Origin of the sequence: Citricoccus sp. SGAir0253 (assembly GCF_005877055.1) — a bacterium.
Taxonomy (GTDB): Bacteria; Actinomycetota; Actinomycetes; order Actinomycetales; family Micrococcaceae; genus Citricoccus.
The window spans coordinates 904,280-961,409 of record NZ_CP039424.1; the positions used below are offsets into that span (position 1 = coordinate 904,280).

General features: G+C 70.2%; 51 protein-coding genes (1 of these 51 only partly in view). 24 read left to right on the forward strand and 27 right to left on the reverse strand.

The window, feature by feature from the left end; all coding sequences use genetic code 11:
- The 4 genes from E7744_RS04185 to E7744_RS04200 all read right to left on the reverse strand — a co-directional run.
- Positions 1-443: the 5' portion of a TadE/TadG family type IV pilus assembly protein gene (locus E7744_RS04185; RefSeq protein WP_210417155.1), read on the reverse strand. Its footprint begins 628 nt before the window's first position; only the first 443 of its 1,071 coding nucleotides appear in the window; its start codon is at positions 441-443; its stop codon lies beyond the left edge, outside the window.
- Entirely contained in the window at positions 440-883 is a 444-nt protein-coding gene (locus tag E7744_RS04190; RefSeq protein ID WP_137773045.1) for a TadE/TadG family type IV pilus assembly protein, read from the reverse strand. The genes E7744_RS04185 and E7744_RS04190 overlap by 4 nt, the downstream gene beginning before the upstream one ends.
- A gap of 150 nt (positions 884-1,033) precedes the next feature.
- Entirely contained in the window at positions 1,034-1,219 is a 186-nt protein-coding gene (locus tag E7744_RS04195; protein WP_137773046.1) for a Flp family type IVb pilin, read from the reverse strand.
- Positions 1,220-1,569: 350 nt separating this feature from the next.
- On the reverse strand, positions 1,570-3,261 hold the full coding sequence (locus tag E7744_RS04200) for an HNH endonuclease signature motif containing protein (RefSeq protein ID WP_168199748.1): 1,692 nt from the start codon (positions 3,259-3,261) through the stop codon (positions 1,570-1,572).
- A 637-nt stretch (positions 3,262-3,898) separates the two neighbouring features.
- Between E7744_RS04200 and rplM the strand changes: the two genes are divergently transcribed.
- Positions 3,899-4,342 (forward strand): 50S ribosomal protein L13, encoded by a 444-nt coding sequence (gene rplM, locus E7744_RS04205; protein WP_137773048.1) that lies wholly within the window; start codon positions 3,899-3,901, stop codon positions 4,340-4,342.
- 34 nt (positions 4,343-4,376) lie between these two features.
- Positions 4,377-4,874, forward strand: coding sequence for a 30S ribosomal protein S9 (gene rpsI, locus E7744_RS04210; protein ID WP_137773049.1), 498 nt, complete (start codon positions 4,377-4,379; stop codon positions 4,872-4,874).
- A gap of 280 nt (positions 4,875-5,154) precedes the next feature.
- Here the strand turns inward: rpsI and E7744_RS04215 are convergent, their stop codons facing one another.
- The 5 genes from E7744_RS04215 to E7744_RS04235 form a co-directional block, all read right to left on the reverse strand.
- Positions 5,155-5,622, reverse strand: coding sequence for a GtrA family protein (locus tag E7744_RS04215; RefSeq protein WP_137774829.1), 468 nt, complete (start codon positions 5,620-5,622; stop codon positions 5,155-5,157).
- Complete coding sequence (locus E7744_RS04220) at positions 5,619-7,277, reverse strand: glycosyltransferase family 39 protein (RefSeq protein ID WP_137773050.1); 1,659 nt, start codon at positions 7,275-7,277, stop codon at positions 5,619-5,621. The genes E7744_RS04215 and E7744_RS04220 overlap by 4 nt, the downstream gene beginning before the upstream one ends.
- Positions 7,274-8,554 carry a glycosyltransferase family 2 protein gene (locus E7744_RS04225; protein WP_137773051.1) on the reverse strand — a complete coding sequence of 427 codons (1,281 nt, stop codon included), beginning with the start codon at positions 8,552-8,554 and terminating at the stop codon, positions 7,274-7,276. The genes E7744_RS04220 and E7744_RS04225 overlap by 4 nt, the downstream gene beginning before the upstream one ends.
- 770 nt (positions 8,555-9,324) lie before the next feature.
- The gene (locus E7744_RS04230; protein WP_246858539.1) at positions 9,325-11,772 is read right to left on the reverse strand and encodes a galactose oxidase early set domain-containing protein; all 2,448 of its coding nucleotides are present in this window, start codon (positions 11,770-11,772) and stop codon (positions 9,325-9,327) included.
- A 781-nt stretch (positions 11,773-12,553) separates the two neighbouring features.
- Positions 12,554-13,822, reverse strand: a complete 1,269-nt coding sequence (locus E7744_RS04235; RefSeq protein ID WP_137773053.1) for an N-acetylmuramoyl-L-alanine amidase — start codon at positions 13,820-13,822, stop codon at positions 12,554-12,556.
- A gap of 316 nt (positions 13,823-14,138) precedes the next feature.
- Between E7744_RS04235 and E7744_RS04240 the strand changes: the two genes are divergently transcribed.
- The gene (locus E7744_RS04240; protein WP_246858540.1) at positions 14,139-15,086 is read left to right on the forward strand and encodes a class E sortase; all 948 of its coding nucleotides are present in this window, start codon (positions 14,139-14,141) and stop codon (positions 15,084-15,086) included.
- 3 nt (positions 15,087-15,089) lie between these two features.
- Positions 15,090-15,311 carry a hypothetical protein gene (locus E7744_RS04245; RefSeq protein WP_137773054.1) on the forward strand — a complete coding sequence of 74 codons (222 nt, stop codon included), beginning with the start codon at positions 15,090-15,092 and terminating at the stop codon, positions 15,309-15,311.
- A 23-nt stretch (positions 15,312-15,334) separates the two neighbouring features.
- On the opposite strand, the gene E7744_RS04250 is transcribed toward E7744_RS04245, so the two are convergent.
- The 5 genes from E7744_RS04250 to E7744_RS04270 form a co-directional block, all read right to left on the reverse strand.
- Complete coding sequence (locus tag E7744_RS04250) at positions 15,335-15,838, reverse strand: DUF4190 domain-containing protein (RefSeq protein ID WP_137773055.1); 504 nt, start codon at positions 15,836-15,838, stop codon at positions 15,335-15,337.
- Positions 15,839-15,891: 53 nt separating this feature from the next.
- The gene (locus E7744_RS04255; RefSeq protein ID WP_137773056.1) at positions 15,892-16,863 is read right to left on the reverse strand and encodes a siderophore-interacting protein; all 972 of its coding nucleotides are present in this window, start codon (positions 16,861-16,863) and stop codon (positions 15,892-15,894) included.
- Positions 16,864-16,987: 124 nt separating this feature from the next.
- Positions 16,988-17,614, reverse strand: a complete 627-nt coding sequence (locus E7744_RS04260) for a flavodoxin family protein (RefSeq protein ID WP_137773057.1) — start codon at positions 17,612-17,614, stop codon at positions 16,988-16,990.
- A gap of 90 nt (positions 17,615-17,704) precedes the next feature.
- Complete coding sequence (locus tag E7744_RS04265) at positions 17,705-18,487, reverse strand: amino acid ABC transporter ATP-binding protein (RefSeq protein ID WP_137773058.1); 783 nt, start codon at positions 18,485-18,487, stop codon at positions 17,705-17,707.
- On the reverse strand, positions 18,484-19,986 hold the full coding sequence (locus E7744_RS04270) for an amino acid ABC transporter substrate-binding protein/permease (RefSeq protein ID WP_246858541.1): 1,503 nt from the start codon (positions 19,984-19,986) through the stop codon (positions 18,484-18,486). The genes E7744_RS04265 and E7744_RS04270 overlap by 4 nt, the downstream gene beginning before the upstream one ends.
- 282 nt (positions 19,987-20,268) lie before the next feature.
- Between E7744_RS04270 and E7744_RS04275 the strand changes: the two genes are divergently transcribed.
- The 8 genes from E7744_RS04275 (at position 20,269) to E7744_RS04310 (ending at position 28,753) form a co-directional block, all read left to right on the forward strand.
- Complete coding sequence (locus E7744_RS04275; protein WP_137773060.1) at positions 20,269-22,674, forward strand: helix-turn-helix domain-containing protein; 2,406 nt, start codon at positions 20,269-20,271, stop codon at positions 22,672-22,674.
- A gap of 54 nt (positions 22,675-22,728) precedes the next feature.
- Entirely contained in the window at positions 22,729-23,880 is a 1,152-nt protein-coding gene (locus tag E7744_RS04280) for a type III polyketide synthase (RefSeq protein ID WP_137773061.1), read from the forward strand.
- Positions 23,881-23,917: 37 nt separating this feature from the next.
- Positions 23,918-24,649, forward strand: a complete 732-nt coding sequence (locus tag E7744_RS04285) for a class I SAM-dependent methyltransferase (RefSeq protein ID WP_137773062.1) — start codon at positions 23,918-23,920, stop codon at positions 24,647-24,649.
- Positions 24,646-25,908, forward strand: a complete 1,263-nt coding sequence (locus tag E7744_RS04290; RefSeq protein ID WP_137773063.1) for an NAD(P)/FAD-dependent oxidoreductase — start codon at positions 24,646-24,648, stop codon at positions 25,906-25,908. The genes E7744_RS04285 and E7744_RS04290 overlap by 4 nt, the downstream gene beginning before the upstream one ends.
- A gap of 61 nt (positions 25,909-25,969) precedes the next feature.
- Positions 25,970-26,308, forward strand: a complete 339-nt coding sequence (locus E7744_RS04295; RefSeq protein ID WP_137773064.1) for a helix-turn-helix transcriptional regulator — start codon at positions 25,970-25,972, stop codon at positions 26,306-26,308.
- Positions 26,305-27,012, forward strand: a complete 708-nt coding sequence (locus tag E7744_RS04300) for a cation transporter (RefSeq protein ID WP_137773065.1) — start codon at positions 26,305-26,307, stop codon at positions 27,010-27,012. Before E7744_RS04295 ends, E7744_RS04300 begins: the two co-directional genes overlap by 4 nt.
- Before the next feature lie 128 nt (positions 27,013-27,140).
- Positions 27,141-28,487, forward strand: coding sequence for a phosphoglucosamine mutase (gene glmM / locus E7744_RS04305; RefSeq protein WP_137773066.1), 1,347 nt, complete (start codon positions 27,141-27,143; stop codon positions 28,485-28,487).
- Positions 28,488-28,504: 17 nt separating this feature from the next.
- Positions 28,505-28,753 (forward strand): hypothetical protein, encoded by a 249-nt coding sequence (locus tag E7744_RS04310; RefSeq protein WP_137773067.1) that lies wholly within the window; start codon positions 28,505-28,507, stop codon positions 28,751-28,753.
- A gap of 32 nt (positions 28,754-28,785) precedes the next feature.
- On the opposite strand, the gene E7744_RS04315 is transcribed toward E7744_RS04310, so the two are convergent.
- The 5 genes from E7744_RS04315 to coaA form a co-directional block, all read right to left on the reverse strand.
- Complete coding sequence (locus E7744_RS04315) at positions 28,786-29,469, reverse strand: haloacid dehalogenase type II (RefSeq protein ID WP_137773068.1); 684 nt, start codon at positions 29,467-29,469, stop codon at positions 28,786-28,788.
- A 149-nt stretch (positions 29,470-29,618) separates the two neighbouring features.
- Positions 29,619-30,071, reverse strand: coding sequence for a large conductance mechanosensitive channel protein MscL (gene mscL / locus E7744_RS04320; RefSeq protein ID WP_137773069.1), 453 nt, complete (start codon positions 30,069-30,071; stop codon positions 29,619-29,621).
- A gap of 125 nt (positions 30,072-30,196) precedes the next feature.
- Positions 30,197-30,754, reverse strand: coding sequence for a hypothetical protein (locus tag E7744_RS04325; RefSeq protein WP_137773070.1), 558 nt, complete (start codon positions 30,752-30,754; stop codon positions 30,197-30,199).
- Positions 30,755-31,012: 258 nt separating this feature from the next.
- Positions 31,013-31,936 carry a D-alanyl-D-alanine carboxypeptidase family protein gene (locus tag E7744_RS04330; RefSeq protein WP_137773071.1) on the reverse strand — a complete coding sequence of 308 codons (924 nt, stop codon included), beginning with the start codon at positions 31,934-31,936 and terminating at the stop codon, positions 31,013-31,015.
- A gap of 5 nt (positions 31,937-31,941) precedes the next feature.
- Positions 31,942-32,859 carry a type I pantothenate kinase gene (gene coaA, locus E7744_RS04335; RefSeq protein ID WP_256376031.1) on the reverse strand — a complete coding sequence of 306 codons (918 nt, stop codon included), beginning with the start codon at positions 32,857-32,859 and terminating at the stop codon, positions 31,942-31,944.
- Between the two features lie 283 nt (positions 32,860-33,142).
- Here coaA and E7744_RS04340 point away from each other — a divergent pair, with 283 nt between their 5' ends.
- Positions 33,143-34,147 carry a 2-hydroxyacid dehydrogenase gene (locus E7744_RS04340; protein ID WP_137773073.1) on the forward strand — a complete coding sequence of 335 codons (1,005 nt, stop codon included), beginning with the start codon at positions 33,143-33,145 and terminating at the stop codon, positions 34,145-34,147.
- A gap of 46 nt (positions 34,148-34,193) precedes the next feature.
- On the opposite strand, the gene E7744_RS04345 is transcribed toward E7744_RS04340, so the two are convergent.
- Together E7744_RS04345 and E7744_RS04350 are read right to left on the reverse strand one after the other, a co-directional pair.
- Positions 34,194-35,234, reverse strand: a complete 1,041-nt coding sequence (locus tag E7744_RS04345) for a cation transporter (RefSeq protein ID WP_137773074.1) — start codon at positions 35,232-35,234, stop codon at positions 34,194-34,196.
- Entirely contained in the window at positions 35,231-35,752 is a 522-nt protein-coding gene (locus E7744_RS04350) for a transporter substrate-binding domain-containing protein (protein WP_137773075.1), read from the reverse strand. Before E7744_RS04350 ends, E7744_RS04345 begins: the two co-directional genes overlap by 4 nt.
- A 109-nt stretch (positions 35,753-35,861) precedes the next feature.
- Here E7744_RS04350 and E7744_RS04355 point away from each other — a divergent pair, with 109 nt between their 5' ends.
- Together E7744_RS04355 and E7744_RS04360 are read left to right on the forward strand one after the other, a co-directional pair.
- Complete coding sequence (locus E7744_RS04355; RefSeq protein WP_137773076.1) at positions 35,862-36,779, forward strand: SGNH/GDSL hydrolase family protein; 918 nt, start codon at positions 35,862-35,864, stop codon at positions 36,777-36,779.
- 43 nt (positions 36,780-36,822) lie between these two features.
- Complete coding sequence (locus E7744_RS04360) at positions 36,823-37,362, forward strand: hypothetical protein (protein WP_137773077.1); 540 nt, start codon at positions 36,823-36,825, stop codon at positions 37,360-37,362.
- A 91-nt stretch (positions 37,363-37,453) separates the two neighbouring features.
- Here the strand turns inward: E7744_RS04360 and E7744_RS04365 are convergent, their stop codons facing one another.
- The 3 genes from E7744_RS04365 to E7744_RS04375 form a co-directional block, all read right to left on the reverse strand.
- Positions 37,454-38,506 (reverse strand): NAD-dependent epimerase/dehydratase family protein, encoded by a 1,053-nt coding sequence (locus E7744_RS04365; RefSeq protein WP_137773078.1) that lies wholly within the window; start codon positions 38,504-38,506, stop codon positions 37,454-37,456.
- Positions 38,506-39,825: a zinc-dependent alcohol dehydrogenase gene (locus E7744_RS04370; protein ID WP_137773079.1), complete on the reverse strand. Its 1,320-nt coding sequence runs from the start codon at positions 39,823-39,825 to the stop codon at positions 38,506-38,508. Before E7744_RS04370 ends, E7744_RS04365 begins: the two co-directional genes overlap by 1 nt.
- 133 nt (positions 39,826-39,958) lie before the next feature.
- Positions 39,959-42,085, reverse strand: coding sequence for an acyltransferase family protein (locus E7744_RS04375; protein WP_137773080.1), 2,127 nt, complete (start codon positions 42,083-42,085; stop codon positions 39,959-39,961).
- 146 nt (positions 42,086-42,231) lie between these two features.
- Between E7744_RS04375 and glmS the strand changes: the two genes are divergently transcribed.
- The 9 genes from glmS (at position 42,232) to wecB (ending at position 53,030) form a co-directional block, all read left to right on the forward strand.
- Positions 42,232-44,103, forward strand: a complete 1,872-nt coding sequence (gene glmS, locus E7744_RS04380) for a glutamine--fructose-6-phosphate transaminase (isomerizing) (RefSeq protein ID WP_137773081.1) — start codon at positions 42,232-42,234, stop codon at positions 44,101-44,103.
- Between the two features lie 224 nt (positions 44,104-44,327).
- Complete coding sequence (locus E7744_RS04385) at positions 44,328-46,118, forward strand: nucleoside-diphosphate sugar epimerase/dehydratase (RefSeq protein ID WP_246858542.1); 1,791 nt, start codon at positions 44,328-44,330, stop codon at positions 46,116-46,118.
- Entirely contained in the window at positions 46,108-47,244 is a 1,137-nt protein-coding gene (locus E7744_RS04390; RefSeq protein ID WP_168199749.1) for an aminotransferase class I/II-fold pyridoxal phosphate-dependent enzyme, read from the forward strand. The genes E7744_RS04385 and E7744_RS04390 overlap by 11 nt, the downstream gene beginning before the upstream one ends.
- Complete coding sequence (locus E7744_RS04395) at positions 47,241-47,897, forward strand: sugar transferase (RefSeq protein ID WP_137773082.1); 657 nt, start codon at positions 47,241-47,243, stop codon at positions 47,895-47,897. Before E7744_RS04390 ends, E7744_RS04395 begins: the two co-directional genes overlap by 4 nt.
- Positions 47,894-48,538 (forward strand): acetyltransferase, encoded by a 645-nt coding sequence (locus E7744_RS04400; protein ID WP_246858543.1) that lies wholly within the window; start codon positions 47,894-47,896, stop codon positions 48,536-48,538. Before E7744_RS04395 ends, E7744_RS04400 begins: the two co-directional genes overlap by 4 nt.
- On the forward strand, positions 48,535-49,776 hold the full coding sequence (locus tag E7744_RS04405; RefSeq protein ID WP_137773083.1) for a glycosyltransferase family 4 protein: 1,242 nt from the start codon (positions 48,535-48,537) through the stop codon (positions 49,774-49,776). The genes E7744_RS04400 and E7744_RS04405 overlap by 4 nt, the downstream gene beginning before the upstream one ends.
- Before the next feature lie 7 nt (positions 49,777-49,783).
- Positions 49,784-50,791 (forward strand): polysaccharide biosynthesis protein, encoded by a 1,008-nt coding sequence (locus E7744_RS04410; RefSeq protein WP_305764211.1) that lies wholly within the window; start codon positions 49,784-49,786, stop codon positions 50,789-50,791.
- A 13-nt stretch (positions 50,792-50,804) separates the two neighbouring features.
- A complete protein-coding gene (locus E7744_RS04415; protein WP_137773085.1) occupies positions 50,805-51,899 on the forward strand; it encodes an SDR family oxidoreductase in 1,095 nt (364 codons plus the stop codon).
- A 21-nt stretch (positions 51,900-51,920) separates the two neighbouring features.
- A complete protein-coding gene (gene wecB / locus E7744_RS04420; protein WP_137774834.1) occupies positions 51,921-53,030 on the forward strand; it encodes a non-hydrolyzing UDP-N-acetylglucosamine 2-epimerase in 1,110 nt (369 codons plus the stop codon).
- A gap of 178 nt (positions 53,031-53,208) precedes the next feature.
- On the opposite strand, the gene E7744_RS04425 is transcribed toward wecB, so the two are convergent.
- The 3 genes from E7744_RS04425 to E7744_RS04435 all read right to left on the reverse strand — a co-directional run bounded on the left by E7744_RS04425 (position 53,209) and on the right by E7744_RS04435 (position 57,085).
- Entirely contained in the window at positions 53,209-54,636 is a 1,428-nt protein-coding gene (locus tag E7744_RS04425) for a hypothetical protein (RefSeq protein WP_137773086.1), read from the reverse strand.
- Between the two features lie 13 nt (positions 54,637-54,649).
- On the reverse strand, positions 54,650-55,708 hold the full coding sequence (locus E7744_RS04430; RefSeq protein ID WP_137773087.1) for a glycosyltransferase family 4 protein: 1,059 nt from the start codon (positions 55,706-55,708) through the stop codon (positions 54,650-54,652).
- A 156-nt stretch (positions 55,709-55,864) separates the two neighbouring features.
- Positions 55,865-57,085, reverse strand: coding sequence for a lipopolysaccharide biosynthesis protein (locus E7744_RS04435; protein ID WP_168199750.1), 1,221 nt, complete (start codon positions 57,083-57,085; stop codon positions 55,865-55,867).
- Positions 57,086-57,130: the final 45 nt, after the last annotated feature.

Here is a 57,130-nt window from a genome sequence, read left to right on the forward strand (position 1 = left end):
GCCTCCGCGTCAGCCGTCAGGATGGCCTCGCCAAAGTCGGGATCCGCGGCCCGGGCCGGGTCGAGGAGCATCTGCACCACGGGGGCGAACGCCAGCGCCAGCGGATTGTCCGCCGGGGTGGCCGCCGTCACGCGGACGCGGCCGGCGCCGAGGTCGATCTGCGGGGGGTCGGCGGTGGCGTCGTCGTCGTTGGCATTGTCGCTGGCCATCTCGATGGCGAGGCCCTGCGGGTCGCCCGGGCAGGTACCCAAGGCGCAGTCCTGGGCGATGGCCAGCGCGCCGGCGTCGGCGCCGTTCTGGAGCTGGGCCCGTTCGAAGTAGAGCAGGCCCACGTCCACGACGATGGCCGTGAACCCGAGCAGGGCGACCATGAGGAACGCCGTGAGGACGGAGACGGTTCCCCGCTCCTCGTCGCGGAGGCGCCGGCCGAGGCGGGAGGTCACACGCCGCATCTCATCACCCCCGTGCCGGTGAGGGGCGTGGCCGCACCGAAGAGGCCGGTCAGCGAGTCCACGGAGTGGTTGATGGTGACGGTGACCTCGGAGCCGGCCGGGCAGGGGTTGGCCGCCGTCCCGGCCGGCACCACGGCGATGTTGACGCTCGCGGGGGCGATGGGCACCGTCGGAGCGGAGGCCAGGGCGACGTTGACCGCGTCGCCCATGGCGGTCGCCGGTTCGTCGGTGATGGAGACGACGCGGGCCGCGTCGCGGGCCGCGGCGGTCACCTGGATCTGGGCGTTGAAGATCATGCCGAACTCGATGATGCCGAGCACGATGGCCAGGAGCACCGGGACGACGAGCGCGAATTCGACGGCGGCGGCACCGCGCTCGCGCTCCTCGGCGGCGGTGCAACCCGGTGAGACGGGACGGGGCTGCGGGGTCATGCTCGCTCCAAGTCTGGGGATGGACTCATGAACGGCGGAGGCTGGGTGCCGGGGGATCGTCGGCGGGACCAACGCAGAAGGGGCGGCCTGGCGATGTGCTGCCGGCCGCCCCCTCACGCGGTGGGCTGTGTCAGCTCCGCGGATCCGTGATCACGCGATCGGCGTCAGGGAGTCGAGGACCCGATCGAACATGTCGTTCAGCTCGGGGCCGAGCAGGAGCAGGGTGGCGACGATGGCGACTGCGATGAGGCCGACCAGCAGGCCGTACTCGACCGCGGTGGCGCCCTCCTCGTCACGCTTGATCATGGCGAACAGGGAGGTCAGGAAGTGCTGCATGGGATTCTCCTTGAGACAGGTACTGCGGTGATGGACGGGGAAGAGCGCCGGTCGATCGTCTGTTCAGGTGAGTCGGTGGGCTCTTACCGTGCTGTCCTTGGGGACATTTCGAGCGTAAGGCGAATCACATTCTCGTGTCTCGGGAAATGGGCATTCTTGCTTGAAGCCTGAAGATCCCCTGCGAAACGTCGAGTGTCTTGCGGGACCGCTGACCGTCACCGGTGCGCATCCTTGGGGAAACGCTGAACTACGGGCGCCGATCCTCAAGGGCCCGGGCCCACCTCAAGACTCAAGGGCACAACCTCAAGGACCGGGACTTCCAGCAGCTCGGCGGCCGGCGGCCGGCGCCGTCATCGTCGCCAGTAGCGATTGCGCCGAAGCCGTTGCTGTGGGTCGAGGTAGGGCGCGGGGATGAACCATGGCCGCCCCGAGTCCATCTCGATCTCCCAGGCCCCCGCGTGCACCGCGTGATGGTGGTGGTTGCACAGGAGTACCCCGTTGTCCACGGAGGTGGGGCCGCCGCGTTCCCAGTACTGCACATGGTGCACGTCGCACCACGGCGCGGGGATGGAGCATCCCGGGGCGGCGCAGCCGCCGTCCCGGGCGGCGATCGCCTGCCGCAGCCGTGCGGGGAAGAGCCGCTGGGCCCGGCCGACGTCGAGGACCTGCCCCTCCGCCCCCAGCACGACCGGCAGGATGTCGGCATCGCAGGCCAGCGTGCGGATCAGCTGGGGGTGCACGGAACCGGTGAACGTGGCCGAGGACTCGAAGCCGGCCAGGTCCTCGGCCGAGGCGGCGCCGGCGGTCACGAGGTCGCCGAGGAGGGTCCGGTAGTCGATCGTGACGGCCACCTGCGGACGCGTCCCACCGGTCCACGGCAGGGCCTTGCTGTCGGCCACCGACAGGCCGGCGGACAGGCAGGCGATGAGTCCGTCCAGCGACCTCTGATGCCGCGAGCGCGGGTCCAGCGCGGTGTCTGCAGGCCCGTTCGCTGATGGTCCGTTCCCCGCGGACTCGTCCACGGGCCCCGCGGCGCCTCCCGCCGGGGGAACCTCCTCCGCCTCGGGGGCCTCCTCATGGCCCTGCCGCGCGCGGGGGTTGTTCGCGGCCTCGGCGACGGTCCGAAGCGTCTCGTGCTGGGCGTCGTTGGCGGCCAGGAGCCAGTGGTGGAAGCCGTTGCGGCGGCCCTTGTAGACCAGCCCCTGCTCGCGGGGCGCGTCCAGGTCCGTGGGCTCCGTGCCGTCCGGGTCCACGGCGGCCTCGAACCACCGGAGCCAGTGGTGGCACACCCGGCGCAGCATCGCGGGCTCCATGGCCTGGCCCTGGTCCACCATCGTGGCCTCGCCCTCGGTGATCAGCCGCTCGACGACCTCCGGGTCGGCCTCCGCCCGCGTCGCGATCCGCCGGGCCTCGGCGACGGTTCCCCGGACGTGGTCGATGGCGGCGCGGTCCAGGGTGCCGGCGTGCACCGCCGCCGACAACTCCGGCAACTGCGGGGGGAGCGCCTCCCCGGTGAGCACCCGAGAGGCGCACAGCACGTCGGCGTGCCGGAGCCGCCGCTTCGCCTCGGAGGTGTCGATGCGGAGCATGCCCCGGAGGTAGTCCGCGGTGTCCCGGAAGGCGGTCTTGCCCTCCGGCAGCCCGAGGAGCCGCGACCGTGTGGCGGGGACCTCGAAGACCTCGGACGTGTGCCGCGCCAGGGACATCTGCGCCGCCGCGATCGACCGGGCCACGGACTCGAGGGCATGGTGCAGGACGGGCAGCGTGAACGATGCCGCTCCCTCCGTCGCAGCGAGGGGGGTGGGGTGGGTCTCGCCGGCTGTGGTTTTCCCGCCGTCCGTGGGAAGCATGGCGCCCCAGTCGGCTGCGGCCTCCTCCGGCCGTGGCGCCGGCGACAGCTCGTGGAGCGACGCTGTCGAGGCAAGCCTCCGGGTGAGCGATCGCGTGGCCTCGTGGGCCAGGCGCATGAGGTCCTCCAGCGGGAGCCGGTCCAGATGGGGAACCTCGGGGACGTCGAACGGCGGCGTGTGCTGGATCGTCATCGTGCTGCCCCCTCCGCGCTGTTGTCCGGACCATTGATCGAAGATGTGTTCGAATATGACCATCTCAGCACTGCCCGTGCGGCGCCGACAGGGGTTCGCGAAGTCTGTGGATGACACGCCCAGAAGAGGTTCCTGTGCAGGAGCGGCCTGCGGGACCCGGGGAGGGTGCTGGCGGGGTGTTGTCGGGAATCCGCACGGACCGGCGCCCGCCCGTTGCCGGGCGATGGCCGCCGGGGCCCGGCCGGGATCGGCCCGGGTCGCCTCTCCACAGCCGCTCCGAAGCCCTCCGCGGCCTCTCGGTATCCCCTCCGCGCCCTCGCTACCCCCGCCGCCCGCACGGGCCGGGACGGCCGCCGTCGGGCCCGGCGCCTTGCCGGTTGCTTTGCCGGTTCCGGGCCGAACCGGTAGTATGGACCTTCGTTGTGCGTGTCCTTTCCCGGATCCGCTGCGCCCACGGGTGGCCTGGTTGCATGGCCGCTCACGCCCGGGGCGCCGCCGGGAAGCTTTCGGACCCGGCCTCACATCAGCCCTCACCTGGTGTGCCGGTTGCGCACCGAAGAACGTCAGTGCCCGCGCCGAGGACTCACGCCCCACGGCCAGGTCGCTGTAACCGACACCGAAAACGAAGGCAAACACCGTGCGTACGTACACTCCCAAGCCCGGCGACGCCGACCGCCAGTGGCACGTCATTGACGCCACCGACGTCGTGCTGGGTCGTCTTGCCAGCCAGACCGCAACGCTGCTGCGCGGAAAGCACAAGCCGACCTTCGCCCCCCACATGGACATGGGCGATTTCGTCATCATCATCAACGCCGAGAAGGTGGCCCTGACCGGCGCCAAGCTCGAGAAGAAGCGCGCCTACCGCCACTCCGGCTACCCGGGCGGTCTCTCCTCGGTCTCCTACGCGGAGCTCCTGGAGAAGAACCCGGTCCGCGCCGTGGAGAAGGCCGTGCGCGGCATGCTCCCGAAGAACTCCCTGGCCGCCGAGCAGCTGCACAAGCTGAAGGTGTACCGCGGTGCCGAGCACCCGCACGCCGCCCAGCAGCCCAAGACGTTCGACATCACCCAGGTCGCCCAGTAACGGGTCAGCCACCCCAAGTCTTTCAAGGAGAACCATGACTCTCAACGAGAATGAGTCGACCGAGGAAGTGGAGCTGACCAGCTACACCTCCGAGTCCGCCCCGGCCGCCGAGGCCGTCGCCGTCACCGAGCGCCCGGCCCTCACCGTCGCCGGTGCCGCCGTGGGCCGCCGCAAGCAGGCCATCGCCCGCGTCCGCGTGGTCCCGGGCTCCGGCCAGTGGACCATCAACGGCCGCGCGCTGGAGACCTACTTCCCGAACAAGCTGCACCAGCAGGAAGTCAACGACCCGTTCAAGCTCCTCGAGCTCGAGGGTGCCTACGACGTCATCGCCCGCATCTCCGGCGGTGGCCCCTCCGGCCAGGCCGGCGCCCTGCGCCTGGGCGTGGCCCGTGCCCTGAACGAGATCGACCGGGACAACAACCGTCCGGCGCTCAAGAAGGCCGGCTTCCTGACCCGCGACCCGCGCGTCATCGAGCGCAAGAAGGCCGGCCTCAAGAAGGCCCGCAAGGCCTCGCAGTTCTCGAAGCGCTGATCCTCCACCCTTCCGGTGCGGGTGCCTGGCATCCCGCGCCGGAAGGTCCCGACGGCGGCGGCCCGCCTGCCGCCCTCGGCCCACGGAACCCCGTGGTCCGGTCCTCGACGGACCGGGCCGCGGGGTTCCGCCGTGTCCGGGCCCCGACGGGGTCCATGGAGCCATGCCGGGCCTTGAGGACCTGCCCGTCGCGGGCCATGGTGAAGTGCTGGCTCACACCAGCCGGCGGCGTGAGGACACGAGGCTGGTGCCGCGTGCGACGGGAGCCGACCGGGCTCGATCAAGCATCGGGGTAAGGCGAGGAGGGCAGTGGAACCGGTCGCCGCGCCGACGGGGAGGAAGCCTCCTGGGCGGCATAGACCACCTTCAGGTGATAGCCATAGCGGAGGAAGAACGCAGCGAGGAGTGTCACGGACTGTGCCAGCGGACTGAGGACATGGGCCACCTCGACCAGGAACCACAGGAATGGTATGCGGGCGCCTGTCTCCAGGGTGTTGAAGGTGAACGACCTCACGAACCGCTGTGGCAATGACCGGTGGGTACCGGAGAGGTGAGTGAAGACAAGCTTCTCCTGCATGATGAAGTTCGTGATGATGGTGAGTTCCCCGGCGACGATGGCCGCTAGTACGTACTCGGTCTGCAGGGAGATCAGGGCCACCATGATGAGGACGTTGAGCACCGCTCCGAAGGCCCCGATGAGGGCGAACCGCGAGATCTTGGCGTTGGCCAGGCGGACCAGCCTGTTCACCGCTTCTCTCCCGTCAAGGTTGGTGACGCGCCATCCGGCAGCACTTCTCGAATCCTCCATTCACCGAAGGAAACGACAACGCGAGAGTTCTGCAACGCCACATCGGCATCCTTGAGCGCGAGGTTCTCGATGTTGCGAACCGTCGGCGGCCCCTCGACGATCCAGTCGATGCTCCGCCAACCGCCGGGGTGATGGGCATCGTACTCCGTGTCCAAATCCATCTTCTCCAGCGCGATGACCTTCCAGGGATCGTGGCGACCATCTGCGTTGATGTCCTGCCACATGGAGTACGGCACGAGGGCGACGTCTTCCCGTGGCAGGTTCTGCTGTGACCACTGCAATGCCTTGTGCCAGTCGTCGTTGGCCGTGTTGGTGAGGAGCCCCCGATTCATCGAGTACCACGCGGGGATGAGCATGCCGAGGACGAGTGCCGTAAGCGTTCCAGCCACACCCACGGAAACCAGCCTGAGACCTGCAGATGACTTCGTCTTGGCGGCGTGCCGACCGCGGTAAGGGACTCGAGGGAACAGTCGGGACACCGTCGCCCATGCGATGTCGGTGGCGATGGCGATGGCAAGCGCCAGGAGGGGAATGGCCGCAACGATGTACATGGCCGGGAGGTAGCCGTGCCCGATCACCACTGGCGCGGAGAACAGGAGCAATGCGGCGGGTATCCAACGGGCCTCGCGGCGCAGCAGGCACAACAGTGCTGCCCCCATGCCGATGAGTATCAAGTAGCTGTCGTAGTACAACCAGCCGCCGACCAACTCCGTACGTCCGGAGGAGGGATCGAAGAGGCTTCCGGACCCGGGACGAGAGAGGAACTGGAACCTGAGCGCGTCCTGTAGTGAGACGTGGCCGGCCCCGGCGATCAGTTCCCCGCGCAGGACAGCCAGCAAGGGGAAGAACGCCAGGACCAGCCCTCCGACGGACAGGAACCCGATCACGGAGAAGAAGCGGGTCTGCCAGTACGGGCGATGCAGCAAGGCCAGCAGCAAGGCGGGGCCGAAGATGGCCAGCGTCTCCTTGGACAGGACCGCCACGGCGAAGCACGCCCCGGCGCCAATGTGGTGCCACAACTTGAGCTCGAGCGACAACGCCAGGTAGAAGGCCAAGAGGAGCCAGGGTATGCCCACGTTGTCGATGAAGACCTGACGGCCAAGGACGAGGGACAGGGGAGAGAGGCAGAAGAGCAGCGCGCCCATGATGGCGAACGGGAGCGACGCTCTCAACCGGCGCGCCAGAAGGAACACGAGCAACGTGGTGGCGACGAAGAACAGTCCCACGACGTAGCGCATCTGCCCCACGGCCGTCTCGTCTCCGTGGCCCAGCAGGGTGGGGATCCACGACAGCACTGCTAGCTGCAGCCACCCCAGCGGTGGGTGGTCGTACCAGTAGGTATAGGGAGCAAGGCTGCCGTTGAGCGACGAAAGGGCTTGTGCAGTATAGGTGCCTTCATCATCCTGATACGCCGACGCGTGAAGGACGTTCCAACTGGCAACTACAGCCGCCAGCAAGGCCACAATCATCGCTGCTTTCTGGTTCGGCGTACGCGCCTTGGAGAACTGCAGGACAGACGCCACCATGCCGCGGAGACGCGACGACCACAAGACGGCTGCCGGCAGGAATCGCCAGGCCACCACCGCGGGCTTCATGACTGGACCGCCATGTATCCGAGGTGCGAACCGGCATGCTTGGTCTTCTCCCATCTGAAGTCGCTCTGCCTGAACTTAACGAAGGCCCGGAGCGCTGAGAAGGCGAGGAGCATCTGGTAGAAGGGCGTTCCCAGGACGAGCCGGGCATAGTCGAAGAGCCGGATCCGGTATCCGTGGTCGCGCCCGAATTCCCGGAGCATGCAGATGTCGAATGCGAGAGCTGCTACGGCCGGGACCAGGGGGACGAACGTCAGCAGTGCTACGGGCACCGGCACCTTGCCGAAGAGCGCAGTGGCGATGCAGATTGGTATGCAGAGTCCGGTAAAGGCCATGAAGTGCTGCTGAAGGAGCGTCCACCATGCGATGACTCTCTGCCTGAAGGTCGGCAGGGATGCCCAATCACGCTTGGCATAGACCTGCATGAATCCCAAGGACCACCGCGTCCGCTGTTTGACCAGTGCGCGGATCGAATCCGGGGTTTCCTCCTTGGTCACCAAGTGGGGAGAGTACGCGATGACGATCTTCCGGTGGAGGACGGACAGCCGGACACCGAGATCACAGTCCTCAGCCAGGCAGTCACCGTCCCATCCGTCGATGGACCGCAGGACGTCGCGGCGGACGAAGACCGTGTTCCCGCCCAACGGGATGAACCCCCGTTTCGCGTAGGCGTGCAGCCGGGAACGGAACCACATGAAGTACTCCAGGCAGTTCCGCAATGCGTACCACGAGTCGCGGTAGTTGATCAGCTGGACGGCTCCTTGGACGACATCAGCGTTCTTCACCTGGAAACAGCTGTCAACGTGGCGAAGCAGGTCGGGCGCCGCGATCGACTCAGCGTCGAAGACACCGATCACGTCATTGCGGCACAGGGCCAGGGCAGTGTTGAGTTGGCGCGGCTTGCTCTTCACTGGACCGGTGTCCACACTGACCCGGACCATCCCCCCCCGTTCCGCGGCCAACTTCCGGGCGATGGCCACGGTTTCCGGGTCGTCGTCACCGACAGAGATGATCACCTCGACACGCGGATGGTCCTGGCTGCATAGGTGGGCCAGAGTCGTCCGCATGACCCGTTCGCTCTCGTGGCGGCAGGGCATGATCAGTGAGAAGGAGGAACCGAGGGTGGGCAGCAACTCCGTGTACGAGGTCGACGCCTGGGTCCTCGGGTCCCACCACGCATGGGTCGTGACATGCAAGGTCGACAGGGCGATGAGGAACAACACCCCGGAGATCGCGACAAGCAGTGTTCCCAACAGAACGGCGAGTGTCGTGGTCAGCATCGTCAGCCGATTCAGTCGCAGGTGCTATGGGCGAAGGTCCACAGGGGCTGAGTGATAGTCGGCCCATCCAGCGAGGGCCTGGCGGACTGCTGCCCGCCGCCCTGCCCGTCAGTCATCACCTGCATCACAGGCCCTCCCGTCGCGATCGGTGTCCAGGCGTTGCGGGTCGACGCCCTTCCGGCGCACGGCTGCACCATCCGGGAAGTACTTCCGGAGCTCCGAACAGGACCAGCGGTGCTCCATGGTCGACGGGGAAATGCCGGCATCCGCCATGTCCCTGAGATGCCCCGCCATGCTGGGAGGAACCACCGGGACGCACTGACCGTTCTCGCCGTATTCGCGGAGGCACCCGCCGACGCCGTTTCCGCCCGGTGCGTGGACCTGGGACGGAAGGACCTTTCCTCGGAGCGTGGGCGGGGGACCCTGTCGAGCGGGGGAACGGTCCTTGAGGGGATGTTCTGTACCCGCGGCCTGAACCAGCGACGTCTGCTTCCTGTTGGCCGGATGGGTCTCGTCCGACGGTCCCGGATTGGCCGGTCCCAGGCGGGGGGCTGCGGGCAGGCCGCTCAATGGCGACTGGGCCAGCGCCGAGTGTTCGGCATGGTTGGAATCGGCGAACGCCGCCGCGCCTCCACGGGCGGCATATCCCGGCTCCGGACTCCGCGAGTTGTTACCCGACGGGTCGTGCGCCAGGGCTAGGAGAACGGTCAGGCCCAGGGCCACGACGATGTTCCGCACCCATCCGGCTGCCTTGCTGCCTCGGAATCCAGTCATGAGATCCACACCCATTTCGCGATACTCGGGATGTCATTGGCGTCGAGGACCGTCAGCATGTACGGACCGGGCGGCAACAGGTTCGGGTTGTTGGGGATGGTGGCGCTGACAGTCCCGCCCTTGGTGGTCATGGGCAGGTCCACCAGTCGAGCGTTGGTGTCCGTCTGGTGGGTGGCGGACATCGGGGACATCAGCTGTGCTGCCTTGAGGGTGCCCTTGGTTCGCAGCGTGATCTTTTCGCCGTAGGTGGCCTTCGCAGGGGCTGAGGTGATCGCGGGCCGTGTTCCGTTGAACATGTACTTGGGTGAGTAAACGGAGATGCGCAGCTCGAACGAGTTGTTCAGCGGATTGGATCCCAGGACCGCCACCCTTCCGTCTGGCAGGAGGATGGCCGACGAATGGTAATTCCGGCCCACCGGGTCTGGGGTGATGCTGAGCCAGTCATTGGTGCTCGGCCGATACACCGCCGCTGTCATCACGTTGTCCGAGCGGTTGTGGCGCGCCCCGTTGGCCGCCAGGACGGTGCGGTCCGGGAGGTTCAGCAGGTTGACGTAGCCCTTACCGGGACCTGGGAGATCGGGTCCGGGCACATAGGCGGGATTGGGCTGGGACAAGTCGATGATGTCCACCAAGTTGATGGCCGGGGAATTCATGTCGGTGTTCCCGCCACCGACGATCATGACCTTCTGGTCCTGTGCCGGGCCGAGGAGAACCGACCCAGCCTGGTCGCGCAGGTCCTTCTCTCGTAGTCCGGGCACGTCCCACATGCGGGCGCTCTTCCAGTCATAGAGGGAGGCCCCCGTGCCCGGCAGGCCGTTGCCGAAGGTGTGGCTGCCGGAGTAGAACAACCGCCCATCGTTGAGCAGGTACATGTGGGGGTAGGTTCCCCAGTAGCTCCACGTCTGCGGCACGCTGGCCGAGGGCAGCCATTTCCGGGTCGAGGTCTGGAACATCTCGGTGAGGACGGTCCCCTCCGCCTTCTCGTCCAGGCCGCCGGCGGCCCAGACATCTCCGTTCCCCAGCTTGGTGAGGGTGGGGTACCAGTGCCCCCCCGCCATGTCACTGACCGGATGGAACCTGTCATTCGTGGGGTCGAAGTAGTAGCTCTTCTTCGAGCCCTTGAACGTGGTGGGGCCTTCGCCTGCGGTGGGGTAGGCCAGCGTCCCACCGCCCAGCAGGACCTTGCCGTCGGGCAGCGTCACGTGGCCGGCACAGAACATGTCATAGGGAACGGGGATGTCGGTGAAGACGCCCGTGGCTGGGTTCCACACCGAGGCCTTGAACGTTCCCGCTGCGAAGGCCGCGCCCTCATTGCCAGACCCCGCGATCAGCAGCAATCTGCCATCACTCAGGAGCGTGGAGTGGACCGACCGCAGTGGCATGGGTGCCTTGAACACTTCCCACGACCCTAGCTGGGCCGGCGTGCCTGGAGGTGGTGGAGGCGGAACGACTTCCTTCAGGGAGTAGTTGGTCGTCTTCAGCGTTCCGTTGGCGTGGAGGGAGATCCCGAAGGACAGGGCGTCGACGCCCTCGGGGATGACGGGGGTGGTGGCTGAGGCGGTAGTCCAGGCTTCCGAGGCTGCCGGTTGGGCCAGATCAGTCCAGTACGCCCATCCTGCCGCCGTATGCGTGAACACCGTGATCGAGTTACCCGGGGACGTGGACTTGTACTCGACTCTGAGGGTGTATGTGCTTCCGGCCTTGACGGCAGGGGCACACGCAGGGGTTTCGGACTGCACCAGCTTGGCATCGCCGCTGGAGTAATCGCTCATGGTGATGGACCAGGACCGAGAGCCGGCTGGAGCAGTCGTCGGGATGTCCGTGGACAGCCCTTGCGATACCGTGCGGGCGCCCCACCCTGTTGCCGTGAAGCATTCCGGGACCGGACTTCCCGTGGCAAGGGTGCCGTTGGTGACGAGTTCCCCATCATCAGGCGGGGGTGGGGGAACGGTGCTGGTGGCGAACAACGAGTAGTCGTCGGTCGTCAGTTCTCCATCGGCTGCGATGGACAAGCCGAAGACGATGCGGTCCGTTCCGGCCGGAATCGGTGGTGTTTGAACCGCGGCTTCCGCCCAGTCCGCCGACGCGGGGACGCGTCCGAGATCCCCCCAGTAGGTCCAGCCGCCGGCAGTGTGCCTGAAGGTCGTGATGGACACCTCAGTCGTGGCCTTGTACCAGACGCCGAGATTGTAGGTCTGGCCCTCGGTCACTGAAGGTGCGCAGTCCATGGTCTCCTTCTGGAGAGCCTTCCGGTCACCGGACGTGTAGCCGGTGATGGACACGGTCAGGGCGCGCTCACCGGTCCGGCCGGGCGCGAAACTCCAGGCTCCTGCAGTGCCCCATCCCGCGGCGGTGAAGCAATCAGGGAAGTCGGCACCGGTCTCGAGCGAGGGGTTGCTGACGAGGTTGGGACCAACGCTCTCGGCAGCCGAGACCGGGCGCACCGGGACGCCCCAAGAGCTCAGGAGGAGGCACAGCGTGGCCAAGGTCGCCAGGAGGACTCGAAGCCTGACGCGTGGCAGAATCGGGGCCCTCCTGGTTCGGCCCTCCGTATGCACGGGCAGCGACGTGGCCGAAGTCATGCCGGACCTACCTGTGGACTAGACGCACATACCTGTGCCGGGACGTGAAGAGACACCATTCCCCCTGGGAAGACCTCACCTGGGTACCTCGAGCCACGACGAAAGGAACCTGCCGTCTGGCCATGGATGCGCTCCAGCAGTCAATCTATTGGACGGGAGGCGCTGACTCGCCCATTGGGCGTCACTCTGTGGATCACGTGGATACGACGGTAGGAGCGTCCACTCGTCTCCACATGGGTGCCCGGTACTCATGCGGCACCTGACTCCTCAGTTCCCGTACTCGAATGGCACGCGGAATGACGCGCTCGGTGGAGGGACGGCACTCGTCCCCGTCATCTCGGCCCATGTGGGGCCCGCGAGGACGGCTTCTGAGGAGAATCGAGAGATACAGGTGAAACACCGCGGCGCGAAGGCGGGGATGGTTCCCGATGGTCCTCACCAAGCGGCCAGGGCCGCTGGCAGGGAAGCCAGGGCCCGTCCGACACGCTGGTTCCCGCCACAGGGTGCGTGCTCGCCCCGGGTCGCCGTCCCCGCCGTTCCGGTCACCGGTGCGAGGCTCGACGAGGAGGCAGGAGTGCGGCGCTCCGCAGTCAGGTCTCGTCGATGCGCGGCGCCCCGGCCCGGGACGCCCACGTCACGTCGTCTACCGCCCGCGCTTGAGCGAGAACCAGGTCTGCGGGCCGGCGACGCCGACCGGGGGCAGACCGCGGGAGGACTGGTAGGAGCGCACCGCGACCTGCGTGGCGGGGCCGAACCGGCCGTCGACGACGACGCTCCTGCGCAGCGTCGCGGACAGGCCGCGCTGCAGGTGCCGCACCTGGGTGCCCGAGTCCCCGCGGGACAGCGAGGTGCCGCGTGCCGGCCGGGTGACGATCGAGCCCCACGTCCGCGGCCCGGCCACGCCCTCCACCGACATGCCGAGCGCCCGCTGGTAGGACCGCACCGCCCGTTCGGTCCGCGCGCCGAAGACGCCGTCCACCGCTCCCGGGGAGTGGCCGGCGTCGCGCAGGGCGGACTGCAGGCGGCGGACCGCCGCGCCCCGGGCCCCGCGGCGCAGGCTGGGGTAGCTGCCGCCTGCTCCGGCGCTGCCGGCGCTCCCGCCGCCGGCCGCGCCGGCGAAGCCCAGGGTGCTGCCGCCCAGCGCCGCCGCCACGGCGCGGCGCAGCGCCGGCAGCCGCGCGTAGAGGGCGTCGCCGCAGCACTCCGTCCGGGCGCCCGGGACGTCACGGTGGGCGATGATGTCCTGCACCCGGATGCCGTACCGGCGGCACGCGTAGGCGCACAGCCGCACGAGCGCGTTCCACTGCGCCGCCGTCGGGAGGGCGCTGACGTACATCCCGTCCACCTCGATGCCGATCGACTCGTCGTTGAAGCCGTAGGCGTGGGCGCCCTCCACGAACCGCGTCCCGGCGTCCAGGGCGGCCGCGGAGCCGTGGCGGCCCTCGAGGACCTGCCCGCCGCGCGCGATGGTGAAGTGCTGGCCCGTGTCCGCCCAGCCGCGGCGCAGGTGGTTGCGCTGGAGCAGGCGTCCCAGCGCGTGCGCTGCCCCGGCGGATGTGCCCGCTCCGTTCTCGTGCGCGGTGTGGTGGATGACGAGGTACCCCGGGCGGCGCGCGATCGTGTGCAGGTGCCGCCGTGGCGGGCGGGCGCCCCAGGCGGCGGTGGTGATGATCGCCGGGCGGCCCACGGCGTGCGCGTGGGCGGCCTCCGGGGCGACGGCGGCGCTGCCCACCGCGAGCGCCCCGAGGGCCGCGGTGCCCAGCAGTAGGCGGCGGCGGGAGAGTTCCGGTCCGGGGGAGGGCGCCGTGGTGGACCCGGGCGCCGGGAGGCCGGCGCGGCCGTCCCGCGGCCCGGGGCGGGGTGACGTCGGGCGAGGCGACGCGGCCTCGGCCGGGGTGGGGTTCTCGGTCATGTCAGGCTCCCATCGGCGGTGGCTGGCCGGTCGGGTGCGCCGGCCCGGGGAGGGGGCGGGTGCAGGGTGACCGGCGGTCGCGCGCACCGTAGGCACAGGCCGGCGGGGGAGTGGTCGAGAAACGCCGAGGTCAGGACAGGACGGTACTTAAGTGCATAGCCACGGCCCGCAGAGGCGCGGGACGAGCGGTGGGCAGGCGTCCAACACGCGTCCGACCGCATCCTCTCCCGTGGGAGTGGGGTACGGGGCACTCGTGCCCGGGCCGGGGCTCCTTCCTAGTCTCGAAGGTGTCGATCCGACGGGAAGGTAGGTCGTCATGGCGAAGCCCCGCGGTGCCGCCGCCTCGGCCGCCCGGCGCGCGACGTCCACGATCCTCCGGGGCGGCGCCGAGCTGCTCCTGACCGCCGGCGTCCTCATGCTCCTGTTCACGGCCTGGCACCTGTGGTGGACCAACCTCGCGGCGGACGAGGCGCAGGCCTCCGCCGTCGCCGAGACCGTCCGGGAGTGGAGCGGCCAGGACGACGGGGCGGTCGAGACCTCCGCGGCCGGCGAGCCGATCCGGGCGGAGGACGGCACGGGGGCCGCCGCGGTGCGGGCACCAGGGGCGGAGGAGGCCATCCGGGCGGAGGCCCCCGGGGCCACCGCCGAGGCTGCCCCCGAGACGGGGACCGGGAACGGCGCGGGGAGCGGCACCGTGCAGGGGCCCGGCGCCGAGCAGGCCGCCCGGGACGGCGGTGTCCCGCAGGCCGCCGGGCCGGCCCTGGACAGCGGGGTGTGGGGCATCCTCTACGTTCCCCGCTTCGGGCCCGACTACGCCAAGCCCATCGCCGAGGGAGTGGACCCGGACGTCCTGGACTCCGTCGGCATCGGGCACTACCCGGGCACGCAACGTCCGGGACAACTCGGGAACGTCGGCCTGGCCGGGCACCGGCAGACCCACGGCGGGGTCTTCTGGCACATGGACAGGCTCGGTCCCGGAGACCGGGCCTACCTCCAGACCCGGGAGGGCGTCTACACCTATGTCTACCGGAGCACGGAGATCGTGCCCCCTTCCGGGATCCAGGTGCTCTACCCGGTGCCGGGGGACAGCGGCGCGGTCCCCACGAGGAGGCTCCTGACCCTCACCACGTGCCACCCGCCCTTCACCACGGACCTGCGCATGGTCGTCCACCTGGAACAGGGCTCGTTCGTCCCGGCCGGGACCACGGCGCCGCCGGAGGTCCGGGACGTGGTCCGCCGGGCCGCCGGCCTCGAGGGAGCGTGAGCCGTGTACGCCTGGATCTTCCGCCACCTGCCCGGACCGCTGTGGCTGCGCGTCCTCGAGTCGCTGGTCCTCCTCGGCCTGGTCCTCGTGGCGCTGGTGACCGTCGTCTTCCCGTGGGCGAGCCCGTTCTTCCCCTGGACCGCGTCCACGGTGGAGGCCGTGACCGTGCCCGTTCCCGCGTGGCCCTGGGGCGGGGGCGCCGGGTCGGGGCCACTCGGGGGCTGACGCGGGCGACGGGCGGGGCGCTCCTACCGCAGGCCGAGGCCGAGGATCCAGAACACCCCGACGGCGAGGGCGACCCAGCCGAGGACCTTCCCCACCGGCGCCCTGCCGCCCAGCCGCTCGGCCTTCGCGGCCTTGGACAGGGCGATGGGGCCGAAGATGATGCCGAGGCTGCCGAACACGATGCCCAGGATGCCCAGGACCATGGCGTTGCGGGCGGCCCGGTCCGCGGCGGCCTGCTGGGGGTCCGGCAGGCCGGGGAGGGGCCCGCCGGTCGGATAGGCGGGTGGGTACGCGGGCGGGTAGCCGGCGCCCCACGGCCCGGGCGGGCCCGGGTGGGGATAGCCCTGCTGGTAGTCCGGGCGCTCGGGCGACGGCGGGTATCCGGGGCCGGGCTGGCCGCCGTACCGCGGGGCGGCCGCGTCCTGGGCGTCGGCGCCGGTGGCGGGATCCCCGAGGCCGGGCTGCAGGTACCACTCCGGCGTGGAGCCGCGGTGGTCGTCCGGCCGGTCGGACTGCTGGTCGTTCATGTCGCCCCCTGGGTGCCCGTGATGGGGCCCGAGCCTACCGGTGCCGCAGGAGTTCAGCACCCCTCGGCGCGGCCGCGCTTCCAGTAGCCCATGAAGGACACGCACGTGCGGTCGATGCCCAGGTCCTTCACGAGGTGCCGTCGGATCCCGGTGATCGTCCCCGCCTCGCCGGCCAGCCAGGCGTACCAGCGCCCGCGCGGGCCCTCGTCCGGCACCTCCCACAGCCGACCGTCCTCGGCCTCCGCGGGGCCCGGCGCGCCGCCGTCGGGTCCCTGGGGGTCCGCCAGCCGGCCGCGGTCGGCCACCTCGGCCCCGTGCTCCCGGCCCCACGCGTGCAGGGCCTCGGTGAGCGCCTCGCCGTGGGGGCGACCGTCCCGGGGCAGCCAGTGCACCTGCACGGAGGCGAGGGTCATCACGGGCAGCACGTCCGCCGCCGTGGGCACCTCGAGGTAGACGTGGCCGGAGTGGCGCTCGCCGAGGGACTCGAGGATGGAGCAGATGGCGGGGGCGGCGGTCTCGTCACCGGCCAGCAGCAGCGTGGTGGCCTCGCCCGGGTCGAACTCGATGCCGCCGCTGCGGCCGCGGCCGCCGGTCTCGGAGCGCTCGTCCGGGCCGATCACCACGATCTCGTCCCCCACGGCGGCCGTGCTCGCCCACGCCGAGGCCGGCCCCTCCGTGCCGTGCAGCACGAAGTCGACGTCGATCTCCCGGGCATGGGGACGCACGGCGCGCACCGTGTAGGTGCGCATCGGGTTGCGCTCCTCGTCCGGCAGCGCGCGCCAGCGCTGGTACCACTCCATGACGGCGGGGGCGGGGTCGGCGAACAGGCCGATCTCCGGCAGGGTCCCGTCCGGCCGCGGGATCATCAGCTTGATCCGCTGGTCCAGGCCGCCGGTGCCGAAGTGCACCAGGTCCTCGCCGGTGAGGGTGAAGCGCACGAAGTGCTCGCTGAGCGGGCTGATCCGGGCCACGCGCGTGCGGTACGCGCGGGTGGTCGGGTAGGTCCGGGTGGCCGTCACGGTCATGGTCGGATGCTCCGTCGGGTCAGGGTGCCGCACCCCCCTTTGAGGTAAGGCTTGCCTAAATAATCTACGGAGCCATGGCCTAATGCGCAATGGGAGGTCGTCATGTGACGTGCGAGGACGGGCCTCAGCCGGCCGGATAGGGCTCCCCGCGCAGCAGCCGGGCCAGGTGCACGGCGTTGCGGACGAGCCCGTCGTGGGTCGCGGCCACCGGTTCCGGCACCTCCTCGAGGTCCTGGTAGTCCACGGTCTGCATGGCCTCGCCGACCCAGTAGGTGCCGCCCTGCGCCGGGACGGAGAAGCCGACGTCGTTCAGGCCCTGGAACAGCTGGGCGATCGTGTGGTGGGCGCCGTCCTCGTTGCCGACCACCGCGACGGTGGCGACCTTGTCGTACATGACCGGGCGGCCGGCGTCGTCCGTCTCGGAGAGGTCGGCGTCGAGGCGCTCGAGGACCTGCTGGGCCACGCTGGCGGGGTGTCCCATCCAGATGGGCGTGGCCAGGACGAGGATGTCCGCGGCGAGGACCCGCTCCCGGAGGGCGGGCCACTCGTCGCCCTCGCCCATGTCCACCTCCACCCCGGGCCTCACCACGTGGTCCACGATGCGCACCGAGGAGGTCCGCACGCCCCGGGCCTCGAAGCGGTCCAGCAGGTGCCGGGCCATGAGCTCGCTGCTGGAGGGCGCGGGGGAGGGCGTCAGGGTGCAGACGAGGGCGAGGGCGGACAGGGCGGGGGTGGGATCGTGGTCGGTCATGGCGGCAGTCCACCACGCCGGACGCGGACGACCCCAGCCCTGGCGCACGCCGCGGTGCCGGGCTGGGGTCGTCGTCGGGGTCGGAACCGGTCAGAGGACCTTGGAGAGGAAGTCCTGCAGGCGGGGGGATTGGGGGTTGCCGAAGACCTCGGCCGGCGGGCCCATCTCCACGATCCGGCCGTCGTCCATGAACAGCACCCGGTCGGCGACCTCGCGGGCGAAGCCCATCTCGTGGGTCACCAGCACCATGGTCATGCCCTCCTCGGCGAGGTCGCGGATGACCTGCAGCACCTCGCCGACCATCTCCGGGTCGAGGGCCGAGGTGGCCTCGTCGAAGAGCATGATCTGCGGGTTCATGGCCAGGGCCCTGGCGATCGCCACGCGCTGCTTCTGGCCGCCGGACAGGGACGCGGGCCGGGCATCGGCCTTGGCGGCCAGGCCCACGCGGGCGAGCAGCCGCTCGGCGGTGGCGCGGGCCTCGGCCCTGGAGGCCTTCTTCAGCTCGACGGGGGCCAGCATGACGTTCTCCGCCACGGTCATGTGCGGGAACAGGTTGAACTGCTGGAACACCATGCCGATGCTGCGGCGCACGGCGTTGATGTCCACCTTCGGGTCGGTCAGGTCGAAGCCGCCGACCGTGACGGTGCCGGAGGTGGGCTCCTCGAGCCGGTTCAGGCAGCGCAGGAACGTGGACTTGCCGGACCCGGAGGGCCCGATCACGCACAGCACCTCGCCCTCGTGGATCTGTCCGGTGATGCCCTTGAGGACCTGGTGGTCGCCGAAGGACTTGGTGAGGTCCGCGACGTCGACGACGACCTTCCGGTCGCCGGCCGCGCCGGGGCCCGCTGGGGTGTGTGGGGCCGCGGTGCTCATGCGTTGACCTTCCTGTCCACGTAGTTGGCGAGCTGGGTCAGCAGGGTGATGACCACGAAGTAGATGACCGCCACGATCAGCAGCACCTCGGTGACGCGGAAGTTCGAGGCGTAGATCTGCTGGGCCTGGTACAGCAGCTCGGCGAAGCCGATGGCCAGCAGCAGCGAGGAGTCCTTGAGCATGATGACCAGCTGGTTGATCAGCGAGGGCGTCATGATCTTGAACGCCTGCGGCAGCACCACGCGCTGCATGGACTTGCCGTAGCCGAGGCCGAGGGACCGGGCGGCCTCCATCTGGCCCGGGTCCACGGCCTGCACGGCGCCGCGGACGATCTCCGCGATGTAGGCGGCGCCGTTGAGCGTCAGGGTCAGCACGCCGGCCACCCAGATGTTCACCGGGGTGCCGATGAGCTGGGGCAGGCCGAAGTAGAAGAAGAACGCCCAGACGAGGATCGGGGTGCCGCGGAAGACGCTGACGAACGCCACCGCGATGCCGCGCAGCACGGGGTTGCGGGAGATCTTGAAGAACCCGAACACCACGCCCAGCACCATGGCCAGGGCGAAGGAGATGAGCGTGACCAGCAGGGTGTTGCCCAGGCCGGTCATCAGGGCCGGGATGGCGGTGACGACCAGGCCCCAGAACGTGGAGCGGTCCACGCCCTCGTCCTCGGCGGCGAGGTACTCGTCCAGGATCTGCTGGTACTCGCCGGAGGCGCGCAGCTCCGCGAGGCCCTCGTTGAAGGCCTGCAGCAGCTCGGGGTTCTGGTCCTTGTTGACGGCGAAGCCGTAGTCGCCGGCCTCCACCTGCTCGCCCACCGTGACGAGCCCGGAGCCCTGGGTGATGCCGTAGGCGATCACCGGGAAGTCGTCCATGAGGGCGTCCGCGTTGCCGGACTTCACCGATTCCACGAGGGTGGTGGTCTGGTCCAGCGCGGTGACCTCGTAGCCGTACTGCTCCTGGCGCTCCTTCGCGACCTCCTCGGACAGGGAGCCGGTCTTGACGACCAGTCGCTTGCCCTCGAGGTCCTCCCAGTCGGAGATCTCGCCCTCGTCGCCCTCGTTGACGGCGAGGGTCACGGTGCCGGTGAAGTAGGGATCGGAGAAGTCGTAGATCTCCTGGCGCTCGTCCGTGATGGACATGCCGGCGATCACGCCGTCGGCCTGGTCGGCGCTGAGCGCCTGCAGGGCTGCATTGAAGCCGAGGGAGCGCCACTCGACCTCGAAGCCCTGGTCCTCGGCGATCGCCTCCATGAGGTCGATGTCGATGCCCGTCAGCTCGCCGGCGGAGTCACGGAACTCGAAGGGGGCGAAGGTGGTGTCGGTGGCGATGACGTAGGTCTGCCCGGAGACGTCGCCGGTACCGGAGGCCTCGGCGCCGGCCTGGGCGGCACCGGAGGCGTGGGCGGGGGTGACGGCCCCCAGCAGGGCGGTCACGCCGAGCAGCAGTGCTGCCAGGACGGTGAGCACCGCCTGGAGTGGTCTGGAGTGGATGGCTCTCACGAGGGTTGTCCCCATCTCTGGTGGGTCGGGCCGCGGGGAGGGCCCTGCTGGGGCCGGCCGCCGGGGCGCGCGGGAGGTGCGGTGCGGCACACGGTGGGTGCGCCGCACCAGAGTACCCACAGTCGGGGCCCCCGACGCCGCGCCGTGCCGTCCGTCCATGACGGGTCATGTCAGCGCCCGGCCGCCGCCCCGGGACACCCGGAGGAGACGTGTGACACACTGACCTTTCCAGCGCCAGGACGCGCCCGCCGCGCCAGCACGAACCGTGGAGCCGCGCCACCCATGACCCCGACCATCGCGATCGACGACCCGGAGCACCCCCACCCGGCACTGGGCCGGTTCCGTGGCGCGCACGCCGGCGACGAGCGGCTGCTCGTCGTCCGCGCTCCGGGCGGGACGGGGGCCCGCTGGTTCGCGAGCGGCTGGGTCGGCCGGGACGTCGCCCGGCGCGTGATCGCCTCCCCGCGCCGCGTCATGGACGTGGAGGCGGTGGTCGAGGCGGTGGGGACCCTGCTGGACGAGGACGACGCCGGCCGCGTCGCCGTCGTCGGGGGCGCGGACCTGCCGGTCCGTCACCTCGTGGCGGCCTTCCCCGCGCTCGTGGCCGGGCCCGCCGACCTCATGCTGACGCCCGAGGAGGTCCGGCGGGCGATGGCCTCCCACGCCGCCGGGTTCCGGCCGCCGGGCTACGGCGCGCCCGGACCCGGCGCGCGCCCCCGGACGGCGCCGCCCGCGGGCGCCACCGCGCGTCCGCTGACCCCGGAACGGATCCACGAGAAGACCGGGGGCTGGCTGCAGGCGGTGTGCATCCTCCTCGACGACCCCGCGGGGGCGCGGCTGGCCAAGCAGTCGATCTACTCGCCCCTGCTGCGCTGGCTGGGCCCGCGCGACCGGGACGGGGACATCGCGGAGACGGCGTTCCTGCCGTTCTACTCGGACGAGATCCTCGAGGCCTTCCGGCCCGAGCGCACGACGCCGGCCCCCACCCTGCGCACGCTGCAGGAGCTGGGCCTGGTGGTCCGGTCCCCGGAGGGCCGGTGGACCATGCCCGTCCTGGTCCGCGAGGTGCTCCGGGAGTCCCTCGCGGACGACGACCCGCAGCGGGCGCGGGAGGCCGCCGAGGCGGCGATCGACGCGACCGCCGCCCAGGGCGGGGCGCAGCTGGCGCTCGAGACGGCCCTCGGGGAGCGGTCCTGGAAGCGCATGGTGGACCTGCTGCTGGACCACTGGGTGGACCTCTACGTCCAGAACGCGCCGGCCCTGGCCCGGCTCGTCGGCCGGCTGCCGCGGTTCGCGCTCGGCGGCCTGGACGTCACCGGGCTGGCCGCGCGCCTCGTGGCCGTCACCGAGCCGACGACCACGGAGATCCCCGTCCCGGAGGCCAGGCCCGAGTTCGCCCGGGACGACATCGCCCAGCGGCTGCACGCGCTGTCCACCCGGCTCTACCGGACCCCCGACCAGCGGGCGATCGCCGTGGGCATCGCCGAGAACGGCCACCTGCGCCTCGGCGGGCACTTCGAGGAGGCGGCCCTCGCGGCCGAGCGGCTGCGCGCGGCCGTCGAGGCCGTCCGCCGGCAGGGCGGGGTCCGGCCCGTGGTCGCGGGCTTCGCCGAGCTGCAGGCGGGCATCTCCCTGCACCGCGCCGACCGGCTGCCCGAGGCCCGGCAGGCCTACGAGGCGGCGTACTACACCGCGCTGAACGGGCGGGTGGACTTCGTCCTGGCCGATGCCGCCGGCAAGCTGGCGCTCGTGTGCGCCCAGACGGGGCAGACGGCCCGGGCGCGGTACTGGCTGGACCAGGCCGAGGGGCCGCTGCGCCGGCTCGGCTGGGGCCGGCCCATGGTGGAGCGGGCGGTCATCCTGGCGCGGCTGCACGTCGCGCTGGCCGAGCTGGACCAGGACGCGCTGGAGGGACTGTTCGCCCAGTTGCCGGCGGAGCCGGACGGGGACGAGTTCTGGGCGGTCCACGCCTACCTCGTGGCGGTGTCGATGACGATCGCCGGCCTCGGGGAGGCCGCCGCGGCGCGCGTGCTGGACTGGCGGCAGGACCGCGCGGCGGCCACCGCGCCCCTGGCCACCCGGCTGCTCAGCGAGGCCTACCACGCCGCGCGGCTGGCTGGCGGGAACACGGGCGTGGTGCCCGGCTGGGACCAGAGCCAGATGCTCGCCAACTTCGAGGCGCTGCGCTGCCTGGCCACGCAGGACACGGACGGCGCCCTGCGGGCACTGCGGCTGCCCGAGCGGACCAGCCCGCGGCACCGCACCGTGGCGGCCATGATCGGGGTGATCGCCCGGGCCAAGGCCACCCCGGAGACCGCCGACGACCACGTGCTGCGCCAGCTCGCCGCGATCCACCGCCAGGACGGGGAGCTGGCGGACCTGGTGAACTTCCACCCGCTGGGGTGGACCCCGCTGTTCCGCCGGGCCGGCATGGTGGGGGACGAGGCCGTGGCCCGGCTGGAGCGGCTCACCGGCTTCGACCTGCGCCCGGACCTGGCCCCGGCGCTGACCCCGCGCGAGCAGGAGGTGCTGCGCATGCTGCGCGAGGGCCTGACCCGGCGGGAGATGGCCACCTCCACCTACCGCTCCGAGAACACCATCAAGGGGCAGCTGCGCACCCTGTACGGCAAGCTCAACGCCTCCAGCGCGCAGGAGGCGCTGGAGTCGGCGCGGAACTACGGCCTCTGAGGCCTCCCCGGCCGGGCCATTGTGCCCGGCCACGGCGGCTGACACGATGTGCCCATGGCCCTGATCCGCTCCCTGCACACCGCCGTCCCGCCCGTCGTGCTGCACCAGGACGTGGTGCGGGACGTGATGGCCGCCCAGCCCGGGCTGAGCCGGCTGGGCCAGCGGCTCGTGCCGGCCGCGTTCAACGCCTCCGGGATCGAGCGCCGGCACACCGTGGTGGAGGACTGGCGCGTGGACGAGAGCGGCACGCGGGGCCGGCTCGGCACCTTCTTCGAGCCGGAGACCGGGCACATCCTCAACCCCAGCACCGGCACCCGCAACCTCATCTACACCGAGCACGCCGCCGGGCTGTTCGTGGAGGCGGGCCGGGGCGCGCTCGAGGCCTGTCCCGGCGTGGGCCCCGAGGACGTCACGCACGTCATCACGGTGTCCTGCACCGGCTTCTTCTCCCCGGGCCCCGACTACCAGCTGGTGCGCCAGCTCGGACTGCCGGCCACCACGAAGCGCGTCCACATCGGGTTCATGGGCTGCTACGCCGCCTTGCCGGCCCTGCGCGAGGCCGCCTCGATCTGCGAGGCGGACCCGGCCGCCGTCGTGCTCGTGGTCAGCGCGGAGCTGTGCACCCTGCACGTGCGGGTCGGCAACGACCAGGACACGATCGTGGGGGCCTCGCTGTTCTCGGACGGCGCGGCCGCCGCGGTGGTCACGGCCGCGATGCCGGCCCCCGGGGCGGAAGACGGCCGGGGCGGCACACCGACCGCCCTGTGCCTGGACGGCTTCGCCACCGTGCTGACCCCCGTGGGGGAGGAGGCGATGGCGTGGAACATCGGGGACCACGGCTTCGAGATGATCCTCGGCACCTACGTCCCGCACATCATCGACGAGCACATCACCACCGCCCTCGAGCCGCTGCTGGCCGCCGAGCCGGGGCTGGCGGCGCGGCCCCACGCCGAGATCGAGCACTGGGCCATCCACCCGGGCGGGCGGAGCATCCTGGACAAGGTCGAGTCGCGGCTGGGTCTCAGCGAGGAGCAGCTGCAGCCGGCACGGGAGGTCCTGCGGGACTTCGGGAACATGTCCAGCGCCACCGTGATGTTCGTGCTCCAGCAGATCATGCAGGGCCCCGGGCAGGCCGGCGAGCGCGTGTGCGCCATGGCCTTCGGCCCCGGGCTCACCGTGGAGTCGGCCCTCATGACCCGGGCGTGACGCGCGCGTGAGGACGCCCCGGCCCGGACTGCCGGGCGTGCCGGACCTGTCCGTGCGCCGGCCCGGGACGGTCGAGCACATGGACAGCCCGGAGTGCGACCTCGCCGCCCTGCACCGCACCTACCGCGGCTTCGGGGCCGTCAACGCGGTCGTCGCCGGCTGGCAGCTGACCTACCGCTCCCTCATCCGGCCCCTCGCACGCGAGCACGCGGGGCCGTTCACCGTCGTGGACATCGGCTCCGGCGGCGGGGACCTGGCCCGGACCCTGCTCCACCGGCTCCGCCGGGACGGGGTGGACGCGCGGGTGACCGCCGTGGACCCCGACGCGCGGGCGAACGCCTGGGCGCGGGTGCACCGGTCCGGAGCGGGGCTGGAGTTCCACCGGGGCACGAGCCGGGACCTCGTCCGCGAGGGCCGGCGGTTCGACGTCGTGCTCTCCAACCACCTGCTCCACCACCTGGACCCGCCCCAGCTGGAGGACCTGCTGGCGGACTCGGAGGCGCTCGCGGTCCGGCGGGCGGTCCACTCCGACATCCACCGCAGCACGCTCGCGTACGCCCTGTTCTCCGTGGGGACCGCGCCCTTCTTCCCCGGCTCGTACATCCGCCACGACGGGCTCGCCTCGATCCGGCGCAGTTATACCCCCGAGGAGCTCGCCGCGGTGGTGCGGCCCGGGTGGCGGGTCCGGGGCCAGGTGCCGTGGCGGACGCTCGCGGTGTGGGACGCCGGACCCCTGGCCGGCCGCGAGGGCGCGGAGCGGGGGTGGTGAGCGGGCGTGCCGCGCGGACCGAGGTCCTCATCGTCGGCGCGGGCCCCACGGGCCTGTTCCTCGCCGGGCTGCTGGCCCTGCGCGGGGTGGACGTGGCGGTGCTCGAGCGGCGGCCCCGGCCGGTGGAGCACTCCCGGGCGATCGGCCTGCACCCCCCGGCGCTGCACGCCCTGGACCGGCTGGGCCTGGCCGCGCCCGCCGTGGCCGCGGGGGTGTGCGTGGGCCGGGGGGTCGGGTACGCCGGCGGTCCCGGGCCGGGCGGCGTGCTCGGGGAGCTGTCCCTCGCCGCGGCGGACCCGGCGTACCCCTTCGTCCTGACCCTGCCGCAGGTGCGCACGGAGGCGCTGCTCGCCGAACGGGTGGAGTGGCTCGCCCCGGGGGCCGTGCACCGCGGGGTGGAGGTGATCGGGGTCGAGCAGACCGGTGTGGTGACGGGGCCGGAGGGCCGGGTCTGGGAGGCCGCCGTCGTGGTCGGCGCGGACGGCACGCGCAGCCGCGTCCGCGAGCTGGCCGGGCTCGGGGTACGTGAGCGGGACTGGGGGGACTGCTACCTCATGGGCGACTTCGACGACACCGGGGACACCGGGGACGCCGGGCACGCAGGGGCCGCCGGGGACGCCGGCGCGGCGGAACCGGCGGCGCACCTCCACCTGCACCGCGACGGCGTGGTGGAGCGGTTCCCGCTGCCCGGGGGCCGCTGGCGGTGGGTGGTACACACGGGCCGCACGCTCGTGCCGGAGACCGCGGAGGGGATCGCCGAGCGGGCGCGGGAGCGGATCGGCCTCGCCCCGGACCCGGCCACGGCCACGATGCTCAGCGCCTTCCGGGTCCAGCGGCGGCTCGCCACGGGCCTCGTGCGGGGCCGCACCGTCCTGGCGGGGGACGCGGCCCACGGCATCAGTCCCATCGGCGGGCAGGGGATGACGCTGGGGTGGATGGACGCGATCGCCCTGGAGCCGTTGCTGCTGGAGCTGCTCCGCGGCGGGGCGCGGCCGGGCCCGGCGGGCGGCGGATCCGGTCTCGCCGCGGGGGACCGGACCGGGGGTGCCCTCGAGCGGCACCCGGGCTTCGCGCGGTACGACCGGGGCCGGCGTCGGGCCGCCCTGCGCGCCGCGCGCCAGGCCGAGGCCAACATGCTGCTGGGGCGGCCGATGCCCGCGGCCGCCTGGCGGGCCCGTGACGCGGTGGCGCGGGCCGCGCTCGCCGGTGGGGCCGGGTCCGCGCTCACCCGGCTGTACACGATGGGCTGGGCGGGCTGAGCCCGGCCGGTGCGCCACCCGGGCTCCGGCGTCAGTACACGACAGCCTGTACTGTGTGGGCATGACCGCGACTCCCGTCAGTCCCGCCCACGCCTCGGCGCTGTCCCGCTGGGGGTACGCGATCGCGGACGACACGCGCGCCCGCGTCCTGCTCGCCCTGCGCGGCGGCGAGGCCCGGCCCTCGGACCTCGCCGCGCTGCTGGGCGTGTCCCGGCAGGTCATGTCCAACCAGCTGGCCTGCCTGCGCGGATGCGGGCTCGTGGAGGGCCGCGCCGAGGGGCGCAGCACGTGGTACCGCCTCGCGGACGAGCGGATCGGCACCGCGCTGGACGGGCTGCTGGACCTCGTCGTCGCCCTGCGGCCGGACTGCTGCGCGCCGGAGGGGTGCACGTGCCGATGACGAGCCACTCCCTCTCGCCCGTCCCCCGGGCCGAGGTCCGCCGATCCGTGCTGCGCCGGCGCATCCGCTGGATCGTCGCAGCGACCATCTCCTACAACGTGGTCGAGGCGGTCGTGGCCCTGGCGGCGGGGGCGGTGGCCTCGTCCTCGGCGCTCATCGGCTTCGGCCTGGACTCGGTCGTGGAGGTCCTCTCCGCCGCGGCAGTGGCCTGGCAGTTCGCCGGAGCGGACCCGGAGCGCCGGGAACGGACGGCCCTGCGGCTCATCGCGGTCTCGTTCCTCGGCCTGGCGGCGTTCGTGGCGGTGGACGCCGTGCGCACGCTGCTCGGCGCCGCCGAGCCGGAGCACTCGCCCGTGGGGATCGCCCTGGCCGCGGTCAGCCTCGTGGTCATGCCGGCACTGTCCTGGCTCGAGCGGCGCACCGGACGCGAGCTGGGCTCGGCCTCCGCGGTGGCGGACTCGAGACAGACGCTCCTGTGCGCCTACCTCTCGGCAGTGCTGCTCCTCGGCCTGCTGCTCAACAGCCTGGCCGGGTGGACCTGGGCGGATCCGCTCGCCGCCCTCGTGATCGCGGGCTTCGCGGTGCGCGAGGGGCTCGAGGCGTGGCGGGGCGAGACGTGCTGCACGCCGGTGTCCGTGCTGACCGGGGAGGCGGGACCGGGCGCGGACGGCTGCGACGGCGGCCCCTCCTGCGGCGCGTCCTGACCCGAGGGTCCCGGCCGGCCGGGTCGCCGTCCTCCGGGCCGTCACATGACGTCCCGCAGCCCCCATCCGACAGGTCGCGCCGCGTCCCTGGGAGGACGGCCCAGCCCCGGGGCATACAATCCGAGGTGATGAGCAGACTATTCGGAACCGACGGAGTCCGTGGCCTGGCCAATGGGGACCTGACCGTCGAACTTGCAACCCAACTGGCACAGGCCGCCGCCGTGGTCCTCGGACACCGGGAGTCGGACGGGCGCCGCCCGGTGGCCGTGGTGGCCCGTGACCCCCGCATCAGCGGCGAGTTCCTCAACGCCGCCGTGCAGGCCGGACTGGCCAGCTCGGGCGTTGACGTCTTCGACGCGGGCGTGCTGCCCACCCCGGCCGCGGCCTTCCTCGTGGGGGACGTGGAGGCCGACTTCGGCGTGATGATCTCCGCCTCCCACAACCCGGCCCCGGACAACGGCATCAAGTTCCTGGCCCGCGGTGGGGAGAAGCTCACGGACGAGCAGGAGGACGCCATCCAGCTGGAGATGGGGCTGGCCCCCCGTCGTCCCACGGGAGCGGACGTCGGCCGGATCCAGCGCTTCGCGGACGCCGAGGACCGCTACGTGCTGCACCTGCTGAAGTCCCTGCCCAACCGCCTGGACGGGCTCAAGGTCGTCCTGGACTGCGCCCACGGCGCGGCGGCCGGCTGCTCCCCGCAGGTGTTCGCGGCGGCGGGCGCGGAGGTCGTGGTGATCGGCGCGGACCCGGACGGGGTCAACATCAACGACGGGTACGGCTCCACCCACCTGGAGAACCTGCAGCGCGCCGTCGTGGAGCACGGGGCGGACCTCGGCATCGCCCACGACGGCGACGCCGACCGGTGCCTGGCCGTGGACGCGACCGGCACCGTGGTGGACGGGGACCAGATCATGGGCATCATGGCGGTCGCCCTCAAGGAGTCCGGCCGGCTCAAGGACGACACCCTCGTGGTCACCGTCATGAGCAACCTGGGCCTGAAGCTGGCGATGCAGCGCGAGGGCGTGCGCCTGGTGGAGACCAAGGTGGGCGACCGCTACGTCCTGGCCGGCATGAAGCACGGCGGCTACTCGCTCGGCGGGGAGCAGTCCGGTCACGTCATCTTCTCCGAGTACGCCACCACCGGCGACGGCGTGCTCACCGGCCTGCAGCTCGCCGCCCGGCTCGCCGCCACCGGCCGGCCGCTGGCCGAGCTGGCCGCCGTGATGCAGCGCATGCCGCAGGTGCTCGTCAACGTCAAGGGCGTGGACAAGTCCCGCACCGGCGACGACGCCGAGGTCCAGGCCGCGGTGGCCGACGTCGAGGCGCGCCTGGGTGCCTCCGGGCGGGTCCTGCTGCGCCCCTCGGGGACCGAGCCCGTGGTCCGGGTGATGGTCGAGGCCGAGCACGAGGACATCGCGCGCCGCGAGGCCGAGGGCCTGGCCAGCGTGGTCAAGCGCGAACTCGCCCTGTCCTGAACGGGACCGGGCCGTCCATGACCGAGCGGGAGGCGCTGGAGCCCGGGGAGCCGGACGCCGGTGAACCGGACGCCGGGGAACCGGACGCCTGCGCCGAGGAGCCCGAGACCGAGGAGGAGACGGGCGCCTCGCCCCTGACCGCGGCCGCCGTGTTCGCCGCGGTCCTGCTCGGCGTCGGCGTGCTGTTCGCGCTCGTGTTCCTGGCGATGGGCCTGCCCGCGTGCGAGGACCCGGTGCTCGACTGGGCCCCCTGCATCGGTCCCTGACGGCCGCGACGGCCCGTCAGCGTCCCCCGGCCTCAGCCGTCCTCGGCGGAGAGCCGGCCGGCCAGGTCCGTGAGGTCCGCCGCCTGGAGGTCCGGGGCGGCGAAGTAGTCCGGGTACTCCCCGCCGTTCCGGTTGATCCACGCGGTGCGCAGCCCGGCCGCGTGCGCGCCGTGCAGGTCCCACGGGTGCACGGCCACCAGCAGCATCCGCCCGGGTTCCACCCCGCACTGTCCCGCGGCGTACTCGTAGGCGCCCAGCGCCGGCTTCCACGCGACGGCGTCCTGCACGCTGAGCACGTGGCTGACGTGATCGCGCAGCCCGGCCGAGCGCAGCAGTGCCTCGGCCACGGAGGCCGCGCCGTTGCTCAGCGTGACCAGCTCGGCCATGCGGGCGAGCTGGGGAATGCCCGCGGTGACGTCCGGGTGGACGTCCAGGGCGGTGAAGCGCTCCATGATCCGGTCGGTGGCGTCTGCGGCGGTGCGACTCGCGATCCCCTGGCCGGCGAGCAGGCGCCGCAGGCTGTCCTCGGCGATCACGGCGAAGTCGATGTTGTCCCCCGTGGCGGCCGCCGCGAAGCCGTCCCGGAGCAGCTCGGCGAACCAGGTCCGCAGCAGGCCGCGGTCCACACCCGCCTCCTCGAAGGAGGCCGCGAGCGGGCTCATGTCGGACAGGGTGCCGTTGACGTCGAAGACGATCACGTCCGTGCGCTGGGTCATGGGGCGAGCGTACAAGCAGGGCCCGGCGCCGACCACCGACGACGAGGGCACCGACGGCCGGGCCACCGCCGACGAGGGCACCGCAGTGACTGCGGTGCCCTCGTCGGCGGGTCGTCGGTGGGCCGGAGGTGGACCGGGGGAGGGCGGCCTCAGAGGCCGGTGGCCGGGGGCATGGCGCCGGGGGCACCGGGGCCGGCGGAGCCGGTGGTGCCGCGCTGGGCCACGAGGGCGTCGCGGATCTCGGTGAGCAGCTGCACGTCCTCGGGGACGGGCTCGAGCTCGGGCTCGATGCCCATGCGGCGGTTGCGGGCCTCGATCATCCTGTTCATGGGCATGACGATGACGAAGTAGACCGCCGCGGCGATCAGCAGGAAGTTGACGATGGCGGTGAGCAGGACGCCGAACTTGATGTCGTTGCCGTTGAGGGTGACCACGGCGAACGAGTCGAAGTTCGGGGACCCGACGAGTCCGGAGATGAACGGCATGAGCACGGAGTCGACGAGCGCGGTGACGACGGAGCCGAAGGCGGCACCGATGATGACGGCAACGGCCAGGTCGAGGACGTTGCCCTTCATGATGAAATCCCTGAATCCCTGGAGCATGCCCCGAGCGTAGCCGCCCACGCCAGGGCGGACCAGCCCCGACGATGGACGCACCACGGACCGGGTGCGTCCGCCCGGGGCCGGGCGTCGCTGGGCGTGACCGCGGGGAGGTCACTGCCGGGCGATCACCACCGGTGGGCGACGTCCACCACGAGCCGCGAGCCGGTGCCCGGGCCGTCGAGGATGAACACCCGCATCGGCAGGCGCTCGCGCACGCCGATGCCGAAGGTCGTGTGGCCCTCGAAGCTGCCGCCGTAGGCCACCTGCCGGAACGTGCGATAGCCGCTGACGTTGGCGACGTGGTCCCAGTCGACGGGGTCGTAGGTGGCCCGGCCGGAGTCGGTGTAGGCGTTGGCGAGCACGGTGATCGAGATGTCGCGGCCCCGCATGGGGATGTGCCGGCCCTCGCCCTCGGTGGCGATGCTGCCGTAGTGCACCTCGTAGCCCCGGACCTTGTGCTGCAGGTCCACCACGAAGCGGTCGAAGCAGGCGTGCTGACCGGTGCGGACGCCGGTGACGTGGGCGCCGGAGTAGAGCCAGCGGGCCTTGGCCTGCGAGCCCCAGGAAATGCCGCAGTAGTGCGCTTCGGCCGAGGGCGCCGAGGCGACCGTGACGGCGCCCGCGCCCCCGAGCATCCCCAGGGCCAGGGCCCCGGAGGCCGCGGCGGCGAACAGTTTCTTCATGACTGAGCCTTCCACAGGGCGCCGCCCGATCGGCGCCGGGTGGACACAGTGTGCTCCGGGCGGCGAGGAGGCGGACAGGGTGCGAGGGCTCCCCCCATGTTGCAGTTCACCACCCATTCCGGGGGCGCGCGGGGACCGAGGACACGGCCCAGTAACGGTCACCGGGGCAGGGCGGGGACCGGGGGAGACCGTTCGGCGACGGGCACCGGGACAGTCCTGGGCGGGTCGGCGCGGGATGACGCGGGGTGCGGGGCCCGCTCAGTACCCCGGCGCGGCTGGGAAGCCCCACGCCGTCTCGAGCACGCCGCCGACGGCGGCCACGCGGGCTGCCTCGGCGGTCCCCAGGTAGCGCAGGTGCCAGGGCTCGTACGAGTAGCCGGTGACCGCCTCGGACCCGGCGGGGTACCGGATGACGAAGCCGTGCTCGACGGCGTGCGCGGCCACCCAGCGCCCGGCGCGGGTGTCCTCGAAGCAGGTCTCGAGGGTGCAGGAGCCGTCCCGGGCGCCGACGTCCAGGGCGAGCCCGGTCTGGTGCTCCGAGTGCCCGGGCCGGGCGGAGACGCGGTCGGCGCCGGCCCGGCCGTGCTGGCGGACCCAGCCGGCGTAGGTGTCCTGCTGGTAGGCGTGGGACCGGTAGGCGCTGACGAGGGACAGGTCCACGCCGTCGGCCGCGGCGGCGGCGAACAGCTCCTCGGCGGCCCGCGCGGCCGGGGCGCGCAGGGTGAGTCCGCTCCGCGTGGCCGGGACGTCCGGGGTGACGAGGTCCGCCGGCGCCCAGTCGAGCGGGCGCAGCGGGTTCTGCTTGTTCACGAGCACGGACAGCGAGGCAGGGTCGCGGTGGCCCGCGGCGGCCCCCGGCGCGGGGGCCGAGGAGCGCGGCGGGGCCGGGGAGCTCGAGGCGGTGGCCGGTGCGGTGGACCGGCTGGCAGTGGAGGACGACGACGCCGGCGAGCCCGGCGCGGAGGTGCCCCCGGCGGTGCTCGCACCGGTCGGGGCGGGCGACGAGCCACCCCGGGCGGGAGAGGTCACGGCCCCCGCGGACGGCGACGCCGTTCCCGACCCCGCGCCCGGGGTGGCCGGACCGCCCGGGCCGCCGGGCGCCGTCGTGCACCCGGCCAGCAGCAGGGCGGCGAGGCCGAGGGCCGGGACCACGGCCCGGCGCGGGCGGCGGGGGAGGGGCATGGGACTCAGACCTTCCGCATCAGGACGCGCTTGACGGTGTGCCCCACGTCCTTGGACATCACCAGCTTGGCGCGGCCGCGCGTGGGCAGGACGTTCTGCACGAGGTTCGGGCCGTTGATGCGGTCCCAGATGTCCTGGGCGGTGAGCTCGGCCTCCTCGTCGGACAGGGTGGAGTAGCGGTGGAAGTAGCTCTGCGGGTCGGCGAAGGCGCCCGAGCGCAGGCGCATGAACCGCTCCACGTACCACTGCTTCACCGCGGGGGTGCGGGCGTCCACGTAGATGGAGTAGTCGAAGAAGTCGGACACGCTCAGGCCCGTGGTGCCGTCGGCGCGCACGCGCGGCGGGGCGAGCACGTTGAGCCCCTCCATGATCAGCACGTCCGGGCGGTGCACCACGACCTCCTCGTGCGGGAGGATGTCGTAGGTCAGGTGCGAGTACATGGGGGCCCGGACCTCCGGGGCACCGGACTTGACGTCGGCCACGAACCGCAGGAGCCGGCGCCGGTCGTAGGACTCCGGGAAGCCCTTGCGGTCCATCAGCCCGCGCCGCCTCAGCTCGGCATTGGGGTAGAGGAAGCCGTCCGTGGTGACGAGCTCCACGCGCGGGGTGTTGGGCCAGCGGCGCAGCATCTCCTGCAGCACGCGCGCGGTGGTGGACTTGCCCACGGCCACCGAGCCGGCCACGCCGATCACGAAGGGCGTGCGCCGCGTGGACTCGCCGAGGAAGGAGTTCGACTCCCGGCGCAGGTGGGCCGCGGCGTCCACGTGGATGCTCAGCAGCCGGGACAGCGGCAGGTAGACCTCCGCGACCTCGCGCAGGGACAGGTGCTCGCCGATGCCGCGCAGCCGGTCCACGTCCGCCTGGTCGAAGGGCTGCTCCATCTCCCGGGCGAGCCGCGCCCAGGCCTGGCGGTCCAGCTCGATGAAGGGGGAGTAGTTCTCGGTGGCGCCCTCGGGCTCGGGCGGGGAGCCGGCCCAGGCCTGCGACGGCGGCGCAAGGGGCACGGCCGGGCGCAGTCCGGTACCGGCGGTGGTGGGTCGGGTCACGGCTCCATTATCCATCCGGCGAGGTGAGGGGCCGGGACGTGTGGCGTGGTCCGTGCCGAGTGTGGCTGCGGTGCGAGGTTCGAGCGCCTGGTCCGTGCTGTGCCGGAGGCGGCCGCGGCCCTAGGGTGGTGGGCATCCCTCACGCGGGCGGAGGCAGCACATGCGGGTGGCGGTCTACAGCACGAAGCCGTACGACAGGCAGTTCCTGACCGAGGCGAACCCCGCCCCGGGGCACCGGCTGTCCTTCCTGGAGCCGCGCCTGACGCCGGATACGGTCCCGCTGGCGGCGGATGCGGACGCGGTCTGCGCCTTCGTCAACGACGACCTCGGCGGCGGCGTGCTGGAGCGCCTGGCCGCCCTGGGGATCCGTCACGTGGCCCTGCGGTGCGCGGGCTTCAACCAGGTGGACCTCCGGGCGGCGGAGCGCCTCGGGATCTCCGTGTCGCGCGTCCCGGCCTACTCACCCCACGCGGTGGCCGAGCACTGCGCGGCCCTGGTGCTGGCGCTGGACCGCAGGACGCACCGGGCCTACAACCGGGTGCGCGAGGGGAACTTCGCGCTGACGGGCCTGCTGGGCTTCGACCTGCACGGCAAGACCGTGGGCATCGTCGGGACCGGCCGCATCGGGACGTGCTTCGCGCGCATCATGACGGGCTTCGGGTGCCGGGTGGTGGCGAGCGACCCCCATCCCAGCGAGGAGTGCCGGGCCCTGGGGGTGGAGTACCTGCCGCTCGGGCCCCTGCTGGCCCAGTCCGACATCGTGTCCCTGCACCTTCCCCTCACGCCCCAGACCCACCACTTCCTGGGTGCCGCGGAACTGGACGGCATGCGTGACGGCGTCATGCTCATCAACACGAGCCGGGGCATGCTGATCGACACGGTCGCCGTCATCGAGGCGCTCAAGCGGGGGAAGATCGGCTACCTGGGCCTGGACGTGTACGAGGAGGAGGCGGACCTGTTCTTCGAGGACCTCTCCGACCAGGTCCTGCGCGACGACGTGTTCTCGCGGCTGCTCACCTTTCCCAACGTGCTGGTCACCGGCCACCAGGGGTTCTTCACCCGCGAGGCCATGACCAGCATCGCGGCCACGACGCTGGGGAACCTGACGGCGGCGGAGCGGGGCGAGGGCCTGAACCTGGTCACCGCGGCCCACGTCGCGCGGTAGCCGGCGGGCCGCACGCAGGACGGCCCGCCCGTCGGCGCCCAGCCCGTCAGCGCTCCGCCCACTGCATCCCGCCCTCGGCCTGGCGGTCCCCGGCCCGGCCGCCGTGCACCTCGGCGGGCAGCTCCGGCACGGGCACCACCACGATGTCCTCGAGCTTCCAGTCCAGCTCCGCGAGGGAGTCGCGCAGGGACTGCAGCCGCTCCAGGGTCACGGTGGCCCCGGGCTCGGGGACCACGAACATCTCCACGTGGAACACGTGGCCCTCGTCCCGGACCCGGGCGCCGGCCTGCCGCACCCAGTCGCTCGAGCTCGCGTGGTCCTCGGCCCGGTAGACCAGCGGGTGCTCGCCCTTGCCCTCGATCGTGCGGGCGCGGGCGTCGGCCAGGTCCGTGACGGCCGTGCCGACGTTGCGCACGCCGTCGTACACGATGCTCGCGCCCACGAAGATCGCGGCGGCGGCGTCCGCCCACCACCAGCCCAGGCCCACGCCGGCCACGCCCACCGCGGTGGCGATGCCGGTCTGCCAGTCGGCCTTGTTCATGTCCGCGTCCGCGTAGAGGACCTTGTCGTGCAGCTGGTCGGCGATCTTGAGCTTCATCCGGCCCAGGATCACCGGCCCCGGGACGGACAGGAGCATGACCACGATCATGAACCAGCCCATCCAGATGGTCTGCCCGAACAGGTGGTAGGAGCCGATCGGCGGGTGCTCGCCGGTGACCAGCCCGATCGCGGAGTCCACCACGAGGAAGACGCCCATGGTCAGCAGCGCCACGCCCGCCACGAGGTGGCCGATCCCGATGGCCCGGTGGTTGCCGTAGGGCCGGTTCCGCGAGGGCGGGCGGTTGATGACGCGCATGGCCACGAGGAAGGCGGTCGGCGGGACGAAGGACAGCATGTCCTCGATCCACGCGGCCTTCATGGCCTGGGAACTGCCGGTCACGAGCCCCACCACGAGCACCGTCACGGCTAGGACGCCCAGGGTGATCCACTCCAGGCGAATCGCACGGTGCGCGGCCTGCTGCAGCTCCGGCGGCAGCTCCGTGCGTCCGAAGCGGCGCCCGGCGTGCCGGTTCCCGTTGCCGCTCATGGCCGCGCCCCCGGGTGCTCGGTGTCCAGGTACCGCTCGAGCTCGGTGAGCATCTGGTTCTCGCCCAGCGGCACCGCCATGACGAGCCTCGCGGTCTTCCCGTCCGGACCGGTGTCCTCCGCGTAGGAGCGCGTGATGGCGGCGTGCGTGGTCCAGGGCGTCTTGGTGGTGAGCCCGCCGGCCACCAGGTCGAGGTCGCCTTCCTTCAGGGCGGTCATCGCCGCGGCCTCGCCCGTGACGGTCCACTCGATGTCCGCGTCGATGCTGCGGGCAAAGCCCTCCACGAGCTCCGCCTCGCTGCCCTCCGGCTCCGCGCCGCTCGCGTCCACGTAGGGCGGGTGGTGCACCGCGCCCACCCTCAGGGTGCCCCCGGTGGCCCGGTCGTAGGTGCCGTCCGGGTCCGCCGGATAGCCCGACGACGTGCAGCCGGTCAGTGCCAGGGCGGCGGTGAGTGCCAGTCCCGCGAGCGGCAGCCCCGCCCGGTCCCGCCGTGGTCCACCGTCTCTCCCGTGTCTCATCCCCGTCTCCTCTCGACGTGCGCCACTGTAGGCATGCCCGTTCCGGGGAAGCCAGTCGGCGGACGGCGATGTCCGGGTCGTGCCCGGTCAGCCGGGTAGGATCCCCCCTGTGAGCGCGCATGAGGGTGTCCGGAAGCTGCAGTGGGTGGGCCTGGTGGTCCTCGTGGCGGGCATCCTCGCCCTGCTCGTCACGCTGGTGAACCAGCAGCGGGAGTACCGCACGGCCGCCCAATCGGCCCAGGCCGCGCAGGCCAGCGCCGGGTCCACCGCCCCGGACGGGAACGCCCCGGGCGGCCGGGAGTCCTCCGCCGGTGCGTCCGCCTCGCCCTCGGCGTCCGAGGCCCCCTCCCGGTCCGCGGCCGAGGACGAGGACGGCACCGAGGACCCCGTCGCGGCGGCCACCGCGGCCGCCCGCGACGTGGTCGGCGGGGACGAGGACATCGTCATCAGCGTGCTCGGCGACTCCACGGGAGACGTCTCCACCGAATGGGTGGGCCGCTGGGCCGCGCTGCTCGGGGAGGAGGCGTCCGTGGAGATGCACTCCTGGAACGCGGACGAGGACCGGTTCTACCTCCAGCCGCGCACCTACGGCTCCGGCGAGCGCCGGATCACCCTCTACAACGGCTCGCCCGGGGACGCCACCCCGGCGGACGGGCTGCGGCACCTGGAGGCCATGCGGCCGGAGTCCGTGGACCTCACCCTCGTGAACTACGGCCACCGCGGCACCCTGGACGAGCTGCAGGAGGGCCTGCCCGGCCTGCTGGACGCGCTCACCGCCGGGGAGGACGCCGCCCCGGTCGCGCTCATCGCGCAGAACCCCGCCACGGGGGACTGGGAGGAGCAGGACGCGCGGATCCGCGAGGCGGTCCGGGCCGAGGCAGCCGAGCGGGACCTGCCGGTCATCGACGTCGAGGGGGCCTTCGAGGACGCCGGGGACCTCGGGCCCCTGCTGGTGGACGCCATCCACCCCTCCGAGGAGGGCAGCCTGCTCTGGGCGGAGACCGTTCATGGGGTCCTCACGGACTGACCGGCCCTTGCGGAGCGGGCCCCGGTCCGCGTAGTCAGGGACCATGAGCACCAGCGACGCCACCGGCACCCCGAAGGACCACGTCCCCCAGCTCCTGGACCGCCACGAGCTCCAGGACTACCTCAACCACCACCTGCTCGGCTCCCGCAGCGGCGTGCGCATGTTCCGCACGGCGGCGGACACGTGGCGGGGCACCCCGTACGAGCAGCGGTTCAAGGACCTCACGGCGCAGGTGAGCGAGATGCAGGACCGGCTCATCGCGCTCATCGACCGGCTGGGCCTGCACCGGTCGCCCCTGCACGCCATGGCCGGCCTGGCCGCGGCCGTGGCAGGCCGGTTCAACCCCGTGAACCTCACCCGCTCCAAGACCCAGGGCATGACGCAGGTGGAGCTGGACATCCTGCAGGGCGCCCTGCAGGGCCAGATGGGCATGTGGCAGGCCCTCGCCGAGCTCGCGACGCTCGCTCCCGAGGGCGGCCTGGACCGCGCCGAGATGGAGGCCAACCACGAGCGCACGCGCGAGCTGCAGGACGCCGTCCGCCGCATCAGCGACGAGACCCTCGGCACGCGCTTCCTGCGCTGACCCGCCGCGCCCCCCCCGGGTCACGTACACGCCCGACGTCGCGACGCGCCGAGCGGGCCGACGTCGGGCGTGTACGTGACCTCCTCTTGGGCTACTCGGCGGGGGAGTGGGAGCGGTGGTCCGCGTTGCCCAGGGCCTCGAGCCCGGCGAAGTGGTCCAGCAACTCCCGCACCGCGCGCTGCGAGGACACGGTCTCGTTCCAGCCGACCTCGCGCCGGATCCTCGAGGTGTCCATGATGGGCACGACGGCGGCCATGTCCACCCAGCCCGGGTCGGTCGGCTGCAGCCGCAGCCGGTAGGTGGCCGAGGCGAGCCGGGCGAAGAGGCCCACCGGCAGCTCCAGGTACCGGCGCGAGCCGAGCAGCTGTCCGACGGTCCGGGCGTCCAGCACCGGCTCGGCGGCCACGTTGAACGCCCCGGCGGCGCGCTGGCGGGTCACCTGCCAATACGCCTCGGCGATGTCCACGTCCGCCACCGCCTGGAAGCGGATGCCGCGCGGGAAGGGCAGCACCGGGATCCGCCCCGGGGCGAGCAGCCACGTCAGCAGCCGCGCGGGGAGTAGGTCGCCCAGGAAGTAGTCCTTGATCTCCGGCGCCGGCCGGGCCCCGAAGATCAGCCCCGGCCGCAGGCGCGTGACCAGCAGGTCCGGGTGCTCGGCCTGCAGCTCGTCCAGCAGGTGCTCCACCTCGGCCTTCTGCGCCCCGTAGTGGGAGGTCGGCGTGCCCGTGGTGGGGTGGGACTCGTCCACCGGCACGGTCTTGGAGCCCTTGCCGTAGGCGCCGATCGAGGAGGCGTAGACGAGGTGGGGGACCTGCGCATGGGCCACCGCCTGGAAGACGGTGCGGTTGCCCTCCACGTTGACCCTCCGCAGGAACTCGCGGTCGCGGTTGGGGCGGATGACCCACACGAGGTCGATCACCGCGTCCGCACCGCGCATCACGATCTCCAGCCGCGGGCCGGCGTCCGGGTCCGTGACGTCGATCCGGTGCCACTCGACGCCCTCGTAGGGGGCGCCCGCGCGGTCCGGGCCCTCGCGGGAGACCCCCACGATCGACTGCACCTGGCCGTCGGCCCGCGCCTGCTGCAGCCGGTGCAGCAGGGCGGTGCCGACGTTGCCGGTGGCGCCGAGGACGACGATCCGCATCAGATGTCCCAGGAGGTGTCGGTGGGCGACGTGGCCCGCGGGGCGGACGCGGAGGACGACGAGGAGGCCGCGGAGGCACCCGCCTGCGGGGAGAAGCCCGCGCGGGCGATGCCGGACTGCGAGGCCTGGCCGGCGGCGTGGAGCCCGGGCTTGAGCACCACCTTGATGCAGCCGTCCTGCTTCTTCTGGAAGATGTCGTACATCTCCGGGGCGCGGTCCAGCGGCACCCGGTGGGTGGCCAGGTCCAGGGTGCCCAGCGGGTCGGACGGATCGTCCACGAGGGGCATGAGGTCGTCGATCCAGTGCTTGACGTTGCACTGGCCCTGGCGGATGGTGACCTGCTTGTCGAACAGGGTGAGCATCGGCAGCGGGTCCGCCATGCCGCCGTAGACGCCGGAGAGGGAGAGCGTGCCGCCGCGGCGCACCGCGTCGATCGCCGTGGACAGGGCGTTGAGCCGGTCCACGCCGCCCTTCTTCATCATCAGCCGGCCGATCGCGTCCGGCAGCATGCCCACGAGCTGGTGGGCGGTCCCGGCGGCGGGGGAGCCGTGGGCCTCCATCCCGACGGCGTCCAGCACCGCGTCCGGGCCGCGCCCGTCCGTGGCCAGCCGCAGGCGGTCGACGACGTGCTCGTCCTGGTCGATGGCCTCGATGCCGTGGCGCTCGGCCAGGGCCCGGCGCTCCGGGACGGGGTCCACGGCGAGCACCCGGTACCCGAGGTGCCGGCCGATGCGGGCCGCGAACTGGCCCACCGGGCCGAGCCCCAGGACGGCGAGCGAGCCGCCGTCGGGAACCTGGGCGTACCGCACGCCCTGCCACGCGGTGGGCAGGATGTCCGAGAGGTAGAGCCACTGCTCGTCCTCGCCCGTGTGCGGGACCTTGATGGGCCCGTAGTCCGCGTTGGGCACGCGCAGGTACTCCGCCTGGCCGCCGGGCACGGAGCCGTAGAGCCGGGAGAAGCCGAACAGGGCGGTGCCGGAGCCGTGCTCGCGCACCTGGTTGGTCTCACACTGGGACTGCAGCCCGCGCTCGCACATCCAGCAGTGGCCGCAGGAGATGTTGAAGGGGATGACCACGCGGTCGCCCACCGAGATGTTCGTCACCTCGGAGCCGACCTCTTCCACGATGCCCATGGGCTCGTGGCCGAGGACGTCGTCCTTGTCCATGAACGGACCGAGGACCTCGTAGAGGTGCAGGTCCGAGCCACAGATGGCCGAGGAGGTGATGCGGATGATGGCGTCCGTGGGGGCCTGGATGACCGGATCGGCCACCTCCTCGACCGCGACGTGCCGCTTTCCCTGCCAGGTGAGTGCTCTCATGCCGTACCTCCTGCTGATCGCTGGTGGTGGCGCCCGTGCCCCGGTGCGGGGCCTGCGCCCTCTGCGTCACCGTAGGCACGGACGCCGGGGATTGGCTAGTGGCGGCGGTGTTGATCACTCCACGGAGAGGGGCTCAGGCACCGGCCGAGGCCACCGGAATGCCGGTGGCACGGAGGGCGTCTCCGAGGGCCGGCGCCAGCGTGGTGGAGTAGGTGGCCGTCAGGTGGCTCGTATCGCGGTAGACCAGGACGTCCCCGATCACGGCCCGGCAGGTTCCCTCGGGGCAGATCCACGGCTCGAGGTCGATGGGGTGGGCCTCTGGGACGAGGCGCAGGGCCGCCTCCTGGGCGGCCCGGCCGCTCTCTCCGCCCTCGCGGGCGGGGAAGTCACAGCGCGCCACCACGGACGAGTTCCGTTCGACGCACTCGGCCATGTGGAAGCCGGGCGACGGCGGATCGACGAGGACCCGGACCGGGATCCCCGCGGCGTCCAAGGCCCTCCAGGAGGCGGCCAGGCCCGCGTGCATCGGCTCGTCCGTCGCGGAGTCGTACTGGAAGCTCGACGTGAGCACCAGATCGGGCTCCAGGGCGAGGAGCCTCCGGCGCACACCGTCGTTCCAGGCCTCGCAGGAGGGATGGCTGATGCCGTCGTACGAGACTGACCCCTCGGTCATGGGACAGGAGGACTTGGTGTACGCATGGACCTGCCAGCTGTTCCTCTCGGCTAGGGGCACGAGCGCCGGCAGCCACTGGGCGGCGTGCGAGTCCCCGACGACGGCGATCGTCAGCTTCGGCCGGTCCGAGCCGTAGACGCAGGCCGTCGGACCGGTCCCCGTGGCGCTCTGGTGGCATCCGTCGCGATAGCTCGCGGGGTTGTCCGCCGTCGCCGTCCCGGGCGAGGGGATGACGTGCCCGCCCGCAGGGTCGAGGGCTGCGTCCGCGTCGGCGGGGAGGAGCTCGGCTCCGAGCAACAGCCGGCTCCCGGAGCCGGTCCTGTCGAACTCGAGGCCCTGCTCGTACTCCTGCTTGACGCTGGCAGAGAGGGCGGCCTCCCGGGACTCCCGGAGGGCACTGGCCGCGGCCCAGGTGAACGTGCACGCCGTGACCGCCAGGGTGGCGGCCAGGCCCACCTGCACGGCACGGGCCGGCCCCTGGGCGAACCGCCACCGCTGCGCCGGCCGCTCGATGTATCGATAGCTCAGCCATGCCGGGAGGAAGGAGAGACCGGCGACCGCGAGCCCGCTGGCCGGCGTGAGTCCGTCGAGGAGGAACTCCGCGACGACCAGCAGCGGCCAGTGCCAGAGGTACAGGGAGAAGGAGAGGTCACCGACCCAGCGCAGGGGGCGGAGCGAGAGGAGCGATCCCACGCCGGTGGCCCGGGACGAAGACAGCCCGGAGACGATGATGGCCGCCGCCCCCAGGGTGGGGACCAGGGCTGCGATGCCGGGGAACGGGGTGGAGGATCCGAAGAAGGCGCCTGCCCCCAGGACGGCGGCGAGTCCGGTCCAGCCGAGGATGGCGGCCAACCAGTGCGGGGTCCGGGCGAGACGCGCCGAGAGCAGGGCCACGAGGACACCGAGGCCGAGTTCGTGCATCCGGGCGGAGGTGGAGAAGTATGCGGCCGCGGGATCGGCCAAGGAGAGGTACACGGACCGTCCCAGCGACGCGGCCGTCAGGAGGACCGCTGCGCCGAGGACGACGGCTCGCGGCGGGAGCACCAACGACATCCCCCCAAGGTGAAGGCCCCCTGACCTCCGTGACCCCAGGAAGGCCCCCGCGACCAGGACTGGCCACAGGAGGTAGAACTGCTCCTCGACGGCCAGGGACCAGAAGTGCTGGAGCGGACTGGCGGCCTCGTCCTGCACCAGGTAGTCCGTGGCTGCGTCGGACAGGTGCCAGTTGACGGCGAACAGGCCGCTGTACGCCGCGTCGGTGGCGATGCCGTCCCAGCGGGAGTGGGGCAGGAAGGCCACGGTCAGGCCCACGGTCCCCGCGATGGCAGTGAGCGCCGCCGGGAGGATGCGCCGCACCCGCCGGGCGTAGAAGTCGACGAGGTCCACCGTGCCCGATGCCTCGGCTCGTCTCATGAGCCCCCGGGTGATGAGGTAGCCGGAGACCACGAAGAAGACGTCCACGCCGATGTACCCGCCCGGCAGGAGGGGGACGCCCGCGTGGTAGACCACCACGAGGAGCACGGCCACCGCGCGCAGGCCCTGGATGTCGAGCCTGAGGCCCTCGGAACCTGGGCGGGAAGATGACATGGGCGGACTCCGGAGGAAGAGCGATGGGACCGGGCGGAGTATACCGACGCGGGGTTGACATCGGGTGACGGTGATCACCTCCCGACGCGGCCTCGATCGGGCCCGCGTGCAAGGTGCGGTCCACGTGGCGGGATACGCTAGGCGGCATGTGTGGAATCGTCGGCTATATCGGCCTGCCCTCTCAGCTGGACCAGCACTCCGCCCTGGACGTGCTCATGGAAGGCCTCAAGCGCCTCGAGTACCGCGGCTATGACTCCGCGGGCGTGGCCGTCATCAACGACGGCGGCATCGAGTACCGCAAGAAGGCCGGGAAGCTCTCCAATCTCGCCGACGAACTGGAGTCCCGCCCGGTGGGCGTCTCCACGGTGGGTATCGGCCACACGCGCTGGGCCACCCACGGCGGGCCGACCGACCTCAATGCCCACCCGCACCTGGCGGACGGGGACCAGCTCTCCGTCATCCACAACGGCATCATCGAGAACTTTGCCGAGCTGAAGCGGGAGCTGCTCGCCGCCGGCGTCACGTTCCGCTCGGAGACCGACACCGAGGTGGCCGCGGCGCTCCTCGGCCACATCTACCGCCACGAGGCCGGCCAGGACCTGACCAAGGCGATGCAGCTCGCCGCCCAGCGGCTCGAGGGCGCCTTCACCCTGCTCGCGGTGCACGCCGAGCACCCGGACCGCGTGGTCGCCTCCCGCAAGAACTCCCCGCTGGTCGTCGGGCTGGGCGAGGGCGAGAACTTCCTCGGCTCGGACGTCTCCGGCTTCATCGACTTCACCCGCAAGGCCGTGGAGCTCGAGCAGGACCAGGTGGTCACCATCACCGCGGACGGCGTGGAGATCACCGACTTCTACGGCAACCCCGCCTCCGGCAAGGAGTTCACGGTGGACTGGGACGCCTCCGCGGCCGAGAAGGGCGGCTTCGCCACCTTCATGGAGAAGGAGATCCACGACCAGCCCGCCGCCGTGGCCGACACCCTGCTGGGCCGTAGCGACGAGACCGGCCGGCTGATCCTCGACGAGCTGCGCATCGACGAGCAGGAGCTCAAGTCGATCAACAAGATCATCGTGCTAGCCTGCGGCACCTCCTCCTACGCCGGCATGGTGGCCAAGTACGCGATCGAGCACTGGTGCCGGATCCCGGTGGAGGTGGAGCTCTCCCACGAGTTCCGCTACCGGGACCCGATCATCGACCCCAACACGCTCGTGGTGTCCATCTCCCAGTCCGGGGAGACCATGGACACCCTCATGGCGGTCCGCTACGCCAAGGAGCAGGGCGCCCGCACGGTGTCCATCTGCAACACCAACGGCTCCACGATCCCGCGCGAGTCCGATGCCGTGCTGTACACGCACGCCGGCCCGGAGATCGCGGTGGCCTCCACCAAGGCCTTCCTGGCGCAGATCACCGCCGCGTACCTGCTGGGCCTGTACCTGGCCCAGCTGAACAAGAAGCTGTACAGCCAGCAGATCAAGGACATCCTGGCCGCGCTGGCCGCGATCCCGGCAAAGGTGCAGGAGATCCTGGACAACGCCGAGGGCATCAAGGCCCTGGCCCGCGACATGGCCGAGGCGTCCTCCGTGCTGTTCCTGGGCCGCAACGTGGGCTACCCCGTGGCCCTCGAGGGCGCGCTCAAGCTCAAGGAACTGGCCTACATCCACGCGGAGGGCTTCGCCGCCGGCGAGCTCAAGCACGGGCCGATCGCCCTGATCGACGAGGGCCAGCCGGTCTTCGTGGTGGTCCCGTCCCCCATGGACCGGCACTCCCTGCACGCGAAGGTGGTCTCCAACATCCAGGAGGTCCGCGCCCGCGGCGCGAAGACCATCGTGGTGGCCGAGGCCGGCGACGAGACGGTCCAGGCCTACGCCGAGACGGTCTTCTACGTGCCGGAGACGCAGCCCATGCTCATGCCGCTGCTGACCACCGTGCCGCTGCAGATTTTCGCCTGCGAGCTGGCCACGGCCAAGGGCTACGACGTGGACCAGCCGCGCAACCTGGCCAAGTCCGTCACGGTGGAGTGATCTCCCGCCGGCCGGCGCACGCGTTCACCCAACGGTTACCGGCAGGACGCCGGGTGGTCGCTGCGCTGACGGCCGGCGACGACCCACGGCGTAGAGAATGATCCGGTCACAGGAGTATGCCCTAGGCTGAATCAGTCACTTTGTCACCACGGGGATGGTGGGGACGGGGAGGCCGGTTCGGGCTGAGGGGCCCGTGGCTGGATCATTCGCAATGGGGGGTCTTGGTGAACCGCATCAATCGCAATCGACTGGCGCGCGCCGTCTTCTGGGCGGTGGACATGCTGAGCTGGGTGGTGATGATCCCCGTGGCGGCCTGGTTCCGCTACGAGTTCGAGGTCCAGCGCATGCCCGTCCTGGGGCTGCTCCTCATCGCCATCGTGACCATCGCACTCCAGTCGGTCCTCGGCATCGTCACCGGTGTCTACCGCGGCCGTCATCCCTACGGCACCTTCGCCGAGGTCCGGGCACTCACCTACGTGGTCGTGCTGGTAGGAGCCCTGACCTCCGTGCTGGTCTTCGCCGTCGGCACGGCCTGGAACGTTCCGCGCAGCGTCGCTCTGATCGCGACCCCTATGGCGCTGTTCTGCATGCTGGCAGCCCGGTACGTGTTCCGCCTCAGCCGTGAGCGCCGCCTCGGGCCGAGGCAGGACGCCGCCCGCACGATCGTCTACGGGGCCGGTTACCTGGGGGAGACCGTCATCCGCCGGATGCAGACCGATGCCGACTCGACGTTCCGGCCCGTCGCCCTGCTCGACGACGACCCGGAGCTCTCGAACCTGGAGATCCGCGGCGTGCGGGTCCTGGGTGGGTTCGACGACATCGCCACGGTGGCCGAGTGCACGGCCGCGGAGGAGCTGGTCATCGCGATCGGCCGCGCCGACTCCTCGCTGGTCCGGCGCATCACCGACGCCGCCCAGGACGCCGGTTTGCGGGTGCGCGTGCTGCCCCTGCTCGAGAACATCCTCGCGGGGCACACGAAGCTGTCCGACCTGCGAGACATCTCCATCGAGGACCTCATCGGCCGGCACCCGGTGGACACCGAGGTGGAGTCGATCGCCGACTACATCGCCGGCAAGCGCGTCCTCGTGACGGGCGCGGGCGGGTCGATCGGCGCCGAGCTGTGCCGCCAGATCGCCAAGTACGCGCCCACCGAGCTGATCATGCTGGACCGGGACGAGACCGGCCTGCAGCAGGCCCAGCTGGGGGTCGTGGGCCACGGCCTGCTCCACACCCGGGACGTGGTGCTGGCGGACATCCGCGAGCCCGAGGCCCTCGAGCGCGTCTTCCAGGAACGCCGGCCGGAGGTGGTCTACCACGCGGCGGCCCTGAAGCACCTGCCGATGCTGGAGCAGTACCCCGAGGAGGCGTGGAAGACCAACGTGCTGGGGACGCTGAACGTCCTCCGGGCGGCGAGGAACGCCGACGTGGCAACGTTCATCAACATCAGCACGGACAAGGCCGCCAATCCGACGAGTGTCCTGGGTCACTCCAAGCGCGTCGCCGAGAAGCTGACCGCCTGGATGGGCCAGGAGACCGGCCGGCCGTACCTCTCCGTGCGCTTCGGCAACGTCATCGGCAGCCGCGGCTCCATGCTCCCGACGTTCCGCTCGCTCATCGAGAAGGGCGGCCCCCTGACGGTCACCCACCCGGACGTCACCCGCTACTTCATGACCATCCCGGAGGCCTGCCAGCTCGTGGTCCAGGCCGGCGCCATCGGCGCCCCGGGCGAGGTGCTCATCCTGGACATGGGCGAGCCCGTGCGGATCCTCGACATCGCCGAGCGCATGATCGAGATGTCCGGCAAGGACATCGAGATCACCTTCACGGGCCTCCGCGAGGGGGAGAAGCTCCACGAGGAGCTCGTGGGCCTGGGCGAGGGCGATGAGCGCCCGTTCCATCCGAAGATCTCACATGCACTCGTCAGCGCCTTGTCACCGGACCAGATGGACCGGGACGTCTGGCTGAAGCGGTGCGGCAAGACGGAACACGAGGCAGGAGTAGTCAGTGGCAACTGAACGAATCTTGATGTCGAAGCCGGACGTCGGAGAGCTGGAGGAGGAATACGTCCTCTCGGCGGTGCGATCGGGCTGGATTGCACCACTGGGACCGGACGTGGACGCCTTCGAGGCGGAGATCTCGGAGCGCACCGGGGTGAGGCATGCCGTGGCGCTGTCCTCGGGTACGGCGGCCCTGCACTTGGGGCTCCTGTCACTGGGCGTGGGGCGCGGCGACATCGTCGTGACGTCCACGATGACCTTCGCTGCGACGGCGAATGCCGTGGCCTACACCGGAGCGACCCCGTTCTTCGTGGATTCGGATCCCATGACTGGCAACATCGATCCTGAGCTCCTGGACCAGGCGCTGGCCGAACTTCAGGGAGCAGGGACGCCCGCCTCCGCGGTGGTCCCGGTGGACCTGCTAGGGAAGGCAGCGGACTACTCCCGGATCGAGTCCATCTGCGCGGTGTACGAGGTGCCGCTGTTCTGCGACGCCGCCGAGTCCCTGGGCGCCTTCCACCGCGGGAAGGCCGCGGGTTCGTTCGGACGCGCTGGGGTCTTCTCCTTCAACGGCAACAAGATCATGACGACCTCTGGTGGCGGCATGTTCGTGACCGACGACGAGATGCTGGCCCAGAACGTGCGCTACCTCTCCACGCAGGCACGCCAGCCGGTGGTGCACTACGAGCACACGGATGTCGGTTACAACTACCGGATGAGCAACATCCTGGCGGCGCTGGGACGGGCGCAACTGAGCCGCCTTGACGAGATGATCAGCAGGCGCCAGCAGTGGCGTGCAAGGTACAAGGACTTCTTCGAGCACATTCCGGGCATCGAGGTCTTCGGTGGCACGAACGACACCGAGGACAATTGTTGGCTGTCGTCCATCGTCGTGGACTCCACACAGACCACCCTCACCGCACGCGACCTGCAGGCGAAGCTCGACCGCGATGGCATCGAGTCGCGTCCGCTGTGGAAGCCGATGCACCTACAGCCGGTCTTCCGGGGTGCCCCTCGTCTCGTCAACGGCTCTTCCGAGTCCCTGTTCGAGAACGGGCTCACCCTCCCCAGTGGTTCATCGATGAGCGAGGCACAGTTCACGCGGGTGCTGGACGCGCTCGAGGACGCCATGGTTCCCGCATGATCGACTACGGGTTCGTCAAGCGAAGCCTCGACGCCCTCGGCGCCGCCGGGTTGCTGGTGCTCGCCTCACCGGCGCTCGGGATCACGGCGCTGATGGTCCGGAGGAACTTGGGCCGACCGGTCTTGTTCACGCAGGAACGTCCCGGGAGGGCGGGAAAGACGTTCCGGATGTACAAGTTCCGCAGCATGAAGGACGTCGATCCCGAGGCGGGTCTGGTTACCGATGAGGAGCGGCTGACCGACTTCGGCCGATGGTTGCGCTCGACAAGCCTGGATGAATTGCCATCCCTGCTCAACGTCCTCAAGGGGGACATGAGCTTCGTGGGACCTAGACCGCTCCTAGTGTCGTATCTGGACCGGTACACGCCGGAGCAGGCACGGCGGCACGAGGTCAGGCCCGGAATCACCGGTCTGGCCCAAGTGAGCGGCAGGAACCTCGTGGATTGGGAGGAGCGCTTCCGGCTCGATGTCGAGTACGTGGACAACATGACCCTGCGGACCGACGCGAGGATTCTGCTGCAGACGGTCAGTGCCGTGTTCCGCCGCCATGGCATATCCGCGGACGGCCAGGCGACCATGAGCGAGTTCACGGGGAGTCCGCTTCCGGCCTCCAGCAGGACTGGAGTCCTTGAATCGCGGGGAACCTCGACGTGACGCCGCGTCCGATGGTCATCGTGGGGGCCGGCGGATTCGGTCGTGAGGCCGCCGATGTGGTTGAGGCCGTCAACTCCGCCGCGGGTACACCGCTGTGGGAACTGTCAGGGTTCTATGACGACGCCCCTGCGGAGAAGAACCTCACTCGATTGCGGCAACGAGGCCTGGCATACCTGGGTCCCATCCCGCAGGAATGGGACGGGACGGACATCAGTTTCGTCATCGGCATCGGCAGCCCTGCCGTGCGCGAGATCCTGGCAGCGCGACTGGAACGGCTGGGCTGGGAGCCGGCCGTCCTTGTCCACCCGGCCGCCGTCGTCGGTTCCCGGTCTCTCCTCGGCGCAGGAAGCGTCGTCTGCGGGGGAGTACAGGTCTCAACCAATGTGCAGCTCGGACGGCACGTCCATCTCAACCCGAATGCGACCATCGGCCATGACGCGGTCTTGGAGGACTTCGTGTCCGTCAATCCCGCTGTCACCGTGTCAGGTGAGGTGCGTGTCCGGACGGGGACCCTCCTTGGCGCGGGCAGCGTCGTCCTGCAGGGACTGGAGGTCGGACCCGGCGCCTTGGTTGGAGCCGCCGCCTGTGTTGTACGGGACGTCCCCGCCGACGCCACGGTCAAGGGGGTGCCCGCACGATGAAGATCGTCGTTCTCAGCCAGTACTATGATCCAGAGCCGGTGCCGATCCCGGGGCAGGTGGCCCGTGGCCTCCGCGCCCGCGGGCACGAGGTGCAGGTCCTGACCGCACCGCCGAGCTATCCGGCCGGAAGGGTCTACGAGGGCTTCCGCAACCACGACACCACCACCGTTGCGGACGGGGTGCCGATACACCGGGTCCGGACGCCGATCTCCCACTCGCAGAACGCCGTGGGACGATTCGCCAGCTACTTCGGCTTCGCGGGGTCGGCTTCGAGGGCGCGCTCCCTGATCAGCGGCGCGGACGTCGTGTACGTGTACGCCACGCAGATGACGGCCTCCATCCCGGTGCACGTATGGAGCCTCCTGTGTGGAACCCCGTTCGTGCTGCACGTCCAAGACCTGTGGCCGGAGTCCATATCCGAGTCCTCGATGATCCCGCCGAAGGCCAAGCAGGCGGTCGAGGCGGTCCTGAACCCGTGGCTGCGCCGTGCCTATGCGCGTGCCGAGGCCATCGTCGCCATCGCCCCGACAATGGCGGAGGTGCTGAGCCGGCGCGGCGGTGATGCCCGCAAGGTGCGGACCATCCTCAACTGGTCCGTGGAAGATGGTCGCCAGGTCACACCTCGGGAACGCCGTACCGCCAGCGAGGGCGGACTCCACCTGCTCTACGCGGGGAACGTGGGAGACCTGCAGGGGTTTGACGTGGTGATAGATGCGCTGTCCAAGAGCTCAGACCCCGGCGTGCGGCTGCGGGTGGTCGGCGCCGGCAGCAGCCTGGAGGACGTCAAGCGGCGTGCCGCTGTTCGGTTGCCCCCGGGGCGGGTGGAGTTCTTCGATCCTGTCCCGCGTGAGAGGCTCGGCCCGCATCTTGACTGGGCGGACTTCCAGTTGATCCCCCTCCGCAACCTGGACATCTTCCGTGGGACCATCCCGTCGAAGTTCCAGGGGAGCATGCGGGAGGCCATCCCCGTGATCACGAACGTCCCGGGCGACCTGGCGCAGATGGTAGGGGACGAGCAGGTAGGTCTGGTCGCGACGCCTGACGACGCGCAAAGCCTGGCCGCGTGCGTCGATCGAGCGGCACGCATCGACGACGAGACGTACGCCGGACTCAGCCGTCGCAGCCTGGAGTTCTACAACCGGTCCATGTCGGCCGACTCCGGGCTGGACCGACTGGAACGGATCCTGACAGAAGCAGCATGCGCAAGGAAGAAAGGGAGCGACCGTGTCGGACGCTAAGAGAATCATGATCACTGGGGGTACCGGCTCCTTCGGGCACACGGTGACCCGTCGTCTGCTCGACCGCGATGACATCCAGGAGATCCGCATCCTGAGCCGGGACGAGGCCAAGCAAGACCAGATGAGGCACGACCTGGGCGATGACCGCCTGCGTTTCTACGTTGGAGACATCCGGGACTACACCAGCGTCGAGCGGGCCATGAAGAACGTGGACTATGTCTTCCATGCCGCCGCATTGAAGCAGGTCCCGTCCTGTGAGTTCTTCCCCATGGAGGCGGTGCGGACCAACGTCTCCGGATCGGAGAACGTGGTCAGGGCCGCTGACCACGAGGGCGTCTCCTCGGTGGTGTGCCTCTCGACCGACAAGGCCGTCTACCCGGTCAACGCCATGGGCATGAGCAAGGCCCTCATGGAGAAGGTCGCCATGTCCTACGGCCTCAACAACCGTGGGACAACGACCACGGTCTCGTGTGTGCGCTACGGCAACGTGATGTACTCCCGGGGCTCGGTGATCCCGTTGTTCATCAAGCAGCTCAAGTCCGGGAAGAACCTCACGGTGACCAACCCGGAGATGACGCGCTTCATGATGTCCCTGGAGGACTCCGTCTCCCTAGTCGAGTTCGCCTTCGAGAACGCACGCCAAGGCGACCTGTTCATCCGCAAGGCGGCATCGTGCACGATCGGAGACCTCGCGCAGGCCGTCATCAACCTGTTCCGGTCGCCCGCCAGCGTCGACGTCATCGGTACCCGGCATGCGGAGAAGCTGTCCGAGGCGCTGGCCAGCCGAGAGGAGCTCTCGCGGGCGGAGGACATGGGGGAGTACTTCCGCATCCCGGCCGACAACCGTGACCTCAACTACAGGATCTATGTCGAGGAGGGGGATCGTGCCCAGATCCTCTACGACGACTACGACTCACATTCCGTCGAGCGCATGACCGTCGAGGAGGTCGAGGCCCTGCTGCTCACGCTCCCCGAGGTGCGCGCGGAACTCAGTCTGGCCGACGTCGGTGCCTGAGGGGGATGAATCCATGAGCAAGATCGCCATCACGGGCGCCGGCGGTTTCCTCGGGCTGCACGTGCGTGCCGCGGCACGGGAACTCGGGGTGAACACTGTGGCCATCCCGGTGGGTCCAGGCTTCGACGTTGATCATGCCGTCGGCGCACTCGACGGGGCGACTCGACTGATCCACTTGGCGGGCGTGAATCGCGGGACTGACGCCGAGATCCAGGAGGGCAACGCCCTGTTCGTCCAGCAGTTGGGCCAGGCCCTGGAGCGCTGCGAGCGGGCTCCGGAGTCGGTCATCTTCGCCAACAGCATCCAGGCCGGCAACGGCACGGTGTACGGAACGGCGAAGCAGAGGGCCGGGGCCGAGTTGGGCACTGCAGTAGAGCGCGCGGATTCCACCTATGAAGACGTCCTGCTTCCAAACCTGTTCGGCGAATACGGACGCCCGCACTACAACTCGGTGGTCGCCACGTTCTCCCACGTGGTAGCTCGAGGCGGAGCCCCGGAAGTCCACCAGGACAAGGAACTGCAACTTCTACACGCCCAGGACGCGGCCGACATCATGCTGGGAGTCGTCGGAGCCTCTGACATGGATCGAGCCTCCCATCGCGAGACCGTCGCAGGCATCCTGGGACACCTGCAGGAGTTCGCTGCGCATTACACCAGCGGAGAACTGCCGGACCTCTCCTCGCCCTTCCGCCGGGACCTGTTCAACACCTATCGGGCCTATGCGTTCCCGGAGAACATGCCCCTTCCGATCACCCGTCACGCCGACAAGCGGGGATCGTTCTTCGAGATCGTGCGTTCGCACGGGGGCACCGGGCAGACCTCCTTCTCGACGACGGCTCCGGGGATCACCCGCGGGGATCATTTCCACCGGCGCAAGGTGGAACGCTTTACCGTCCTATCGGGGACTGCCGAGATCAGGCTTCGACGCCTCTTCGACGACCAGGTGTTCACCTACACGATCACCGGCGATGAACCCAAGAGTGTGGACATGCCCACGCTGTACGCGCACAACATCAGCAACGTCGGGGACGACACGCTGTACACCGCGTTCTGGACCAATGACATCTTCGACCCGAGCAACCCCGACACGATTCCGGAGACAGTTTAAGTGAGCAGACGTTTGAAGGTCATGACGGTCGTCGGTACACGGCCGGAGATCATCCGGCTAGCTAGCGTGATCCAGCGGCTGGAGGAGTGCACGGACCACGTGCTGGTGCACACCGGGCAGAACTATGACTACACCCTGAACGAGATCTTCTTCGAGGACCTCGGATTGAGGCGTCCGGACTACTTCCTCAACGCCGACACCTCGTCCCTTGGGTCCGTGCTCGGGGACGTCCTGCGGGGGACGGAGAAAGTCCTGCTCGAGGAGCGTCCGGATGCCATGGTCGTACTGGGGGACACCAACAGTTGCGTCTCCGCGATCATGGGCAAGCGCTTGAAGGTGCCGGTGTTCCACTTGGAGGCGGGCAATCGGTCCTTCGACCCCAATGTGCCGGAGGAGATCAATCGGCACCTCGTGGACCATGTCAGCGACTACAACCTCGTCTACACCGAGCATTCGCGCCGGAACCTCCTGGCCGAGGGACTGCACCCGCGGGACATCATGGTCATGGGCTCGCCCATGCTGGAGGTCCTCACCACCTACCGCGACCGGATCGACGCCTCGGACGTGTTGAAGCGCCTAGGACTGCGCGAGGGCGAGTACCTTCTGGCCAGCGTCCACCGCGAGGAGAACGTGGACAGCAAGGACCGGCTGGAGAAGGTCATAGCTTCGCTCCAGGCTGTCGCCGCGGACCAGGGCGTACCCTTCCTCGTCTCCACGCATCCGCGGACCCGCAAGCGCCTCGAACAATTCGACCTGACCACGGACAGCAACATCCGCCTCCACGACCCGTTGGGATTCCACGACTACAACCGCCTCCAGCTCGGGGCTCGTTGCGTGATCTCGGACTCCGGCACCATCTCGGAGGAGTCATCCATGCTGGGGTTCCCCGCGGTGACGCTCCGCGATGCGATCGAGCGGCCGGAAGCCCTCGACACCGGATCCATCATCACCACGGGGTTGAACCCGGCTGACGTGGTGGATGCCGTCTGCATGACGATCAGGCAGCACGAACTCGATGGGCCTTCCACCATTCCCGCGGACTACCGAATCGCGGACTCTTCCCGACGCGTGGTCAATTTCATCCGGTCGATGGCTACGACCCACCACCTGCGCAGGGGCATTCGCGTCTGACGACAGCGCACCCGTGTGGCTCCACGGGCTGATTGCCGAATCGGCAGATCGGGGTAGCCATGGAGCCACGCGGGGTGCTTGGCATGGCCTCGGCTTTGTGGGCGCAGCTCGACCTGCGGCCCGCCCGGCGGATCTCGTTGTACGTGAATGGGACCCCGTCGTGCTTCCGGTGAAGCACCTATCGCCGGTACGTCGGGTGGGCTTGGAGTGATTGGCGGAACCTCAGGCGGGGCGCCCCGGCCGGTACGTGGTCATCCGGCTCCCGGATGTGGTCGGGACGGAATCCTTGGAAGTCGTCCCGAGGGACCAAGGCAAAGACCAGGGCGGAGAGCAGCAGGCCATAGCTGAAGAGGGCAGTAATGGGACTGCCGTTGGCCAAGGCGATCACAGGAAGCAGGAGTGTGCCTGAGATGAGGGATATGGGAAGTCCACGTGCAGTCATGTTGAGGAGTATGACGGCACCCACCAGAACGAGCGCCTCGATGGCGATCCCGGCCACGCCCAGATTGGCGAATCCATCGGCAAAGAGATTCGCATTGACATTGAGTTCTTCGAATCCGAAGTACTTCTGTCCGAGGTATATAGACGGCGGGGCGTCATAGGGGGAAGTCGTGATCCCCGAGAGGAAGGAGTAAGACCACAAGTGCTTGGGGGCCTCAGAGTAGAAATCCGCATAGATGGCCGTCAGGTATCCGGAGGTGATCATGAGTCTGTTGACAAAGATCTGCACGACGGAAACATCGCGAATGGAGTCAATGACGACCGATGCGATCGCCACGAGGTTCACGGCATGGAAGAAGAGCGTGCTCCTGGGTTGCGTCTTGCCCTTGAGCATTAGCCCAAGGGCAATAGCTACGGGCACGGAGAGGAAGATCGTCTTGAAGCCCGTCTCAGAATAGATCAAGAGTTGGCCAAGTATTCCTATCAGAACGAGTGGAATATTTTTTTTGAGGGCACCGATGCTCATGAGCAGCGGGTTGATTACGTAGCCCTGATTGCTGACCAAATAGCCGACGATCGGGCTGGCCGCCGTTAGCGCGGACTTATACTCGTCCCGCACGTCATAGACCGACAGCAGTGAGTGGATGTCTATGGTGAGGCCCACGGTAAATGCCATGGAGGTATAAGTGACGGCAGTGAATCCAAAGACCACGGCCCACAGCATCAGGGAACCCCTCCGTACCACCGGGATCACGTCCGGTGCCCGGATGGACCAGAGCCAATTCATGACGAGGAGGACGAAAGCGCTGCCAAGCGACCACGCGAGGGCTTCGGAAGACTTGAGTGCTCCACTGAAGAAGGGGACAACCCCGATGGGCAGGACTACAAAGCTCAGCGTCAGCCAAGCCATGACGTCGGAGGGACGTTGCCATCGTGCGTTGAACGTCCACGCCGTGACGATGTGCGCGCACAGGCCCAGCCACATCAGGACCCTGTCGGGCTCCACGTAGTAATAACGCAGATACCCGAACTTCGGTGCAATGAAGGTCACATAGGCATATTCGAGCACCATGGCATAGACGATGACCCCCACGACGACCGATGCGCGGAAGCGCCACCCGCGCGGCTGCCGAGTAACAGGCCCGCCATCGTCCGCAACCAGCACGTCATGGAAGTCTCTAGACATTCGCCTTCCCTCCAGTGTTGAAGACAGCCTCCGCCAAGCGTGTCAGCGAAGCGGCCGGCCTCTGCTCCCATTGCAGGTGGCCGTCTGCGGCCTGGGCGGCCGCGAGAGCCCGGGCCTTCAAGGCGTCATCATGCGCGTCCATGATGGCTTGGGCCATCCCTAAGGTGTCGTCATCGGCAAAGAGGAAGGACTGCCCCCAAGTCTGCAGGAATTGACGCTGAGCCATGCGCTGCGTGCCAACGACGGTTACGCCGGCTAGAACGTACTCGTAGAGCTTCGTGGGGACGGCGATGTCATTCTGTCCGGCGTCGAGAATCGTGGACACGCCCACGGCATACGTGTCGAGGAGCCCGGGGATTTCAGAAGGCCTGACGGGGTCGATGAGGTTGATGACTGACGAGGCCTGGCTGCGAGCAAGGCGTTCCCGAAACGTCCTCTCCGTATCGGCGTTCGGGAACTTCTTCACCAAGTCCAGAGAAAAGGAAGCTTCCATGTCGACCAAGTGCTCGCCGATGGAGATGAGCTGGTCCATCCCATAGGTGTGGCTGAGGGTGCCTATGTGGATCGCGCCAGTGCGCTCGGTGCCCCCCGCCGTCGAGGCCCGCGTGTTGTACGGATAGTTGGGCGTGATTGCCGTCGGCGCCCCGGCCTTCTGGAAGGCAGGTGTCATCGGTTCTGCAACGAGATTGGCCCCACCGATTACCCGTGCGGAGATTACCTGGAAGCCCGAGATGGCGCGATGCGCGAGGGGCCGAAGGGGAGCTGGCAGTTTGGACGAGTAGTACTCCGGATAGTACTCGTGGACGTCGTAAATGGTGCGGATACCCCGCAACCGGGCCGCCAGTGCGCTCGGCAGCATGTAGAAGTCATGGATATGCCAGTTCCGCGCGCCTGTCCGCAATCCCCTTGAAGTCAATCCGGCAAGCTTGATGAGCCGCTCGGCGAAGGAGGTGCTTGGAACGACCAGTTGTTCCGATATGACATCGTCCGTCGACGGTCGCCCTGTGCCCTCCCAGATGAGCTCCACGCGGAAACCGGCATTCAGCAGCACTTGTGTGCATCGGAGGATGCGTTGGTCACCACGCGGGTGAATCGTGGGGATACAGACTAGCGGCGAGGTCGAGGTCGTTGTCCGCGGGACGTGAAGGGTCCACTTGTCGGTCGTGACCGTTCTTGACTGCAAATCCATGGAAGGACCACGAACCTTTCAGGTTAAGGTGTCACTTTTTCGGGTTGCGCGGAGGAGCAAGACTAGATAAACGACATAGAAGACGGTGATGACCACGCTAATGCCCAGGACCGTCACAATTGGATCGTGTGACATTGCGCCCAGCGCGACGCCTACGGACGCCACGGCCGCGAAGCGACAGGCGTCCCAAATAAGTTGGAGTCGATCGCGGCGGAAGATTGCGAGCAGTGTAGACAATGGGCCGCACACCAGCTGGCTGGCGATCATCGGAGCGAGCGGCGCGAAGTAGGCGTGAGAGGCACTGAAGCCCGCACCCAACAGGGCGGCGACCCATGACTGCGGGACCACGACCAACGCCGCACCTGCAACGGCGCCGACAATCGACAACCGGCGGATCCAGGTTTTCACGACTACGGATGTCGGTTTGCCTGTGCGCAGTCGAGCACTGACCGTTGCGATAATCACGGGAGATAGTGCGGCAAGAACCAATCCGACCGGTACGAGCGCCAGACGCTGGACGACCGAGAATTGGCCTGTCGCTTCGGTGCCGAACTGATAGGACAGCAGTAGTGGCAGGAAGGCCACCGTGATCGAGTTCAGTGTTGCTGACAGCGTGAGCCGGATCATCTGCCGCAGGTTCTGGCGGCCGAAGGCCGCGACGCTTCCATCTCCATTCGGTCGCGGCCGAGGAGCCCGCAGAAGCGCGAAAGCGCATCCGTACCCCGCTACGAGGCCGCCGACCAGGCCTGCCCCGGTAGGAGAGACTAAGGCGAAACCACCTTGGGCTACGACCTGTCCCAGTCCTTGGGCGGCTTTGGCGCTTCCGATCCGCCCCAGCGCGTTGCGGCGAATGCGGGATTGCTGATAAATCGCCGCTCCACCCAGAAAGAAAGTCACCGCTCCTACCAGCGCCGACTCCAAGAGTCCCGCTCGCGTGGAGAGGTACATGGCAAGGGCGCCGAGGAGAGATGCAGCGAACAGGGTCAGCGAACTGAAACGGGTTGCGTTGGCGAGTTCGGATTCGTCCAAGCGGGGAATGAGAAGCTCCACGCGGAGCGTGCCGAAGGTCGCGCAGATGCCGGCAATGGCCAGCCCTACCGTCATGACGCCGAACGCCTCCGGACCGTATAGGCGCGTCAACCATGGTGTGGAGATGAAGATGGCTCCCTGGCCGATGGCCAGGCCCAAACCGATGCGAGCGGCGGGGGACTCAAAGGCCCGCCTCCAGAGCTGCCTCACGCCACCGCTCCTCCAGGTCGTGGGATGAGCCGCAGGGCCCTGCCG

Excerpts from the sequence above, each read along its gene's own strand:
- E7744_RS04190 (WP_137773045.1), bottom strand. The coding sequence starts at position 883 with ATGACCCCGCAGCCCCGTCCCGTCTCACCGGGTTGCACCGCCGCCGAG.
- E7744_RS04195 (WP_137773046.1), bottom strand. The coding sequence starts at position 1,219 with ATGCAGCACTTCCTGACCTCCCTGTTCGCCATGATCAAGCGTGACGAG.
- E7744_RS04200 (WP_168199748.1), bottom strand. The coding sequence starts at position 3,261 with ATGACGATCCAGCACACGCCGCCGTTCGACGTCCCCGAGGTTCCCCAT.
- rpsI (WP_137773049.1), top strand. The coding sequence starts at position 4,377 with ATGACTCTCAACGAGAATGAGTCGACCGAGGAAGTGGAGCTGACCAGC.
- E7744_RS04220 (WP_137773050.1), bottom strand. The coding sequence starts at position 7,277 with ATGAAGCCCGCGGTGGTGGCCTGGCGATTCCTGCCGGCAGCCGTCTTG.
- E7744_RS04225 (WP_137773051.1), bottom strand. The coding sequence starts at position 8,554 with ATGCTGACCACGACACTCGCCGTTCTGTTGGGAACACTGCTTGTCGCG.
- E7744_RS04235 (WP_137773053.1), bottom strand. The coding sequence starts at position 13,822 with ATGACCGAGAACCCCACCCCGGCCGAGGCCGCGTCGCCTCGCCCGACG.
- E7744_RS04240 (WP_246858540.1), top strand. The coding sequence starts at position 14,139 with ATGGCGAAGCCCCGCGGTGCCGCCGCCTCGGCCGCCCGGCGCGCGACG.
- E7744_RS04250 (WP_137773055.1), bottom strand. The coding sequence starts at position 15,838 with ATGAACGACCAGCAGTCCGACCGGCCGGACGACCACCGCGGCTCCACG.
- E7744_RS04255 (WP_137773056.1), bottom strand. The coding sequence starts at position 16,863 with ATGACCGTGACGGCCACCCGGACCTACCCGACCACCCGCGCGTACCGC.
- E7744_RS04260 (WP_137773057.1), bottom strand. The coding sequence starts at position 17,614 with ATGACCGACCACGATCCCACCCCCGCCCTGTCCGCCCTCGCCCTCGTC.
- E7744_RS04265 (WP_137773058.1), bottom strand. The coding sequence starts at position 18,487 with ATGAGCACCGCGGCCCCACACACCCCAGCGGGCCCCGGCGCGGCCGGC.
- E7744_RS04275 (WP_137773060.1), top strand. The coding sequence starts at position 20,269 with ATGACCCCGACCATCGCGATCGACGACCCGGAGCACCCCCACCCGGCA.
- E7744_RS04280 (WP_137773061.1), top strand. The coding sequence starts at position 22,729 with ATGGCCCTGATCCGCTCCCTGCACACCGCCGTCCCGCCCGTCGTGCTG.
- E7744_RS04295 (WP_137773064.1), top strand. The coding sequence starts at position 25,970 with ATGACCGCGACTCCCGTCAGTCCCGCCCACGCCTCGGCGCTGTCCCGC.
- E7744_RS04300 (WP_137773065.1), top strand. The coding sequence starts at position 26,305 with ATGACGAGCCACTCCCTCTCGCCCGTCCCCCGGGCCGAGGTCCGCCGA.
- glmM (WP_137773066.1), top strand. The coding sequence starts at position 27,141 with ATGAGCAGACTATTCGGAACCGACGGAGTCCGTGGCCTGGCCAATGGG.
- E7744_RS04310 (WP_137773067.1), top strand. The coding sequence starts at position 28,505 with ATGACCGAGCGGGAGGCGCTGGAGCCCGGGGAGCCGGACGCCGGTGAA.
- E7744_RS04315 (WP_137773068.1), bottom strand. The coding sequence starts at position 29,469 with ATGACCCAGCGCACGGACGTGATCGTCTTCGACGTCAACGGCACCCTG.
- mscL (WP_137773069.1), bottom strand. The coding sequence starts at position 30,071 with ATGCTCCAGGGATTCAGGGATTTCATCATGAAGGGCAACGTCCTCGAC.
- E7744_RS04325 (WP_137773070.1), bottom strand. The coding sequence starts at position 30,754 with ATGAAGAAACTGTTCGCCGCCGCGGCCTCCGGGGCCCTGGCCCTGGGG.
- E7744_RS04330 (WP_137773071.1), bottom strand. The coding sequence starts at position 31,936 with ATGCCCCTCCCCCGCCGCCCGCGCCGGGCCGTGGTCCCGGCCCTCGGC.
- E7744_RS04340 (WP_137773073.1), top strand. The coding sequence starts at position 33,143 with ATGCGGGTGGCGGTCTACAGCACGAAGCCGTACGACAGGCAGTTCCTG.
- E7744_RS04345 (WP_137773074.1), bottom strand. The coding sequence starts at position 35,234 with ATGAGCGGCAACGGGAACCGGCACGCCGGGCGCCGCTTCGGACGCACG.
- E7744_RS04350 (WP_137773075.1), bottom strand. The coding sequence starts at position 35,752 with ATGAGACACGGGAGAGACGGTGGACCACGGCGGGACCGGGCGGGGCTG.
- E7744_RS04360 (WP_137773077.1), top strand. The coding sequence starts at position 36,823 with ATGAGCACCAGCGACGCCACCGGCACCCCGAAGGACCACGTCCCCCAG.
- E7744_RS04365 (WP_137773078.1), bottom strand. The coding sequence starts at position 38,506 with ATGCGGATCGTCGTCCTCGGCGCCACCGGCAACGTCGGCACCGCCCTG.
- E7744_RS04370 (WP_137773079.1), bottom strand. The coding sequence starts at position 39,825 with ATGAGAGCACTCACCTGGCAGGGAAAGCGGCACGTCGCGGTCGAGGAG.
- E7744_RS04375 (WP_137773080.1), bottom strand. The coding sequence starts at position 42,085 with ATGTCATCTTCCCGCCCAGGTTCCGAGGGCCTCAGGCTCGACATCCAG.
- glmS (WP_137773081.1), top strand. The coding sequence starts at position 42,232 with ATGTGTGGAATCGTCGGCTATATCGGCCTGCCCTCTCAGCTGGACCAG.
- E7744_RS04395 (WP_137773082.1), top strand. The coding sequence starts at position 47,241 with ATGATCGACTACGGGTTCGTCAAGCGAAGCCTCGACGCCCTCGGCGCC.
- E7744_RS04405 (WP_137773083.1), top strand. The coding sequence starts at position 48,535 with ATGAAGATCGTCGTTCTCAGCCAGTACTATGATCCAGAGCCGGTGCCG.
- E7744_RS04410 (WP_305764211.1), top strand. The coding sequence starts at position 49,784 with ATGATCACTGGGGGTACCGGCTCCTTCGGGCACACGGTGACCCGTCGT.
- E7744_RS04415 (WP_137773085.1), top strand. The coding sequence starts at position 50,805 with ATGAGCAAGATCGCCATCACGGGCGCCGGCGGTTTCCTCGGGCTGCAC.
- wecB (WP_137774834.1), top strand. The coding sequence starts at position 51,921 with ATGACGGTCGTCGGTACACGGCCGGAGATCATCCGGCTAGCTAGCGTG.